The following is a 57,671-nucleotide window of genomic DNA, read 5'->3' as shown; positions in this document are numbered from 1 at the left end:
TATACACATAGTCTAAATCTAAGCTATCAAGAAGTTCCATCTTTTTCTGTAGAGGGACAAGATATCTAGAATACTTTGACTGACCTAATACTTCTCTAGGGTGGGGATTAAAAGTCATAATTGATAATGGTAATTGATTTCTTTTTGCAATGTTTCTTGCATTGTCAATAACATACTGATGTCCTAAATGTATACCATCAAAATCACCAATCGCTAAAATCTGCTGTGATTCAGGTAGATTTGGGATTGGAAACTGCAAAGGATAAGATAAATGGATAATTTTCATCATTGTTCACCTACATTAATTAACGATCCTTAAGATTGATTATCTAAAAAAAGCTTGTTTGGAATCACCATTTGATTGATATGGTCTAATTTATAAATTCCGATAAATACATTGTTTTCTGAATATAACCGAATAAGATCTATTTTTGATTCAGGTTTGGACTTTAAATCTGAAAAATTTAATTTTTTTCCAAAGCGAGCATTTTGCAATTGATTATCTTTTATAATAAAACTTGGAAAATGTTGAACGGATTGATCAATGGATATTAATTTATGATTTAGACCATTGCTATCAACCAATTTTTGAATTTCATCTATGGATAAACATTGATTTAAATCAATGTTTCCAGTTGCCGTTCGAACTAAAGAAAGCATAGTAGCTGGAACGTTTAACTTTCTTCCTATGTCTACACATAATGTTCTTATATATGTTCCTTTAGAGCATAACACTCTAAACTTAATTTCTGGATACTTTAGATCTAAATTAAAATCAAGTAAATCAATCTTATGTATCATAACTGTTCTAGCTTTTCTTTCAACTACTTCACCTTTTCTTGCAAATTCATATAACTTTTTCCCGTTAACTTTTATTGCAGAATACATCGGAGGTATTTGTTGAATTTCTCCTATGAAGGCATCCATCGTATCTTCAATTTGATCTATGGTAACATTCATCTGCTCTTCTAATTGTTTTGTCACATTACCTGTCATGTCTTCAGTATCTGTTGAAATACCTAATTTCAGAACCACCTCATATTCTTTAGGGAGAAGCTGAATGTACTCCACGACTCTGGTAGCCTTTCCAATACATAAAGGTAAAACCCCAGTAACTTCCGGGTCTAACGTACCTGTATGACCAATTTTTTTTATTTTTAATATTCCCCTAACTTTTGCAACAACATCATGTGATGTCCAACCTCTTGGTTTTAAAACAGGTAAAACGCCTTCAACATTCATGAAATTTTTTCTCCAACTCGTGTATTACAATTTTAATGACTGTGTCAACTTTTCCTTCTATCAATGCACCAGAAGCTAATATATGTCCGCCTCCATTAAAAAGTTGAGCTACTTCTGCTACATTAACCTTACCAGCTGAACGAAAACTTACCTTCACTTGATTCTCATTCACTTGTTTGAATAATAATCCTACCTCAACACCATAAATATTTCTTGGAATATTTATGAGTCCCTCTAGATCATCTGAAGAAGCATTGGATTGTTTTATATCTTCAATTGTAACGGTCATCCAAGCAATTTGTTTGTTCTTGGCAAAACTTAAAGTAGAAAGTGATTTCTCCAAAAGTGCAAGATGTGATAAGGTGAATTTCTCTAACAACTCTTCAGCATAATAATTTGCATTTACACCATGTTCTAATAACTTAGATGCCAATTTCATTACTTTTGGTGTCGTATTAGAATATCTGAAGCCACCTGTATCTGTAAGCAAACCAGCATACACACATTCTGCAAGCTCTTTAGTCCAAGGAACACTAAGAAATTCAATAACATCATTTAAAACTTCAGTTGTAGAAGCTGAAGTTTCCTGAATGAAATTGAGAATCCCAAAACCATCATTTGTAGGATGATGATCAATGTTTAAAATTTGAACATCATCCGAAAAAATTTGAACTACTTTACCCATTCTTGAATAATCAGCACAATCAACAGAAATAACATATTTATAAGGTTGCCTTAATTTAAAAGATGAATATTTTTTTATTTGATTTGCTCCTTGTAACAAGTGAAACTTTTTAGGAATTTCATTTTCATTCAACATGACAAATTTCTTGTTTAAATGTTGTAAAATTAACCCCATCGCACAAGTTGAGCTAATTGCATCCCCGTCTGGTTGTACGTGGGATACAACTAAAAAATCATCATGATTTTGTATGAATCTCTGTATATCAGATAAAACACCTTCGTCAAAGAGATCACTCATACATTAGCATCCTTATTCATTTCTCTTAACATCTCTTCAATACGATTGCCATATTCAATGGAAGAGTCAATTTTGAAAATCAATTCTGGTATATGTCTAAGTCTAACTCTTTTCCCTAACTCTGAACGAATATATCCACTCGCTTTAGATAAACCCTGCAAAGAATCATCTTTTTCTTTTTCACTACCAAAAATGCTTAGATACACTTTTGCTTGGGATAAATCATTTGTCACTTCGACAGCTGTAACTGTGACAAAACCAACTCTCGGGTCTTTAATATCCGTTTGGAGAATTAAACTTAGCTCTTTTTTGATCTGCTCTCCAATTCGACCTACTCTTATTTTGGCCATATGATCACCTCTCGACAGTTTCCATTACGAATGCTTCAACAATATCCCCTTCTTTAAGATCACTATAGTTCTCTATAGTTAATCCACACTCATAACCTTGAGCTACCTCTTTTGCATCATCTTTAAAACGTTTAAGGGAATCAAGCTGTCCTTCATGAACTACAATCCCCTCTCGAATTAAACGAACTTCAGCATTACGAGACATTTTACCAGAAGTTACCATGCAACCTGCAATTTTACCAACTTTACTGTTTTTAAATATATTTCTCACTTCTGCATGCCCAATGACAACTTCTTTAAATTCCGGATCTAACATCCCTTTCATGGCACTCTCAATCTCTTCAATTGCGTTATAAATGATACGATGTAAACGTACATCTACTTGTTCTTGTTCCGCAGTTGCGATGGCTCTAGGATCAGGTCTAACATTAAATCCTATTATAATAGCATTTGAAGCAGAAGCCAAAATGATATCTGATTCAGTAATCGCTCCAGCTCCAGTATGAATAATCCTCACCCTTACGCCTTCAACATTGATTTTTTCTAAAGAGCCTTTTAATGCTTCAGCAGATCCTTGAACATCTGCTTTGATTATGACAGGAAGCTCCTTTATTTCTCCTTCTTGAATATGTTTGAATAAATCATCTAAAGTAATACGGTTATTCACATTCATTTCTTGTTGTCTTACTTCGTTTGCTCTCTTATCCGCAATTGCTTTAGCTTTTTTCTCTTCTTCAAAAACGATGAAAGGATCTCCAGCTTGTGGAACTTCAGTTAAACCCGTTAATTCTACTGGAGTAGAGGGACCTGCTACTTTAATTCTTCTTCCCTTATCATTTACCATGGCTCTTACTCGACCAAAACATACACCTGCTACGAAAACATTTCCAATTTCCAAAGTCCCTTGTTGAACAAGTACTCTAGCAACAGGTCCTCTTCCTTTATCAAGCTCAGCTTCAATCACAGTACCTCTTGCTCGTTTATTTGGATTTGCTTTAAGTTCTTCAACTTCTGTTACAAGTAAAATCATTTCTAAAAGCTCATCTAAACCTTCTCCTTGTTTAGCAGATACATTTACGAATATGGTGTCTCCACCCCATTCTTCAGGGACTAGATTATACTCCGTAAGTTCTTGTTTTATTTTATCAGGATTTGCTTCTGGTTTATCTATTTTATTCACAGCAACTATAATTGGAACCTCTGCAGCTTTTGCATGATTAATCGCTTCAACTGTTTGTGGCATAACTCCATCATCCGCGGCTACAACTAAAATCGTGATATCTGTTATTTTTGAACCTCTAGCTCTCATTGTTGTGAAAGCTTCATGGCCAGGGGTATCAAGGAAAGTAATTTTTTTATCGTTTCTTTCTACTTGGTAAGCCCCTATATGTTGTGTAATACCACCTGCTTCTCCTTCAGTAACTTTTGTTTTTCTTATAGCGTCTAAAAGAGTTGTTTTTCCGTGATCTACATGACCCATGATTGTGACAACAGCAGGACGCTCTTCTAAATCTTTTTCATCATCAACTTCCTCAATCTCAAATTCATCTTCTTCAACTGGAAGCCTGAGATCAACTTCAACCTTATAATCATCCGCAATGAGTTGAATCGTATCTAAATCAATCTCTTGGTTAATATTCGCCATAACCCCAAGAAATAATAATTTTTTTATCACTTCAGAAACATCTTTATGCAAAAGTTTAGCTAACTCACCTACAGACATATTTCCTCTAACTATGATTTTTTTAGGTGTATTGTCAACTTTCTCTTTAACTTCTACATTGCTATTTTGATTTCTTTTATTCTTACCTTTATAATTTTTAAATCCTCTAGAATTAGGTTGATTTCTTTTCTGCGAAGGTTTGAAATTTCTTGATGAACTATCATTTCTTTTGTTTTGATAACCATTAGTATTGGTGGAAGCCTGTTTAGTTGGTTGGCTAGGTTGTTTGCTTCTATTCGTCTCTGCTGTTTGTGTTTTTTTCATTACATGTTCCTTTTTATCATTATTTGTGACTTGTTTGTTTTGTTTCTCAGGTTGCTTTGAAGATTTTATCTTATTTTGATGTACAACGGCTTTTTCTGGCGCGTTTGTGGATTTCTTTTCTGCAGCATTTTCTTTAATGTTACGGAAAAATTGTTCCACTTTTTTGATGGATTCATCTTCAATTACACTCATGTGATTATTTACTGGAATATCCATCTTTTTTAAAATTGTAATAATTTCTTTACTACTCATGTTTATGGACTTAGCATATTCATAAACTCTAAATTTTTTACTCAATACTCTTCACCTCACATCTCTTTTTCCATACAATTCATGATCATTTTTACAAAACCATCATCAGTAATTGCAATCACTACACGTTCTGCTTCTCCTAGACTTTGACCTAATTGAGAGCGATTATAATATTGGATAAGTGGAACATGATACGAACTGCACTTATCCTTAAATTTTTTAGAAGTATTTTCTGAAGCATCATTCGCAATAATAACTAATTTTGCTTCATTAGATCTAATCTTGTTTAATACTTTCTCCTCACCTGACAAGCATTTACCAGCTCGTTTTGCAAGACCTATATACGATAATATCTTGTTATTATCCATCATGTTCCTCTAATTTCGTGAAGTTTAATTCTAACTGCTCATATATTTCCTGGTCGACTTGATGTTTTAATGCTCTGTCAAGTGCTTTGTTTTTCATAGCTAATTGTGAGCAATTTATAGTTTTACATAGATAAGCCCCTCTACCAGACTTTTTACCTGTTTTGTCAATGATTACTTCATTTTCTGGGGACCTAACGATTCGTACTAGCTCTTTTTTAGTTTTCATTTCTTGGCAAGCAACACATTTTCTCATAGGAATTTTTCGGTTTCGCATAAAATCACCTTATTTCATGAGAATTTACTCAAATGTTAGAAAATCTTCTTGTGCTAAATCGCTATCTTCTTTTGGTCTACCAAACTGCTCAAATGCTTGAGATTCACTTTTGATATCTATTTTCCATCCAGTTAATTTAGCAGCAAGTCTTGCATTCTGGCCTTTGATTCCTATTGCCAGTGATAATTGAAAATCTGGCACGATTACCCTACACATTTTATCTTCTTCTAATATCTGTACCTCAAGCACTTTAGAAGGACTTAACGCATTCGCAACATATTCACTAATGTCTTCAGACCAATAAACAATATCAATTCTTTCACCTTTTAATTCATCTACTATGGTCTGAACTCGCATTCCTTTTTGTCCTACGCATGCACCAACCGAATCAACCTCGGGATTAGGTGAATACACAGCGATTTTAGATCGATATCCTGCTTCTCTTGCTACAGAACGAATTTCTACAATACCGTCATAGATTTCTGGCACCTCTAGTTCAAATAATCTTTTTAACAAACCAGGATGAGTTCTTGACAGCATAATTAAAGGACCTTTAGTTGAATTTTCCACTTTTGTGATGAAAGCTTTTATACGATCACCTTGTTGAAATTTTTCAGTTGGCATAATTTCATTTAGAGGTAATAATCCTTCTACTCTACCCAAATTAATATATATATTTCTTTGATCCATACGTTCTACGATACCCGTTATGATATCTTCTTCTTTGTCAATGAATTCATTAAAAATAAGTCCTCTTTCAGCTTCTCGAATTCTTTGAGTCACGACCTGTTTAGCTGTTTGTGCTGCTATACGACCAAAATCTCTTGGTGTCACTTCAATTTCAACAATATCATCTAAATGGTAATTAGCATTTATAGATCGTGCAGCATCAATAGAAATTTCCATTCTGGGATCAAGTACTTCTTCTACTACAGTCTTTCGTGCAAATACTTTAATCACACCTGATTGTTGATTAATATCCACTCTTACATTTTGTGCGGTATAATTACGTTTGTAACTTGAAATTAATGCTGCTTCAAGTGCTTCAATTAATACCTCCTTACTAATTCCTTTTTCTCTTTCAATTTCAGTTAGAGCTTCAATAAACTCTGCATTCATTTGGAACTAGTCCCTCCTTTCAAAAACTCAATCCTTATATTTAAAAAAGTACGGCAAGTCTGGCACTTGCTACTTTATTTAGTGGTATTTCATGTGTCTTTTTTACTAGTTTTATTTCCAATATTTCATTTTGAAATGAAATCAGTTTTCCTTCAAATTCCTTTAAACCGTCAATAGATTCATATGTAGTAATAAAAACATTTTTATTCACAGCATTTTCAAAGTCTTTAGTTTTTTTTAGTGGACGTTCAGCCCCAGGTGAAGAGACCTCAAGAATGTAGGCTTCTGATATAGGGTCTGATTCATCTAACTTTTGACTAATATATTCACTGATTCGACCACAATCATCAATATCAATACCTCCGTCTTTATCAACATAAATACGTAGATATTTGTTCTCACCTTCTTTGACATACTCTATATCAACTAATTCATACCCTTCTTCTTCTATAAAGTTTTGAATCATATCTTGAACAAGAACTTTTATTTTACTCACTTTGAACCTTGAACCCCCTAAATCAATACGAAATCCCTTTAAATAAAAGGCAAAGAGTGGGTTTCCCCCACTCTTTTCGAATTCGCTATCTCAATTATGAGTAAATTATATCATATTGTGAAATTCCTTACAAGGTTTGCACTAAAATAATGAAAGTTGGTTCGTTTCAGGTAAACCATTAAAGCAACCGAATCCATTCAATGTTTCTACAACCGTTTTAGATACCTTAGTACGTTGCCTAAAATCTTCAATAGATAAAAACTCGCCGTCTTCCCTAGCTTCAACGATATTTTTAGCAGCGTTCACACCAATTCCTTGAATCGCTGAAAATGGAGGGATTAACGAATCTCCATCTATAATATATCTTTCTGCTTTAGACCGGTACAAATTAATGCCTTTAAATGAAAAGCCACGAGCTGTCATTTCTAAAGCCATTTCTAAAATAGAAATCATGCTTTTTTCTTTTGCTGTTGCTTTAAAACCCAGTTCTTCAATTTCATTTAATCTTTTTAGAATTGCGTTATAACCTTGACAAAAAACATCAACATCAAAATCCTCAGTTCGAACAGAAAAGTAAGTCGCATAAAAAGCAATTGGATAATGGACTTTAAAATATACAGTTCTTACAGCTGAAATTACATATGCAGCCGCATGAGCTTTTGGAAACATATACTCAATTTTTAAACATGAGTCTATATACCATTGTGGAATTTTGTGCTCTTTCATCGTTGCAATCCAATCATCCTTTAAACCTTTTCCTTTACGAACACTTTCTGTAATTTGAAACGCAAGACCTGCCTCCAAACCACCCTTATAAATTAAATATAACATGATGTCATCACGACAACCAATCACTGTTTTAATAGAACACGTATTGTTTTTAATAAGTTCTTGGGCATTTCCTAACCAAACCCCTGTACCGTGTGAGAGACCTGATATTTGCAATAAATCAGCAAACGTTGCAGGTTTTGTTTCCTTTAACATTTGTCTTACAAATTTTGTGCCCATTTCAGGAACACCAAATGTACCTACAGGAGATTTTATTTGCTCAGGTGTAACATTTAAAGCATCTGTTGAGTTAAACACACTCATGATCTTTGGATCATTCATAGGTATAGTGGTTGGGTCTACTTCAGTTAAATCCTGTAACATTCTCATCATGGTAGGATCATCATGTCCTAGAATATCTAGTTTCAATAAATTTGCATCAAAGGCATGATAATCAAAATGAGTTGTTTTCCAATCTGCTGATGTATCATCAGCTGGATATTGAACAGGTGTAATATCTTCAACATCAATATAATCAGGTACAACAACAATTCCTCCTGGATGCTGTCCAGTACTACGTTTTACTCCAGTACACCCCGTGCTTAACCTTACGACTTCAGCATTTCTCCAGCTTTTCAGTTTATCATCTTCATATTTCTTTACGAATCCAAATGCCGTTTTCTCTGCTACAGTACCAATCGTTCCAGCACGAAAAACATTTTCTTCTCCAAAAAGCACCTTTGTGTAATGATGAGCATTAGGCTGATATTCTCCAGAGAAATTCAAGTCAATATCAGGAACTTTATCTCCTTTAAATCCTAAAAAGGTTTCAAATGGAATATCCTGACCATCACCCTTTAATAGCCCATCACATTTAGGACACGGTTTATCTTCAATGTCAAATCCACTGCGAATACTTCCATCGGTGTACCAAATACTATGCTTACACTTTTTACATAAGTAATGAGGAGGCAATGGGTTAACCTCAGAAATTCCTAGCATCATGGCTACTACGGAAGAGCCTACTGACCCTCGTGACCCAACAAGATATCCATCTTGATTAGATTTTTTAACTAATTTTTCCGATATTAAATACAATGCAGCAAAACCAGCGTTAATGATAGGAACAAGTTCCTTCTCCAATCTTTCAGTAACTATTTCTGGTAGTTCCTCACCATAAATTTCCTTTGCCGTTGTATAACAGGTATTTCTTATTTCCTCATCAGCTCCTTCGATGATTGGGAAAAAAGGTTTATTAGGAAACAACTCGATATCTTCAAATCGATCAGCCAATTCATTTGTATTTTTTACGACAACTTCATAGGCTTTTTCTTGACCAAGATGTTCAAATTCCCCTAACATTTCTGTCGTTGTTCTAAATTGAACATCAGGCTTTTCCAAATCTTTTAGTGGGCTAAACCCTGTTATACCATGAATCGTAATATCTCTGTTTATTTTCTCTCTTGGCTGAAGATAGTGAACGTTACCTGTAGCAATAACAGGTTTATTCAATTTTTCTCCTAGATTGCATATTCTTTGATTTGCTTCCTCTAAATGCAAACGATGTGTAACTAAACCTTTGTCTATTAGATGTTGATTCACGCCAACTGGTTGTATTTCTAAAACGTCATAAAATTGTGCTACATCCTCTGCTTCTGCAGGAGATTTATTTAATACTGTTTCAAATAATTCACCTTTTTCACAACCCGAGGAAATGATAAGACCTTCCCTGTGATCAATTAATAAACTTTTTGGAATGGTTGCAACTCTATTAAAATATTCAGTATGTGATAATGAAATTAGTTTATATAAGTTTTTCTTCCCTACTAAATTCTTAGCATAAATACAGCAATGAAAAGGTCTTGTTTTTGAGATATCTAATCCAGCATAATCATTAAGTTGGATTACATTTATAATCTCTCTTTGTTTTAATTCTTTAAGTAGATGGACAAAAATATGTTGTAAAGCAATAGTGTCATCAATTGCTCTATGGTGATTGTCTAAGCTGACCTTTAATTTATCAGCTAATGTATTCAATCTATGGTTTTTAAAGTTTGGAAAAAGAAATCTTGCCATTTCTAAAGTATCAATAACGGGATTATTTACCCGTTCCATATTACATTTTTCACATGCTGCTTGAACAAACCCTATGTCAAATCTAGCATTATGAGCGACCAAAATAGAATCTCCAATAAATTCAATAAATTTAGGAAATACTTGTTCAAGATCTGGTGCATCTACTACCATTTCATCCGTAATATTCGTCAATTGGCTTATATTGTAAGGTATTTTTTCGTGCGGATTTACAAATGAGGTAAATCTGTCTATTTCTTCCCCGTTTTTTATTTTTACACCAGCAATTTCAATGATTTTATGATTCGTTACAGATAAACCTGTGGTTTCTAAATCAAAAATAACATATGTAGCATTTTCTAATGATTGATTTGATGGATTCAGAACAATTGGAATCGAGTCATTAATAACATTTGCCTCTACCCCATAAATCATCTTTATATTATTTTTACTAGCTGTCCAAAAAGCTTCCGGAAATGCCTGTACATTGCCATGATCAGTCACAGCAATCGCTTTATGTCCCCACTTTGCTGCAGTTTTTATATAATCACCAATCGAGGTAATTCCATCCATCGTACTCATATTGCTATGAAGATGAAATTCAACACGTTTTTCTTTTTCATGGTCCATTCGCTCAATATTTGCTGGAACAACAATTTCATTTAAATCTACTGGAATCATCGTTAATTCATGTACAGGAAGAAAGGTATCATATTCAACTTTTCCTCTTAACTTTACCCAAACTCCATCTTTTAACAATGATAATTTCTTTACATCTTCCTTTTTCTTTGTAAATATTTTGACTTTTATCGAATCTGTAAAATCAGTTAAAATAAATTGTGATAAGGTTGTACCTGTTTTCAGTTCCCTCACTTCTAAATTAAGCACTGTTCCTTGGATGACCGTTTTTTTCTCTTCATCCTTAATTTGTTGAATGGGTATAGCTTGTTCATCAATCTTTTTCCCAAGTAAAAGCACTAGTTCACCTTTAGGAGTTTCCTCTTCTATTTCTTTTGGCGCTGAATCCAATATAGCTTGAGTTACAGATCGCTCTTCCTCTTCTAATTTTTCTGTAAATCTATCGTATTCTTCAACTCTATTCACATCAATAGAGAATTGAATAGAAAAATTTCTTGTAAAAAAATCATTAAAAAATTGTTTAATGTTATCATCTAGTTTCTTTTTTCTTGCAAGCTCTATTCCTGTTTCATCTAATAAAAAAACATGGATCGTTTGATCATTCACTTCAACCTTTGCTTTACTAAACCAACCATTTACTGATGTCTGTTCTTTTTGAACCCAATCAAGAAACAGTCCCCAATATTCAGAAACTAGCTCTTGGTTAGAAATGGAACTAGAAAAACAAAAGTTAAACCGAATTTTAGCAATATGGGCAAATTTATTTTGAATTTGTTTACAAAATTGTCTATAAACTTTTTGTGGGATCATTTGATCTTTGACAATATGAATATCCCAATCGTTATGATGGCGATTGCAAATTACTTTTTGGATGTATCCATCAGAAAAATAAGAATTCACGATTTCTTGTGGAATTCCTGCTTGTTTCATCAATAATTCAAATCGTGTTCTTTGTTCATTATTGTTTACACTATTTATATCAATATCGTTCGCCCTCCCAATTGCAACAAGCCAGACATAGATTCTTCATCTTTATATCTGGCTTGTTTGAAACTTTCAAAAATGTTAATGCTACTATATTATAATCTATAAACTAATAGGACTTTCCAAATACAACCGTATGTTTTGCAGGTTCTTCACAAACTAAACATTTTCCTTTATGTTCAGTTACAACAGTAGGAATATTTCTACTTGTTGCACCTGTCTCCTCTTTCACTTGATGTTCGCAGACTTCAGATCCACACCAACCAGCTAATACAAATCCTCTTTGTTTTTCCATAATAGCTTTCATCTCATCTATCGTTTCTACTGAATTGAAATGTGAGTTCATAAAACTTTTTGCGTTATCGTACATCTGTTTTTGAATTTCATCCAGCATTTTAGAAACTTCTTCATTTAACTGATCTTGAGGTACAAACTTCTTTTCCCCTGAAATTCGAGATACAAGAACAACTTGTCCTTTTTCCATATCACGAGGTCCAAGTTCAATTCTAATCGGAACCCCTCTCATTTCATACTCATTAAATTTCCAACCAGGACTTTGATCCGTTCGGGTATCCATGCGTACTCTTACACCTGATTGTTTTAACCCATTCATTAATTCCATACTTTTATTTGTTACTTCTTCTCTTTTGCTTGCTGGACCAATAGGAATTATGATCACTTGAGTTGGAGCTACTTTTGGAGGAACAACTAACCCTTTATCATCCCCATGAACCATAATCATTGCACCAATTAACCTTGTACTTACACCCCAAGATGTGGTATATGCATACTGTTGTTTATTATCACGATCTAAATATTGAATATCAAATGCTTTTGAAAAATTAGTACCTAAATAGTGAGAAGTACCTGCTTGAACTGCTTTTCCATCTTTCATCATCGCTTCAATAGAAAAAGTATCGATAGCCCCAGCAAATTTTTCTGAAGGCGTTTTTTGACCTACTATAACTGGTATACTTAAAAAGTCTTCTACAAATTCACGATAAATATCCAACATTTGCATCGTCTCAGCTCTGGCTTCTTCTTCAGTTTCATGAGCAGTATGTCCTTCCTGCCACAAAAATTCGCTCGTTCTTAAAAATGGAAGTGTACGTTTCTCCCAACGAACTACATTCGCCCATTGATTAATTAATACTGGAAGATCTCTATAGGACTGGATCCATTTAGAATACATATGTCCGATCATCGTTTCAGATGTTGGTCTAATTGCCAAACGTTCTTCTAATTGTTCACCTGCAGCTTCTGTAACCCAAGGTAATTCTGGATTAAATCCTTCAACATGTTCTTTTTCTTTTTGGAAAAAGCTCTCTGGAATAAAAAGTGGAAAATATGCGTTTCGATGCCCGGTTTCTTTAAATTTAGAATCAAGCTCCTTTTGCATCATCTCCCAAATCTCAAACCCTTCAGGTTTAAACACGATACAACCTCTAACTGGAGAATAATCCATTAAATCTGCTTTTTTAATCACATCAATGTACCATCTAGAAAAATCCTCTTGTTGAGGCGTAATTTCTCTCACCATTTTTTTGTCCTTAGACATAACAAACCTCCCGAATGAATTAACCTTTAAACAATCTTAATATATCGTTATAGGTAACTGCAATCATAAGTAACATAAGTACAGCAAAACCTATAAAGTGAACCATGCTCTCCCGATTTGGATCGACAGGTTTACCACGCACAGCTTCAATCCCGAAAAACATTAAGCGGCTTCCGTCCAAAGCTGGGAATGGAAGTAAATTGAAAATCCCTAAATATAAACTAATCATCGCCACGAATAAAACTAAGGTATCTACGCCATAACTAACAGCTTCACCAGTCATTTCAGTAATACGTATAGGCCCCCCTAAATCATCCAATGAAAATTGTAAGGTAACCAACATTTTTAAACTAACAAATATTTGTTCCGTAATGTTCCACATCGTTTTAGAAGCATGTGTTATACCCTCAATAATAGAATCAGGGTTTCTTTTCTCTAGCTGAAGCGCTATTCCAACTCTTCCACTCCCAGTTTCATCAGCTTTCGGTGTCACCTGAAGTTGAAGCTCAGACTGATCCCGAGAAACAATCCAATTCATAGGTTGATCTGCTGATTCTGAGATAAGGGTAAGCAATTTCTCATTATCATCAACGCCAATTTTCTGACCGTTTACTTCAATAATAATGTCCCTTGATTGTAGACCACCCATTTCAGCAGGAGAGTCATTTGTAACTTTTCCCACTTGCCAATAGGTTGGGTTATCAACCGTAATCCCACTCATATATATAAAACCTAAAAATAAGAAAAAAGCAAGAATAAAATTCATTACTGGGCCAGCTACTATGACAAGTGCTCTCTGCGCAATCGTTTTACTTCCAAATTGTCTATTCCATGGAGCTATTTGAGTTTCTTTCCCTTTTGTCTCCATCATCGCTTTTTCATGTACAGCTAAATCTTGCAGTTCACCATCAACATCTAATTTGATATTTAATTTATGCTCAAGATCAATACTATCAACAGTCCCAAGAATCACATCTGTTCTTTGATCTAATTGATCTAAATAAATATGAGTCACCTTTTCATTTTCTATTTTAACCGCAATGGTTTGTCCAGGATTAATTTGAACGATTTCTGGATCCTCACCAGCCATACGTACGTACCCGCCCATAGGCAATAAACGAAATGTATATCGAGTTTCATTTCGTTTTACAGATAATAACTTTGGACCAAATCCGATTGCAAATTCTCTGACTAGAATACCTACTCGCTTAGCAAAGTAGAAATGCCCCCACTCATGAATACCTACTAATAAAAAGAACATGAGAAGAGCAATGATAATCACTTCTATAGTCAATAAATTTCCCTCCCTATTTCACTAGTACGTCAACTCCTAAAAAATTGTGACTAGCTCAATTATCCTACAATCATTTTATTAAACTTTTATAAACAGTATGTCCTAAGATTATCATGATTGCAAATGGAAAAACAAGTTGTTCTTAAATGCTGCTAACTAGAGGAAGGAACGTTACAGGCACTTACTCTAGCCCATTTATCTATTTCCAAAAGTTCGTCTAGTTGTGGAAATACCTTTACATCATGTTTTTCTAAAACTTTATATATTATTTTTTCTATGTGCAAAAATTCAATTTCACCTTTTAAAAACCTAGAAACTGCCACTTCATTTGCAGCATTAAAAACGGTGGTTGCTGATCCACCCCTTTTCCCACAATCAAATGCCATTTTTAAACAAGGAAATCGTTCATAATCCATTTGATTAAAGTTCAGTCTACCAAGTAATGTTAAATCTAAAGGTTCGGTTGAAGTTTTTAATCTTCTTGGATAAGTAAGTGCATATTGAATAGGCACCCTCATATCAGGATTACCTAACTGTGCAATAACACTTCGGTCGTTAAACTCTACAAAAGAGTGTACGATGCTTTCAGGGTGGATAACAACATCAATCTTGTCATAAGCAATATCAAATAACCAATGAGCTTCTATCACCTCTAAACCTTTGTTAACCATGGTCGCTGAATCTATCGTAATTTTAGCCCCCATTGACCAATTTGGATGTGATAGTGCTTCCTCTACCGTTACACCCACCAGTTCTTTTCTTGATCGATCTCTAAAGGAACCACCCGAAGCAGTTAAAGTGACTTTTGATATTTCTGAATGAGATTCTCCATTTAAACACTGAAAAATTGCAGAATGCTCACTGTCTATAGGAAGTAAATCTACTCCATGTATTTGTGTTAATTGTTTAATAATATGTCCCGCAGTTACTAACGTTTCCTTATTAGCTAGACCAATATGTTTCCCAGCTTCAATAGCACTTATTGTTGGCTTTAACCCTTGACTACCAACCAATGCATTTACTATAAAAGTGGCATTCGTGTTTGCTGCAACTTCAATTAAACCTTCATCTCCATAAAACACTTCAATAGAAGAAGAAATGAGGGGTTTTAATTGTTCAGCTAAAGATTTGTTCGCAACTGAAACTTTTTTAGGATGGTATGTATTTATTTGTTCTACAAAAAGAGGTAGGTTTGAACCTGCTGCCAAACTTTCAATTATGAAGTCTTCTTTATACATAGAAATGACATCTAATGTTTGAGTCCCTATGGAACCGGTAGACCCTAGTATCGATATATGTTTACTCAAAAAAACACCTCACAAGTCGCTGCTATAAAATATGGAATAAATGAAGTAATGGAAATACAATGATCCAACTATCACAACGGTCTAGAATCCCACCATGTCCAGGTAATATCGTTCCAGAATCCTTAACATCATATACACGTTTATAGGCTGATTGAATGAGGTCACCTAACTGTGAAAAAATAGAAATTGAGATAGCAAGTATGATCGCTTGTTTTAATTCTAATAAATGTGGACTCAAAAATGAGAAAATAATCGCAGAAAGCAAGGTGATAATAATCCCACCAATAGAACCCTCAATTGTTTTCTTAGGACTTATTGAAGGCCACAACGGATGCTTTCCAAAGATTAATCCAGAGAAATAAGCTCCTGAGTCAGTTAACCAAATGGATATAAATATAAATAAAGCCCAAAAGAGCCCATCTTCTAAAAACAATGTGAGTGCCATGTAATGAAATCCGAATCCTATATAAATGGCTCCTAAAAAAAGAAGTGATATTTTTTTAATATCCTGTTTATTTTTTGAGAACACTGAAGTAAGTAAAAACAATAACAGCATACCCCAAATGACCGATTCTAAAGTCAGTGATTCAAATAATGAAATGCCCATTTCCGTCCAAGGCAAAACTAAATAAATAACAAAAACAAACCCTAAAACAGATGAAAATTGACCCACCTTATTTTGAGTTATTCGTACGTATTCGAAATAGCCTATTAATGATAATAATAACATAAACATTGCAAACCAAACATGTCCTAAAAATAAAAAGACCATAAATAGTGCTAATGCTAATGCACCTGTTACAATTCTTTGTATCAAAAAAGCTCCCTCCACTTGTGAATTATAATCCACCGTACCTTCTAGCTCGATTTTGATATTCAACTATTGCTTTTACAAATTGATCTTCATCAAATTCAGGCCAGTATGCATCAGTAAACCACAATTCTGAATAAGCTAACTGCCAAAGCATAAAATTACTGATTCGCAATTCACCACTTGTACGTATTAATAAGTCTGGATCAGGTAAACCAGATGTATGTAAAAATGAAGAAAAAGTTTCCTCTGTTATTTCCTTTTCAGTTACTTCACCTGAATGAATGGCATTCATTAAACGAGTGAAACCTTGCAAGATTTCATTTCTGCTACCATAATTCAATGCAAAATTTAGTATAAGACCAGTATTGTGTTTTGTTAATTCTATCGCTTTTTCAATGGATTTTAAAGTATAATCTGGTAATCCTTCCTTATTGCCAATCATTTTTATTTGTATATTATTTTCAATGAGTTCGTCTATCATCATAGGAAAAAATTCTTCTGGCAATTTCATTAAGAAATCAACTTCATCTTTTGGTCGTTTCCAATTTTCCGTTGAAAAAGCATATAAAGTTAATACATCAATCCCCATGTTATTTGCTGCAATCGTAATGGATCTCACATTTTTCATACCAGCATGATGACCCATAACTCTTGGCAATCCTTGTTTCTTGGCCCATCTTCCATTCCCGTCCATGATAATAGCTACATGTTTAGGAACATTCTTGTGATTTATATCTGACTGAAAATTCCTTTGTTCAGTAACTTTGTTTCCAAACCATTTTTTTAATCGTTTTAACATCATTTTTTCCTCCAAAAAAAGGAATTCTGATTAAATGAAAACCCCACCATATTGGGGGGATCCGATGTTATAACATCATGATATTAAACATCCATAATTTCTTTTTCTTTTATACTGAGTAACTCATCTACTGATGCTACAAATTTATTTGTTAATTTTTGCACATCGTCTTGGTGGCGACGAGATTCATCTTCTGATATCTCAGTTTTTTCAAGTTTTTTTATCTCATCGTTAGCATCTCTTCTTATGTTCCGAATGGCAACTTTTGCTTCCTCACCAGACTTTTTAGTTGCTCTAACCAATTCCACTCTACGCTCTTCTGTAAGTGGCGGGATAGAAATACGAATGATTTCACCGTCATTCATAGGAGTTAATCCCAAATCAGATTTCAAAATTGCTTTTTCTATATCGCTTAACACTGTTTTATCCCATGGCTGAATGATTAGTGTACGTGGGTCAGGTGTATTAATGTTACCTACTTGATTTAAAGGAGTTGGTGTTCCATAATAATCTACTTGAACTCGATCTAAGATAGCAGGATTAGCACGACCTGCTCTCATTGAGGACAAATCTCTTTTTAGTACTTGGACAGCTTTGTCCATTCTTGACTCAGCATTACTTTTAACTGATTGAGGCATTATTCAGCACTCCCTTTCCTCTTTACTATCGTACCAATTTTTTCTCCTAATACAACACGTTTAATATTTCCATTCTCTGTGATTGAAAAAATAATTAAAGGAATGTTATTATCCATACATAAGGATGAAGCTGTAGAATCCATTACACCTAAATTTTGATTAAGAACTTCCATATAAGTAAGTGTATCATATTTTTCAGCAGTTTTATCCTTGAATGGATCAGCAGAATATACACCATCGACTTTATTTTTAGCCATTAATATTACCTCTGCTTCAATCTCAGCTGCACGTAATGCTGCAGTTGTATCTGTTGAGAAATAAGGGTTGCCAGTGCCAGAAGCAAAAATGACTACTCTACCTTTTTCTAAGTGTCTTATGGCTTTTCTTCGAATATATGGTTCAGCGATTTGTTTCATCTCTATGGAGGTCTGCACACGCGTTGGAACCTTAATATTTTCAAGTGCATCTTGCAAAGCTAATGAGTTCATTACTGTAGCCAACATTCCCATATAATCTGCTGTGGCTCTATCAATTCCTTGTTCACTACCTGCAATACCTCTCCAAATATTACCTCCGCCAACAACAACTGCTACTTCAACACCTAATTCAATAACTTCTTTGATTTGGTATGCTATAGATGTCATGACATCTGATTCTATTCCATACCCCGCATTTCCTGCTAAAGCTTCTCCACTCAACTTTAATATTACACGTTTAAATTTAGGTTGTTCCAAGTATTTGCCCCCCCTTTTTTCTATACGTTTTTAGTTATACATGTCAGTCAATTATAAATAATAATTGAAAAAAGAAGGAACACGAAGTGTTCCAACTTATATCAGTATATTAATTTTTCATTTGAGCTTTTACTTCTTCTGCAAAATTTTCTTCTTTTTTCTCTAAACCTTCACCAAGTTCATATCTAACAAATCTACGAATTGAGATATTTTCACCAATTGTTCCTACTTTTTCATTTACCAAATCCGCAATCGTTTTATCTGGATCTTTAATAAATTGTTGTTCTAACAAACAATATTCTTCATAATATTTGCTAAGACGACCTTCAACCATTTTTTCAACAATGTTTGCTGGCTTTCCTTCATTTAGTGCTTGATTTTTTAATACTTCACGTTCTCTATCTAAATCATCCTGAGATACTTCTTCACGACTCACATAAGATGGATTTGATGCTGCAATATGCATTGCGATATCTTTAACGAAAGCTTGAAAATCATCAGTTAATGCAACAAAATCTGTTTCACAATTCACTTCAACAAGCACGCCAATCTTTCCACCTGCATGTATGTAAGATTCTACTACACCTTCTGATGCAACACGTCCCGCTTTTTTAGCAGCAGCAGATAAACCTTTCTCCCTTAAAATATCCATCGCTTTTTGAATATCACCATTTGCTTCATCAAGTGCCTTTTTACAATCAAGCATGCCTGCACCTGTTTTTTCACGTAATTCTTTAACACTAGCAGCTGAAATAGCCATAAAAAAGACCTCCTAAGTTCTTTTGTAAATTGAGATGGTAAGGTAAACCTTCCTATCCTTAAAAAAATGGGATGATGGATATATCCATCAACCCATCTTTCGTTTTTTCAATATATTTTAGCAAATTAAGCAGTCGTTGATGTTTCTTCACCTTGATGTGCTTCAACCACAGCATCTGCCATTTTAGCAGTGATTAATTTTACTGCTCTTATTGCATCATCATTACCAGGAATAACGTAATCTACTTCATCAGGATCACAGTTTGTATCAACAATAGATACAATTGGAATACCCAACTTTTTAGCTTCCGCTACTGCAATACGTTCTTTTCTTGGATCAATAATAAACAATGCACTCGGAAGTTTCTTCATGTGTTTAATACCACCTAAGAATTTTTCCAAACGAGCTTTTTCTTTGTTTAATAAGATAACTTCTTTTTTAGGTAAGACTTCAAAAGTACCGTCTTCTTCCATTTTTTCTAATTCATGCAAACGATTAACACGTTTTTGTATTGTTTCAAAGTTAGTTAGTGTACCACCTAACCATCTTTGATTAATATAGTACATACCACTGCGCTCTGCTTCATCTTTAACTGAATCCTGAGCTTGTTTTTTTGTACCTACAAAAAGAACTGTTCCGTTGTCTGCTGCAATAGATTTAATGAAGTTATAAGCTTCCTCAACCTTTTTTACAGTTTTTTGTAAATCAATAATGTAAATTCCGTTTCTTTCGGTGAAGATGTAACGATCCATCTTAGGATTCCAACGACGAGTTTGATGCCCGAAATGAACCCCAGCTTCTAGTAGCTGTTTCATGGAGATTACTGCCATCCTCACACACCTCCTCTAAATTTGGTTTTTGTTTTCCTCCGCCAATCGCATTTTCTCATAAGACTTTCAGATAGAAAGCACCCTTGATAAGAATTAATTGACGTGTGTATTAACACCGTCAACTAATATACCATAACTGGCATTCTTATGCAACAAAATCCTGTTTTAAACTAAAAAACCATCCTCAAAATTAATATACAGGACGGTTTGTCATATTGAAATCATTTTACTCAGTAATTTTGGTTATAATATAAATTAAATCATCTGATTTTTGAAATAAGTAATATCCTTTTTTGATTTTACGATGCAGATTTAATTCTGTCATCATGGACTCGAATTCTTCTATCTCAGAAATAAGATCCAATTTAAACAAAATAATGCCAACATCGTTAGAATTCATTCCTTCTTGTATTAGAAATGCTTTTGTTTCAGGTGGATTAGTGTTCATACTATTATCTTTTAACATTTGATCTATTTTTACATTAAATTGTTCCTGTGTAAACCTGGTTTCATTGCTTGGGTAAATAGTGTAATTTAGTTCACTTGCCGCTTCCTTTAATTCAAAAACATTCATCTCTTGTTTTTTGGGAGTAATGTCAGTAATAACAAAAGTGTTACACAATAACAGGAGAGCCGTAAGAGCCATTCCGATTCCAAATCCATAATAAAAATATTTATGCCTTAGCACGTGATTTGCCCTCCTGTTTAGCTAAATTAATGATAAGCTGGACTTCTCCTTTATTGATTCCAGTTTTATTCGAAATGTATTGGACCGACTTTCCATCATGATGCATTTTCATAAGATCATTGTATCTGTCATTAATTTTCAACACGTTCTCTTTTTCATTAAAAGTTTCATCTTTTAATTGTTTAGACGGTGTTTGATTTGGTTCCTGTAAATTTTTATCTAATTTTTGAAGCTGAATCTCCAGTTGCTCCACTCTTTTAGTTAATCTAGAATTTTGATCTTGAGTTATTTCACTCATTCGAACAATACGATCCATTATTTTTTGATTTTCTTCAACCAATTCAGTTGAAAAGTCTTCAACAGTTTGATTTACTTCTTCTACTAATTCATTCGTTGAGTGATAAGATTGATCTTTCACAAATAATTTAACAATAACAATCATTGTAATGCCGATGAAAATAAAAATATAGTAAAGCAAAGAAGTCACCTCCAAATCATCAATATTAATGATGTCAATCTTGTTTAGAATTGAGTGCTCCTCTTAATCTTAAAATCGCTTTAGAATGAAGTTGAGAAATCCGTGAAGGTGTCAGAGACATGACTTCGGAAATTTCACTTAATGAAAGATCTTCATAGTAATATAATGAAACAACTACTCTTTCCTTTTCAGTTAGTTTTTCAACTGCTTTTGCTAACGTTTCTTTTATATGCATCTCTTCAACTTTGCTCTCGGGTTGAATTGCACTTTTATCTACTAAAAGTGATTTTCTTGTTTCAGTCTCCTCTTCTTGGACAGGTTCATCTAAGGAATATAAAGTAGTAATGGATATTTCCTGTAACATTTTATTAAATTCAGATTCACTTACATCTAGAAATTCACAAACTTCGAGATCGGTAACAGATCTTAAATGTTTCTGTTCAAGTGTTTTGTAAGCCTCTTCAAGTTTTTTTGATTTTTCTCTGATTGACCTGGGAACCCAATCCCCTTTACGTAAATGATCTAAAATAGATCCTCTAATTCTGAATGATGCATACGTTTCAAATTTTAAACCTCGTTCATAATCAAATTTTTCCAAAGCATCTATTAAACCAATGACACCATAACTTTGCAAATCATCGTGTGAAATATTTTTAGGTAAACCAATAGCTACTCGATTCACTACAAATTGTACAAGTGGAATATATGACTCAATTAATTTTTTCTTTATTTCATGATCAGAATATTCTTTCCATTGCTTCCACAATAACATTTGGGTTTTGTTGTTATTCACTACAATCACCACCCTTACTCATTTGACAAATGCTTCACAGCCTCTGCCACTGCTTTCGAGTCCAACTTATCTTTCGTTTGTAGCTTCGGAGGTTTCATAGGAGTAAAGGTACCTTGATCCTTGTGATCATGAACATTTTCTTTAAGAACTTCATTCATCTCATCTATTTCCTCAGGGGTAGTTATATCTAAATATGTTCCTTTAATTGAGCTTTGATCTAAATTATTTTTTAAAATTACCGCTATGCCCCACCTAACAATAAAACCTAAAATAAATAATAATAGAAAACAAAGCAGGCTCCTTATGATTGAGGTTTGAATCAAATTATTATAAACATTAAATAATAAAGTTAATATCATGCCGATGAAGCTAAAAACTAAATTCCATTTCCAAGTTCCAACCATTTTAAATTTCCTTTATTCCATATTTAATGCTGCGAATTGATAAACTACCATCAAATACATCCAACTCAATTGTTCGTCCGAATGATCCACCTATATCTTCAGCTTGAATTGGGATTTTTAGTTGTTGTAAAATCTCTTTACATTTCATAATATTCTTGTATCCAATTTTCATTGAATCAAGTTCAATTTGAAACATTTGAGAACCACCTGCCATCTTTGCATGTATGTTCTCATAAGAAGCTCCAAACTGATGCATCTTTTTTAAAAGGGCAGGAATCGCAGTATCTGCATATTTTGCTACATTAAAACTTTGATCTCTTGCAATTTGTGAGGTGGGTAGCATAATATGGGCTAATCCACCTACCTGATTCATTGGATCAAACAATGTCAACCCTATACACGAACCTAATCCTGTGGTTTTTATTTTCCCATCGCCCTTTAATACATTAAACTCTGCAATCCCGACTCTCAAAACAGTACTTTCCATCATTGAATAGGTACTCCTAAAGCATGAAATATTTTATCTAAAGATTCAGGATCAGGTATAAAAATAAAATGTCCTTCTACTTTTTCATTACCTTCCAAGAAATTAGTTTCAATTAAAAGAGCATAATCACCATATTGACCACATTGCAACATACCCGAACTTAAAACAGCACCTAACATATCCATTGTCAGTGAGGGAACAGATGGATAAATCTTAAGTTGTGTAAGATTAGCAAGTGAGGAAAGATAAGAACCAGTTAAAATATTTCCTATTTCAGTTAATGTAGATATTTCAAAATCTGAATACTCTTTATTTTTATTTATGTTTATATGTAATACATCACTTAGTAACTGATTTGCAGACTTTTGAGATAAGATAAAATACATATTCCCAGGTGTTTCTCCAATGACACGAAGATATACTGCAATCACAATTTTTTCGTCATCTCCTAAACTTTCCGTTATATTAGAAAATGGACCAAAATTAACCCTTGGTACTTTCATGTCTATTGTTTTGTTTATTAGATTGGATAAAGCAGTCGTTGCATTACCTGAACCAATATTCCCTAATTCTTGTAATACATCTAACTGAATAGATTTAAATTTATTGGATGTGCTCACTTTGTTACCTCAAATTCTTCTAACTGTACAATTTCATTTTTGTTCAATACTTCTGTAAGATTCAATAAAACTAAAACTCGTTGGTCATCAAGTCTAGCAATTCCTTGAAGATATTTAGCTTCAATACCTCCTACAAGTTCAGGTGCAGGTTCAATCAAATCACTATTAATATCAAATACATCATTTGCTTCAGCAACAATTAAACCTACCTCTATATCATTAATAGTAATGATTATGATCCTAGTTTGTTCAGTGTACTCCGTTTCTTCAAGTCCAAATCTACCTCTTAAATCTATTACAGGAATCACAGAACCTCTTATATTAATCACACCTTTTACAAAATCAGGTGTTTTAGGTACACGTGTAATCGGCATCATTCTTTCAATTGTATTCACGTGATCAACATCTACTCCATACGACTCATGTCCTAAAGAAAACATAATAAATTTCAAATCTTCTCCCATACTAAACATCCTCCTTAAAATAAATAATAAATATATTAATTTGTACTTTTCATTCTCTTATTGACTACTTAAATAAAGCATTGGGGTCAACGATTAAGGCTACCTGTCCGTCTCCGAGTATTGTAGCTCCTGAAATAGCAAAAATGTTTGTTAAATAATTCCCGAGTGATTTTAAAACAATCTCTTGCTGCCCGATAAATTCATCTACTACAACAGCTAATTTCTCATCCCCTTTTTGAAGAATAACAATATTATATTCTGCAGGATCATATGACCCAGGAATATCATATATGTTTTTAAAAAATAAAATGGGTATTAATTTTTCACGATATTCTATCATATTTATATTATGTACTATTTTGATATCCTGTTTTTGTAAAATATCTGTTTCAAGAATAGATGTCAATGGTATGGCATATTTTTCTTCCCCTTGTCTAACTAACATAGCTGGAATAATAGATAAAGTAAGAGGCAATTGAACTGAAAATTTTGTACCTTCCCCTATTTTAGAATCAATATGTATTTGACCACCTAGAGAATTTATTTTCGTTTTTACAACGTCTAGTCCGACACCTCTACCAGATATGTCAGAAACTTTATCTGCTGTGCTGAAACCAGGTGAAAAGATAAGTTGATGAATTTGTTCTTCAGTCATCGTTTGTGACTCATCTTTACTAATAATTTCTTTCTTTAATGCAATGTTAGTAACTTTTTCTTTATCAATGCCTCGTCCATCTTCCTCTATTTCTATGAAAACTTGATTCCCACTATGGTAAGCAGAAAGATACAGTATACCTTTTTCAGATTTACCACTCTTAATTCTTTCTTCAGGTGTTTCAATTCCATGGTCTAAAGCATTTCTAAGTAAATGAACTAATGGATCACCAATTTCATCAATTACATTTCTATCTAACTCAGTATCTGCCCCTGAAATCATTAATTCTACTTCTTTATTTAATGATTTTGCTAAATCTCTTACCATTCTTGGAAATCTATTAAATACAGATTCAACAGGCATCATCCGTAGATTTAATACTATATTTTGAATATCCCCACTTACTCTTGACATATGCTCAACCGTTTCAGTTAAATCTATTCGGTCTATTTCAGATGAAAGTACATCTAATCTAACCCTATCTATCAACAACTCACTAAATAAATTCATTAAGGTATCGAGTTTATCAATATCCACACGAATTGTACGATTTGAAGAGGTTTTTACACTTTTTTTATCAGGTACACGTTGCTTTTTAGGTTTAAGTTTATTCTCTGTTTCATTTTTCTTTTTAAATTCACGCTCTTTTTTAGGTTGAGAATGCTTTTCTGGTTGTTTTTGAGATACATGTTGCTTTTCAGGATGCTTTTCTGGTTGTTTTTGCTTTTCAGGTTCAAAATGACTTCCTGGTTGTTTTTCAGATACTTGTTGCTTCTCAGGTTCAGAATGCTTTTCTGGTTGTTTTTCGGATACTTGTTGCTTCTCAGGTTCAGAATGACTTTCTGGTTGTTTTTCTAGTTTCTTCTGTTTCTTTGGTTCATTCATTTTTTCTTCATTTTCCGTTTTGTTTTGTTGCATGTCCACAAAATGTTCTTCTAGAAAATGATGATCTACGACATCAATCTGTATGGAGTTGATTTCAGATATGTTTAAAATTTCATGTTTCAATGTTTTTTCATCAACATCGGAAATAAAGTAAAGTAACAATTCATTGTTAATTAACTCTTGTTCAATGTCATCAGTGCTAGGTGTTATTTTGACAATCTCACCGTTTCTTTCAAGAGTACTGGTTACCATAAATACTCTGGCTACTTTTAATAAACAACCTTCATCAATGTTGATTTTTATATAAAAAACTTGCTTTGATTCCAGTGATCTTTGTAAAACAGAATATTGGTGTTCATCCAGTTCAGCTGCTGTATTTTCAGTACCTTGATTGATTTCAATGTTATGGGCTTCCTCAATATTTTTAACGACGATCATGTGAAGTGCACTTACGATATCTGTCACATCTGCTTTTCCAGTTCCACCTTCGAAAATATCAGATAACATCATTTCTAAAATGTCTAAACTATTAAATAATACATCGAAAATAAATGTACTCATTTGGATTTTTCTATTTCTAACAAGATCTAATACATTTTCCATCTCATGCGTTAATGAGGATAAATCATCATAACCCATTGTTGCAGACATACCTTTTAATGTATGGGCTGAACGAAATATTTCCTGTACTAACTCTAAATTATCAGGTGCATTTTCTAGTTTCATAACATTATCATTTAAATGCTGTAAATGTTCCTTTGCTTCATCAATAAACATATTTAAATATTGATCTGAACTCATGATCAAACCTCCCTGGAGAAAGAATTTAATTTATTCCTATTAATAATTCTATTAGTTCGTGTTCATAAAGTTCAGTTTTCAGCACGGCATCTAGCAAACTCATGAAGATATTTCGTGATCCCTACTTAATTTCAGGCAGTTCCTTATGACCAACGTAGGATCAGCATTTCTTATGCTGATAAAATGGTGAGACTTATTGAACAACTTCTATTAGTTTTGATGCAATTTTATCTAACGTTAAAATGTAACGTACCTCATTTAATTCAATTGCAGCACGAGGCATTCCAAAAATGATACTACTTTCTTCAGACTCAGCAATAGTAGAGCTTACTCCCGACTGTATTAACTGTTTCATTCCTTGTGCACCATCCGATCCCATTCCAGTCATAATCACGATATGTTTCTCCAATTCTTTGAATGGAGCCAAAGATTCAAACAAATAATCTACAGATGGACGGTGACCTGCTTGAAGTTTATCTTTAGAAAGATTGATTTTATACTTTCCAAGATCCTTTTCTACACTCATATGCCAATCACCTGGCGCTAGGTATGCTGTTGATGTTTCAATAACTTGCCCATGTTCTGCTTCAACCACTTTCATAGAAGACAACATATTTAATCGTTCTGCTAATGATTTTGTAAACTTAGGAGGCATATGCTGTACGATTAACAAAGGTGCTGAGAAAGTTCCAGGCAGTGCTGATAGTATCTGTTGTAGTGCTCTTGGCCCACCAGTAGATGTACCAATTGCAACCAAATGTAAAAACTTATCGCTTCCCTTGCTTTTAAGTTGTACCCCACTTCCTGACTCTTTAAAAACTGGAATTTGTTTCTTTACATTGGATTTCACTGCACTTTTCAGCTTTTCTATAAATGGAAATTCACTGATTTGTAGAGTAAAGCTATCCGGAATAGATGGTTTTTTAATAAAATCTACAGCTCCATATTGTAAAGCTTTAATCGTTTCTATCGTGCCAAAATCCGTAAAATTACTTAACATAAGAACTGGGGTTGGCTGCTTTTCCATGATCAATTGCAATGCTTCTAAACCATCCATAATCGGCATTTCGATATCCATTGTAACGATATCTGGTTTAAGCTCAATTACTTTATCTACAGCTTCTTTCCCATTTTTAGCAATATATATAATTTCAAATTCATCATTTTCAGAAATAATATTTGTTATTAAATTCCTCATGAAAGAGGAATCATCTACTACAATTACCCTATATTTCGTCATGTGTCACTCTCCAGTATTAGGGATCATCATTTGAGTAATCTAATCATTTTATAGAAAAAACCTTTTACATTTGTATTTGAATTACTTGTTTCTTCTGATAGATATGTACTACATATTTGTTGAATGTCTCTTGAGGCTTTAGTGTTTGGATAAGCAGATAAAAAAGGGATTTGCCTTTTTACTGCCTTTGAAATATTGATATCCTCACCGATGTATCCAAGAGTTGATAGTTCCAAATCTAAAAATTGCTTAGCCACTAATCTAATTTTTTCAGAAGTTAATCTTCCCTCTTTTTGTGTTGTAACTCGATTAATAATCATTTTAAATTCTATTTGTTGATTCATGGAATGCACCATCTTAATAATGGCATATGCATCAGTTATTGAGGTTGGTTCGGGTGTAGTTACTAAAATCGTCTCATGCGATGACATCATTAAATTCAGAGATTGTTGCGTTAACCCAGCCCCTGTATCAAAAATGATATAATCAACGCTACCTAATAATTTACTAGCTTCATATGCAAAAAACTCTAAATCAGCTTGAGATAAATTTAATAATTCTTGGATTCCAGATCCACCTGCTATAATTTGTAAGTTGTGTACTCCTTTCGTTATAATCTCTTGTATATTTTTTTCTCTTTTTAATAAATGAAATAAATTATATTTAGGGGTCACCCCCATTAATACATCAATATTTGCCATACCAACATCTGCATCGAAAATCAACACTTTATACCCTTTTAGTTGTAAAGCTAAGGCAAGGTTTAAAGTCAAATTTGACTTGCCAACTCCACCCTTTCCACTTGTTATTGTAATGACTCTAGTTTTGCTGTCATTGGTATTACTTTGCATCTTTATTATATTTCTTAATCCTTGGGCTTGATCATTCATGTTAAGGATCCCCCATTATACGATCAATGACTTCATCATATTTCAAAACAGAAACATCGTCTGGTACGTTTTGACCAAATGTCACATAAGAAGGTTTCAAAGAAAATTCATTCATTAGATTAAAGATATTACCTAATGATTCTGTCTCATCCATTTTAGTAAAAAGAACTTTATCAATTCCAAATTTCATAAAATTATGAGTAATGGTTTTCATATCTTTATATTTTGTAGTTAAACTTAACACCAAGTAGGTTTCACTTTGTTTCTGATATTTCAACAAACTCTTCAGTTCAGAAACATTCATTTCATTTCTAAAGTTTCTCCCTGCTGTATCCATCAAAATGACATCAACATCTTGCAATTTCTCAATGGCAATTTCAAAATCTTTAGGTGTGTTCACAATATGCAACGGAACATCTAAGATAGTCGCATAAGTTTTTAATTGATCAATGGCTGCAATTCGATAAGTATCTGAAGTGATTAAGCCAATTTTACGATTATATTTCAATACTTGATCGGCAGCCAGTTTAGCAATGGTTGTAGTTTTACCTACACCTGTAGGTCCTACAAAGTAAGCAATTTTAGTTTGTGGCGATAAGCCTTGTATATTTTGATAAGATAACAACTCTATTAGATGTTTCCTTACGATTTGATTTGTTTTACTTTCAGATATTTCATTTAACTCTTCATCATGCTGTTCAATGATTTGCTGTATAATGTTATCGATTAGTTGTGCTTCAAATTCATGCTCATTTAAACGAAGCTGTATATCTTTTATATGGTTTGGTATTTTTGAGTTTTCTTCATTTATGTGAAACTTTAAAATAAATTCCTTAAGCTTTTTAACCTCATCTAAAACATCTAAGCCAGAAGCTAGAGTTGATTTATCCTTAGCATTTGTTGAGAAGCTTGGATTCAGTTCATGTTCTTGTGGTCTTTTTTTTACATTCTCCATATTGTTTACTTCAGAAGCAGCAATCACTTCAATTCTTTTTTTACTAAATAAACCTAAAAACCCGCCTTGCTTAAATTCTTTTGTATTTAAAATTACTGCATTTTGCCCTAATTCAGATTTTATTTTTTGAAGAGCAGCAGGCATAGACTCAACTACGTAACGTTTTACTCTCATATATTCACCACTCCCACACTTTGAACCTCAATCGTTGGTTCTAATTCCTGATAAGATAATACCGGTATATCTTTCATTGTCTTTTCAGTTAATTGACGTAAAAAGTATCTTATCGTTGGAGAAGTTAGTATGACAGGGTTATTACCTGTTTGCATAAATTTTTTGACTTGTTCTAATATTCTTTGATGTATGATTTGTGAAGTGGAAGGGTCAAGAGCAAGGTAATTTCCATGTTCAGTTTGTTGAATCGATTCCGATATTTTCTTTTCTAGATCAGGACCAATGGCTAATACTTTTAAAACATCGCCAACTGAGCTATATTGCTGTGTAATTTGACGGGACAAACTTTGTCTCACATATTCTGTTAATACCTGTGGATCCTTTGTGTATGCAGCATAATCTGCTAACGTTTCAAATATAGTTACTAAATCTCTTATTGAGATTTTTTCTTTTAATAAATTTACTAATACCTTTTGGATGTCTCCAATAGATAATATATTTGGAATAAGCTCTTCTATTAAAGCAGGTACATTTCCTTTGATATTTTCTACTAATGAATTTGTTTCTTGTCTACCTAAAAGTTCATAAGCATGGTTTTTAATGATTTCTGTTAAATGCGTGGCCACAACAGAAGGTGGGTCTACAATGGTATAACCTGATAATTCTGCCCTGTCCTTCGTTGTTTCATCAACCCATATTGCTGGTAACCCAAATGCAGGCTCTACGGTCTCAACACCTGTAATGGAATCATCATCAATACCAGAACTCATGGCCAAATAGTGATTTAATAGTAATTCACCACGAGCTACTGGATTTCCTTTAATTTTAATGACATATTCATTCGGATTAAGTTGAATATTGTCGCGAATTCTCACAACAGGAACAATAAGTCCCAGTTCTAATGCGCATTGTCGTCGAATCATGACGATTCGATCCAGTAAATCACCACCTTGTCCTGTATCTGCTAATGGAATTAAACCATATCCAAATTCAAATTCGATAGGGTCAACATCCAATAGATTAATCACACTCTCTGGACTTTTCACTTCTTCTATGTCTTGTTTCTCTTCCATTTGTTCCTCTTCTTTTTTTCTATTATGTATGTTGTGTTGCATTTTACGTGCAGTTATGACAAATGTAATTACTAAAGGAAGGGTAATAAGCACTCCTATTGGAGTAAAAATTCCTAATAAAGCAATGGTTCCGGCTACTATATATAATAATTTGGGATATGCCAACAACTGAGAAGATAAGTCAAAGGCTAAGTTTCCTTTAGATGCAGATCTTGTCACGATTAAACCAGCTGAAGTAGAAATTAACAAAGCAGGGATCTGACTCACCAAACCATCCCCAATTGTTAATACTGAGAAAGTGGACGCGGATTCTGTTAATGACAAGCCGTGCACCATCATTCCAATTACTAAACCACCTAACAAGTTAATCAATAAAATAACGATTCCTGCAATGGCATCCCCTTTAACAAATTTACTAGCTCCATCCATTGCACCATAAAAATCAGCTTCTCGTTCTATTTTTTGCCTTCTTTCCTTTGCTTGCTGTTCATCTATTAAACCTGCATTTAAATCAGCATCAATACTCATTTGTTTCCCTGGCATTGCGTCCAAAGTGAAACGAGCACCAACCTCAGCAACTCTCTCGGATCCTTTTGTAATGACTATAAATTGTACAACAACAAGAATAAGAAAAACGACAAAACCTACTGCAATGGTGTTCCCCCCGACAAAGTTTCCAAAAGTTTCAATAACAGGACCACCCCTAGCCTCACTTAATATCGTTCTTGTAGAGGAAACATTAAGTGCTAATCTAAAAAGTGTTGTAATTAGCAACAAAGCAGGGAAAATTGAAAATTCCAATGCATCCTTTGTATTCATAGCAACTAATAAGATCATTAAAGCTAACGAAATATTAATAATCAGAAGGATGGACAATAACATCACAGGGATCGGAACAACCATCATAATGACAATACCTATAATTGCAAGAAGTATCAAAATTTCTTTGATTTTCATTCTGTTTGCCCCTCCTTTCATTTTTTCACTATATACGCTTCTTCAATTTATATACATATGCCAATACCTCTGCAACAGCTTGAAATAATTCATTTGGTATAGACTCACCAATTTCTACCTGTTGATAAAGTGCTCTGGCTAAAAGTTTATTCTCCATTGTGACAACTTTGTGCTCTTTTGCTTTTTCTTTTATTTTTAGAGCAACATAATCTGTTCCTTTTGCAATGACTAAAGGAGCTTGCATTTTATCAGCATCATATTTTATTACTACAGCATAATGTGTTGGATTGGTAATAACAACATCAGCATTTGGAATTTCTTGCATCATTCTTTGCATTGCCATTTGACGCTGTTTTTCTTTTATTTTACTTTTAATTAATGGATCTCCCTCAGTTTTTTTGTACTCATCTTTTATATCTTGTTTGGACATTCTCTGCTGTTTTTCAAAGTCATATTTCTGATACATATAATCAAATACTGCTATTACAATTAAAATGAATCCAATGAGAATTCCTAGAACCACTGTAAGATTGGCTGTGTAAGATAACATATATTCCAAAGAATTAGATGATAGAGAAAAAATGTCCATTCTTTCATTCCATAAAATTAAAAATGCAACAGAACCTATAATAGAAACTTTTAAAATAGATTTCAAAAATTCTACTGCAGCTCGTAATGAAAATATGCGTTTGGCACCTTCAATTGGATTCAGTTTACTCAATTTCATTTTTAAAGGTTCACCAGTAAATAAAAAACCAATCTGCACATAATTTGCAAGAAATCCAAATATCATACTTAAGATAAGTAAGGGAAGCATAAAAATGAGCATGCTGTTTAAAAGCTCCGCAAGAATAATCATTACATTATCAATCGTAATTTCCCACTGCATAAATTCTGTTAACGGGACGATAAAAAACTGTTGCACTCTATTGCTAAAAAATGAACTAAATAAATATAAAAATAAAAAAGAGAATAAAAATATAAATGCACTCGGAAGCTCCATACTTTTAGCAACTTGCCCTTTTTTCCTAGCCTCTTGCCTTTTTTTAGGTGTCGCTTTTTCTGTTTTTTCCCCAGCAAAATATTGTAAATCTAATTTCAATTGATATTTTTGCAAGCGTATCACATCCTAAGCAACAATGAATAAGTTAGAGTAAAGTTATTGTAAAATCATAAACAACTCTACTAATCTCTTAAACATTTTCTCAAACAAGTCTTCATATAAATACAAAAAGCCAGTGACCAATGTAAATAACACGAACAAACCAACCATAATTTTAATCGGTATACCAATAACAAATAAGTTAAACTGAGGAGCTGTTCTAGCTAACATTCCCAATGCAACATCTACCAAAAACAAAACAGCTATTAAAGGGGCAGACATCTGAAATGCTAAAAAAAACACATTTGTAAAGGTTGAAATAATGAATGTGGAAATGTCACCATCATAAATATTTATAAAAAGTCCATTTGATAATGGAACCCATTCATAGCTATCCATAATGGCACGCAACAATAAATGGTGTCCATTCATAATTAAAAACAACGTAATGGCTAACATGTACTTGAAATTACCAAGTATTGGCGTTTGAACACCAGTTATGGGGTCCATTACATTAGCCATACCAAATCCCATCTGAAGGTCAACAAAAGCACCAGCAATTTGAACAACTGTAAAAAAAAGATAGGCTGTAAACCCAAGTAGTAACCCTACCAAAATCTCTCTTAAAATAAAAGTTATGTATTCATTATTAACCGGCACTGGTACCTCTAATCCAATAGACATGAAAGTTAATAACGTAATAAATAAAGACAATCCAATTTTATATTGTGCAGGTAGTCCTCTAAATGAAAAGATAGGAGAAACTACAAAAAATGATGTTATTCGACAAAAAATCAGCATGACATTAGGTAAATATTGAAGAACAAGGTCTATATACATGAAGAAAACCTACCCAATAAATAAATATAAATTATTAAACAAATTTGTAGTGAAATCTACTAAAACCGTTAAAATCCATTCACCAAAAATTAAAAGTGCAACGAATACGGCCACGATTTTAGGTACAAACGCTAAAGTTTGCTCTTGTATTTGTGTTGTAGCTTGTAATATACTAACGATTAATCCAATAGCCAAAGCGAGTAATATCATCGGAGCACTTACCTTTAATACAATCCAAACAGCTTCTGCAGCTAAACCAATTATAAAATTTGAAGTCATAAATATCTCCCTTGCACTATGGATTAAAGCTAAGCAACAACGATTTGACTACTAGGTGCCAGCCATCTACTAGAATAAACAATAATATTTTAAAGGGTAAAGAAATCATAACTGGCGGCAACATCATCATTCCCATGGACATTAATACACTAGATACTACCATATCAATAATTAAAAAAGGAATAAATATCATAAACCCCATTTCAAATGCGGTCTTTAATTCACTAATTGCAAAAGCAGGAATTAAGGCTGTTAGTGGTATATCATATATCGTCTCTGGTTTTTCAATATTGGCATATTCCAAAAACAGTAACAAATCTTGATCCCTTGTATGTGGAACCATAAATTCTTTCATTTCATTTGATGCATTTACAAAAGCTTGTGTTTGATCAATTTCTTCTTTTAACAAGGGTTGTAATGCATTTTCGTTAATATCCCCTATCGTTGGAGCCATAACAAATAATGTTATAAACAATGCGAGACCAATTAAAACTTGATTGGGTGGCATCTGTTGAGTTGCCAAACTCGTTCTAACAAAGCCAAGCACAATTACGATTCGAGTAAAACTTGTCATCAATAAGAGAATTGCAGGTGCAATACTCAAAATTGTTATAAGGATTAAAATTGTAACTGTATTTGAAGGCTCGATTCCAGGTATTTCGGGAATGATTGGCAAAGTAAGTTTGTTAATCATCTTCATTCTCCCGATCTTTATTTTTGTCGTTTATTAACATAGAATCGATTTTTTCATTTCTTTTCTTTACGTTATTTATTTTCTCATAAATAACTTCATGAAAAGTAGAATTAGTTTGATTTTCTGTATGTATGATTTCCTCTGCTTTATTTTTTTTCAACCCATTGAATAATGATTTATAATCCAAAAAATTGATAGATTTATGATTTGTATTTAACGTCTGTTTAATAAGATTAATCTTTTCTATTTGATCAATTTTATCAATAAGTTGTACATCATCACCTACCCCAACCAAATAAATATCTCCACCAAACTCAATGACTTGAATTGAATTCTTTTGACCAAGTTTAATTCCACCTAAGTGTTTGATTAAACGATTAGACAACATGGTATTTTTAGTTAGAAACTTAATAACTAAAAAAATCAAAACAATAATTAATAACAACACAAAAAAAACAAAGACAAATTGTTCTGTTAATCCCTCTACACGGTTATTTAAAGGGGGGGACATTAGTTTATTTAAAGTATAGGTTGTATTTTTGAGCGTAACCAAAAATGAACAATCCTTTCTATTGATGTACGAAAACCTATCGAGTTATTTGTATCAAAATACTATATAATGAAGGCTTACCTTAAATTACATCTATTAACTAAGTGTTTTCTTAATTGCTTCGATTACACGGTCTGCTTGGAAAGGTTTTACTATAAAATCTTTAGCTCCTGCTTGAATAGCATCAATCACCATCGCTTGTTGACCCATTGCAGAACACATAATAACTTTAGAGTTAGGATCCATTTTTTTAATTTCTTTGAGTGCTTCAATACCATCCAATTCAGGCATTGTAATATCCATTGTAACTAGATCTGGTTGAAGTTCTCTATATTTTTCTATTGCTTGTGAACCATCAATAGCTTCACCTACAACATCAAACCCATTCTTTGATAAAATATCTTTGATCATCATTCTCATAAAAGCAGCATCATCAACGATTAAAATTTTGTTAGCCATATAATTCCCTCCGTAATTATTGTATTTTATTTAGTCGATCGACTTGATTTATTATTTCAGTTACTCTGACACCGAAGTTTTCATCTATGACAACCACTTCACCCTTAGCAATGTTTTTGTCATTAACTAGAATGTCTACGGGCTCACCAGCTAATTTATCTAATTCAATAATCGATCCCTGAGTTAATTCCAAAATCTCTTTGACCTTTTTTTTAGTTCTTCCTAATTCTACTGTGACATTCAGAGGGATATCAAGTAATAAATCCAAGTTTACTTGATCTGAATGCGTTACATTAGTTTGAGTAAAGTTTTCATATTGAACTTGCTGTACGTTAACATTTGAGTTCTTAGAATGATTATTATCTAAACTCTGTTGTTTCTGATGAACTTTATTCATTTCTTTATATGATCTGTTAACTTCTTGTTGCTGTAAAGATTGTGATAAATTAGATGATGAATCTGATTCTAATGTACTTTCTACAGTCCAATCTTCTTTATTTTGTTCTTCATTCTGTTCTTCATTCTGTTCTTCATTCTGTTCTTCAATCTGTTCTTCAAACTGTTCTTCGTCGCCCCCTATTAAACTGCTGACTAAATTTTTAGCAAATGGTATCGTAACTAGCTGCATAATCGTTGAATCTATCAGATTAGCGATTTTCAATCTAAAAGATACTTTTATTACCACATCATCTGAAGGTAAACCTCTTTGATGATCCGTGTCTATAACATTTATACTTGGAGGTGATATATTTACAGTACGGTTGAAAATAGTTGACATGGATGTAGCTGATGATCCCATCATTTGATTCATTGCTTCTTGAACTGCACTGATATGAATTTCAGTAATTTTATCTGCTATGTTTGTACCATCCCCGCCTAACATAAGATCTGCAATGATTTTTGAATCTTCTTCGGCGATGACTAATAAATTAATTCCCTCCAAACCAGCAATATATTTTACGTGCACAGCTAGATGAGGATGCTTAAATTCTTTTTTTAATTCTTCTTTTAAGGCTATAGAAACATTTGGTGTTGTAATATCCACTTTTTGCCCAATTAATGTAGATAATGCTGTAGCTGCACTTCCAAATGTAATATTTCCAATTTCACCAAGAGCATCCATTTCCAACGAAGATAAATATTGATGGATATCCATTGATTCTTTTAGTTCGGACGGTTGGTTAAGTAATGCGTCTATTTCTTCTTGTGTTAATAAGTTCTTACTGTTCATTTCCACCCTCCTCATCATTTAAAATTTCTTCTATTTTTATTGCTAATTTCCCATTTAATTCACCTGGCCTTCCGATGAATTTTTCCTTGGTGCCTATACTTAATGTCAGCCCTCTTTGAATTGATTTATCTAATTTAATAACATCGCCTTCAACTATATTTAAAAATTCATGAACGGATAGGCTGGAATTTCCTAACTGAGCAACAACAGGTAACGTAGTATTATGTATTCTTTTCTGTAGAGCTTCAATTTCAACAGGATTTTTTTCTGTTTTTTTTTCTGATATAAACCAATGATGATCAGATAATCTAGACATAATAGGTTCAATGACAACATGTGGTATACACAAATTCATCATTCCAGAAAAATCTCCAATGTTTGTTCTCATAGATATAAGCGCGATCGTTTCGTTTGGAGAAACAATTTGAATAAATTGTGGATTTGTCTCCAGAGCAGTAAGTTTCGGTGTAACATCAATCACTGATTTCCATGCTTCTTTAAAACTATCAAATGCTCTTGTAAATATTCTTTCTAACACCATGGTTTCAATCTCTGTCAAAGTCGTAACGTTTGAAGGATTTGTCCCAACGCCTCCCAGTAAACGATCAATCATGGCATAAGCAATGTTAGGATGTACTTCCAAACACATCCTTCCTTTTAAGGGTTCAGCTTCAAATATATTTAGAATCGTCGTTTTTGGAATAGAACGGATAAATTCATCATATGGCAGCTGTTCAACTTGAACGACTTTAATTTGCATAAAAGTTCTTAATTGTGCCGAAAAATATGTTGTTAAGTATCTTGCAAAATTCTCATGAATTCTTGATAAACTTCTGATATGATCCTTTGAAAACCGAACTGCTCTTTTAAAATCATATGCTCTTATCTTTTTTGCAGATTCCTCTTTTTTTAGCTCCTCTGCATCCATCTCACCAGAAGAAAGAGCAGTTAATAAAGCATCAATTTCATTCTGAGATAGAATATCTACCAATTAAACCACTCCTTAAGCACGGTTAGCACTTTTATATTCGACTAACAACTCGATCTGTAATGTGAACTTGCTCTAATGTACCTTCTGTTAGAATTGGATTAATGATATCCTTCAGTTTGTTTATGATTAAATCTAAATCTTCACTATCACTCATCTCATTCGCTTTGGTATCTGCTAATAAACGAATGACATTTGATTCTACTATATGTATTGACGCTTCTAATTCCTCTTTTGCATGCTTATTATCAAGTTGAAACGCAAAACTTATTCTTATTAAATAGTTTAGATCAGATAGATTCGTTGTTACATCATCCATAAAAACAGTTAGTTCTTGAATCTCTTGTGCACTTGGATTCTCAGATGATAAAGGTTCTTTTTTAACCCAATCCCAAAATATAAATGCTGATAAAATAATTAAAGTAATAAATACCAAAATAAATATGAGTGAGAATAAAAGATTTCTTGACACTATGACCCCTCCGCATTTTGGAATTTTATCGTAGCATTCATTATACCAATATCATGAAGGTAGTTTTTAATTAATACTATCACATCTTTTACCTTCTCGAGAACCAGTATTTTTTTTCCGTTGGTTAGCGTTATTATTGTCTCTGGTATTTCTTCAATAGTTTCAATTAGTAAGGCATTAATAGAAACTTTTCTTCCATTGATTCGAGTCACAGTAATCATCATTTCCCTCCATTTGATAGTTTGAAGCCATTCAGTGGGGTAGTCAAACTTCCACCCACTGAATTCTCTTCAAGTTATCCTTACTTACTGTTCATATTCTCCAAAATTATAAAAGGAGTTCATGGATTATCGTTTTAAGTTAACTATTTCTTGAAGAATCTCATCGGATGTTGTGATTATTCTAGAGTTAGATTGAAATCCGCGCTGAGCAACAATCATTTCGGAAAATTCAGCAGTTAAATCTACATTTGACATTTCTAACTGACCTGAAATTATAGAACCTGTCCCAATGTCAGGATCATTAGCTTGCACTATTAAATCCAAAGGATCTTCCGCTTCTGCATCAGAATTTGGTGTAACTCTATATAAGTTTCCACCTAACTTTTCAAGACCCGAAGGATTTGTAACTTTGGCGATACCGATTCGAATGTCAGTTCCTTCTGATACTCCATCAACATTTACAGAAACAATTTCTCCATCTTGAGCAATATAAAATGATGTCACTTCTTCTGTATCTATCGTAATAATTTCTCCATCTGAATCTAGTAAAAACATTCCATTTGCATTAACTATATTTCCATTTGCATCCATTGAAAAATTCCCAGCTCTTGTTAAATAAGATGTCTCAACATCTGAATTAGGAGCAACAGCAAAAAATCCATCACCATCAATTCTGAGATCTGTTGGTACGTTTGTAGTCATTGCGCTACCAGGCGTATGGATGGTATTAATCGCTCCTACAGTAACACCCAGTCCAATTTCCTTTGCGTTACTTCCACCAGTTACATCGTTTGGAGCAGTTCCACCTGAAATTTGTTGGCTTAAAACGTCTTGGAACATCACTCTTCCAGCTTTAAAACCTGTTGTATTCACATTTGCGATATTATTACCAATGACATCTAATTTTGTTTGAAAGCCTTGCATTCCAGATATTCCGGAATATAAAGATCTAAGCATTTAAATCACTCCTACTATTTATAGTTGAACTGGTTGCTTCTGTCCGTCCACAACCATAGGCCTCCTATAAGGTCCAGCCTAATAAATTATTTAATAACTAAAGCACTGTCAATTTTTGTAAATACATGATCTTTTAAGGAATTACTATCGATGGCTGTCACAACTGTTCGATTCTTGATATTAACAATAAATGCTGTATTATCAAATAAGATCAAAGAATCTTTAGCTCCTTTTGCAGATGCATTATTTATGGCATTGTTTATTTTTTGAATTTGATCTGGCTGTAACTGGATACCTCTTTGTTTTAATCTTTGCTCTGCATGATGGCTGAAATGTAACATTTCGTCTTGAAGTAATTTTTCAAAAGTTTGATTTTTGTGCTGTTTTGATAAAGAATGATTTTTATTTGTTAGATTTGGTGGAATTTGATTCGTTTGTAAATGACCTATCATTTTTCTATCGATCACTTTTCATTCACTCCGTTATCAACTTCCGCTACTATGTCTTCAATAGTATCGAAGTTTAAATTAACTTCTATATTATCTTCTTCACTATTCGTACCCTCATTATTAATAGATTCATTAGAAACAGTTGATTCAGAAATTTTAGTTATATAATCTAATGGAATTTCTTCCCCTTCAACGACAGCAAACTGTGCCCCATCTTTAATACTGATTGATTCAACAATACCTGTTTTAGTAATGATCTCAAGTGACAAAGTATCAAAATAACTATACGTAACCTCTTTTCCTATCATATCTGAGGAAATCCCGATAGATTGACGTAACATTTGAATTTCTTCACTCATGTTCATCAATTGTTCCAAAGAACTAAACTGAGCCATCTGTGCTATAAACTCTTGATCATTTAATGGTTCTAAGGGGTCTTGATATTTCAATTGTTCAACAAGAAGAGTTAAAAATTCATCTTTACCAAGATTATTTTGTTCTTCAGATGTTGTAATGTTTTGATTTACAGAAGAATAATTAGGCCACACATTAGTGACACCAGGTATATAAGTGGACATGTTCCTTTCCTCCTCCTTCAAATAAATATTTATGCGGTCACATCAAAACCTCTACCACTTATATTCATCAAACTCTCATTTAACATATCTATTTCCAAATCATCATGTAAAAAATTGTTGTATCTATTAGAATTCTGATCTTGTTGTTTATATTGCTGTGAAAATTGCTGATTAGTCTCACCCTGAAATAACATTGAAGATGAAGTAGAATTCATCTGAACCACCTCCACTTTATCAACCTGAATACCAAGATTTTGTAAGGCAATCCTTAATTGAGGCAACTGGCTTTCAATCATTTCTTTACCAATCAATTTGTCTGCCATAAACTGAGTGACTAACTGCCCATTTTCCAATTTCATATGAACATCAACTTGCCCTAATTGCTCAGGTATTAATGAAATTCTAGCTTCTGCTATACCATTAAATTGAGAAAATCTAATGGTCTTAAATACAAATTGACTCATCTCTTGAGTAAAATTTCGAGCTTCTATCGGTTGCTTTACTACCTCCAAGTTGGTCGGTCGAGCTAGATCGTTGTGAACAACAACATTGTGATTTCTAGGAGGTTGTATTTCTTCATTAGGTATATCATTTGTTTGATATAAGATTTGGTTCATTAAAGTCATTTGTTGTTCTAACCTTCCTAATGAAGTTTGTTCATTTTGTAAAGATGATTTAAACTCTGATGAATTGGATTGATAAGCTTTTAATGTTTTTTGTAATATATTTATTAACACTTTATCTGTCAAAACATCTGTAGAATCATAGTTTGTATTTGTTGTTTTAGATATAGCTTTAAACAACTGAATAAATTGCAAAGAAGATTTTTTCTCTGTGTCATTTATTACTTTGTTTATTAATTCTAATGATTCAGGAGAAAGATCAAATAAATCTTTTAAATTAAATTTTGTACTATGTTCTTTAAATTGCATATTATGTAATGGATCTGAAAGATTTTGCAACTGATTATTAGTAGTATCCACTGTCAACTTCAGAAGCTCAAGTGAAGGTTTTGCAAATTTTTCAGTCATATTCCCTTCCAGAGAAAGCCGTTCCTGAACATCATGACTTAGTTGATTAAACAATGCAATAACAGTCAATAATGATTGTTTGGAATTAGACTCTTCTAACCATTGTTCTAACATTTTGATGTTAGCTTCCTCAGCAATGCTCTCAGAATCAGTCATAAGATTTAAGTTTGATAAGTCCAAAGATATCAATTCAGTCAAAAATGATTGTAATAACTCTTCCATAGGAATATCTTGAAAATCTATCAATCCTTCTTCTTGAGTTTTATTTACATCTTTTATAGCAGTTAATGTTCTCATAAAATCACTATTTGATATGTTCTTTACGACATTTGTGGAACTATTTGATAAAGAATAATTTGAATTATTGCTAAAATGATGCATCAAAGGTGTCTGCATTTTATGTATCTCACCTCCTTTCAATAAAAGCATGAACTTATGGTTTTTCTTTTGCTAATAAAGTCAAAAATTCTGCAGCATCTGCTTCAGATATTTCAGAAATAACTTGAATGATATTGGAACGTTGCCTTATATCTGTTTCACGCAATATATCTAAAACTAGATCTTGATTTTGTTTTTTCATTTCTAATAATATGGAAGCCGCATTTTCTGGAACCATTGTTGCAATAGTTAGACTCAATTCTCCACTTGTTAAAGGCTTATCCTTTGGCGTTTCGTTTTCCACTTCTTTCAGTCGAGCTTGTAAAGCAGCAATTTGTTGATCCTTAACTGGAACGGTATCTTTCAAAAGAATGGATGCTTCTGCAGCTGCTTCTGGGTTCATTTTTTCTAAAATTTTAACCTGATTATCTTTATTCATTGCATTTAACATAAGCACTGTTTCGCTCATTGTTAAGCTTTCAAATATAGATGCGGCTTTGCTTGGTATCATATCTGCATATATTTTAGATGTTTCTTTAATTTTTTCAGCATATTCATCCACAGTAATTTTATCAGTTAATTGATCTTCCAATAAATCGATTTTCACATGTAGTTCGTTTATTACTTGATTTTTCTCTTTGCTTATTTCTAATTCTCTTACCAATTCAGCTTGTACTTTATCTAACTCTAGTTCAATAGATTCTATTAACATTTCATTTTTTTCTTTATCCGATAATTCTGCAACCTCAGATTCTTCTACATCGGGTACTATAGTTTCTACATATGGAATTTTATTTCCAACTTTTAAAACCATATTTAGTACATTCAAGTCAGATATGGAAAGCAATACAAAAATAAGTATGGTGGTAAAAATAACAGGTATCAGAACCCAATAGAATATTTTTGAAAATACACCCATAGATGATCCTTCTATTTTTATCTCCTCCACCTATAACCCTCCTATCATATATGCTGTATCTAGTAGATATTTATCTTTGAACACGTATAGCAATCTCATCTAGTTCCATAGTTTCTTTTTTTAAAGTTTTTTCCATATGCGCTGTATATGATTTTTCTCTTGCATTCACCCACACTTTTTCATCTATCATTTGCTTCTTCAAACCATCTTTGCTATTAGTTACAGCCATTTCTGCATTTTTCAAACCCTCATGTTGTTTTTGTATATGATGATTCAAATACAAGATATAGCTGGACATATTTTGCAAATCAGAAATTGAGGTTTTATCTTTGAATGTTGAAAATAGTTCCTGATATTGATTGTTTTTTTGACTTTGTAATTTAGACAATTTCTCATTTTCAGAATTTAATTGACTCATAGCTTCAGTAAGCTTCCATTCAGCTTGTATTTTCAAATTATTTTTATAGTCAACAATCTTCTGCATTGGGTATTTATAAACCAATATCATCAACTCCTATGAAAAATGATTCAATAATAATTGTTTTGCATCTTCAAAAGTAACTCTTTCATCCGTTGATTGTTGTAAATAACCAAGTATATCCTTCATATAACTTAATGATCGGTCTATCTCTGAATTTGATCCCTTTTGATATGCCCCTATATTAATTAAATCTTCTGATTCTGTATAAACTGATAATAAACGTTTTAAGTGATCTGCAGATGTTTGCTGATCTTTAGATACGATTTCCTTCATTACACGACTCACACTAGACAATACATTGATTGCAGGATAGTGGCCTTTATTGGCTAAATTTCGATCTAATACAATGTGTCCATCCAAGATCCCTCTTACTGTATCTGCGACAGGTTCGTTCATGTCGTCCCCATCTACTAACACAGTATAAAAAGCGGTAATTGAACCTTTTGAGCTTGTACCTGCACGTTCAAGAAGTTTAGGAAGATTTGCAAACACTGAAGGGGTATATCCCCTTGTAGTAGGAGGTTCTCCTACTGCTAAACCAACCTCTCTTAATGCCATTGCATAACGGGTTACTGAATCCATCATTAACATGACATTCAAACCACGATCTCTAAAAAACTCTGCAATTGTAGTTGCTATTAGTGCACCCTTTATACGAATTAACGCTGGCTGATCTGAAGTGGCTACAATAACAACTGATCTAGCCAGTCCCTCTGGTCCTAGGTCTCTTTCTATAAAATCCATAACCTCTCTACCACGTTCTCCTATTAAAGCAATTACATTGATATCAGCAGAAGTATTTCTAGCAATCATGCCTAGAATCGTGCTCTTCCCAATACCTGATCCTGCAAATATCCCTACTCTTTGACCCTTTCCTACTGTTAACAGCCCATCTATGCTTCGGATGCCTACACTAATTGGTTCTGTAATTCTTGGTCTCTTCAATGGATTTTTTGGTAAGTTGTTTGTATTATACAGCGTCATATTAGGAGGAAGTTTAGAGCCATCCAATGGTTCCCCAAGCCCATTTAAAACTTTTCCTAATAACTCATGACCTACTTTAACATTTAACGGCTTTCCTAAACTAACTACATCACAACCAGGACCAATAGAATTTAAGTCACCGATCGGCATCAATATGACTTTATGGTTTCGAAAACCTACAACTTCAGCTAAGACAGGCTTTTTTGATCGATCAGGATATATGTGACAAACATCGCCTATTTTTGCTTCTGGTCCCTCAGACTCAACAGTTAATCCAATGACTTGGGTAACCTTTCCATTAAACCGAACGGTTTCTATATGATTTAGGTGCTCAATATATTTCTTTACATTTAGGTTAATTTCATCCATCTTGTTCATCACATTTTCTAGTAATTTCTTTTAATTTATTTTTTATTTCTGATAATTGCGTATCTACCTTAGCGTCAATACTTCCAAATGTAGAATGAATAACACAGTCAAAGCCTTTTAAACTAACATCAGGAACAATTTGCAATTCAGCTCCAGGATCTAGTGAGAGGATCAGTTCTTCTTTTGCATTTTTTATGTAATCGTACTGATCTGGTGCAACAGAACACTTAATAACCCCTTCTTCATTTCTTCTGGTTAATATTTTACTAATCATTTGTATAACTACTTCTTTGGAATCTTGAAGTTCTTTATGAATCACCTTTTCAGCAATGGCACAACTCAAATCAACGAGAAATGGTTCTGCCTCTTGAATAATCTTTTCCTTCTCTTCGTAAGCTGTCTTAATAATTAAACTTGCCTGATTGATCAAATCTGAATATTGTTCATGAACTTTCTCTTCCGCATGTTCTGTTCCCTCTTTTATACCCTGCTCAACTGCTTTTGCTTTCATTTCTTGAACAATTTGTTTATCCTGTTCCCTTTTCTCAGACCACCATAACTCTATTTCTTTTTCAGCCTCATCTTTTATAGCAACAACTTCAGTTTTTGCTTCTTCTATTTGTTTACTTGCTATAGCTTGTGCTTCCTTCAATATCTCATCTCTTTTGGACAAGACTTCAGAATCTTCTTCTAACTGTTGTAACCTTTCCTGAACTTGGATTAAATCTTGATTTATGTAAGTACTTGAACACTCTAGTTTTTTTTTGTCTTCTAAAGAAATATAACTAGTAGATTTAATGAGATTAGACAATAATATCATCTCCCAGACCTCTTGAAATAACGATATCTCCCGTTTCTTCAAGTCGGCGAATAACTGATACAATTCTAGTTTGTGCTTCTTCTACATCACGCAATCGCACCGGACCCATAAATTCCATTTCTTCTTTATAGGTTTCAACCATTCTACCTGACATGTTTTTGAAAATAGTATCTCGTACTTCTTCACTTGATACTTTTAATGAAAGCTGTAAATCATGATTATCTAAATCACGAATAATTCGTTGAATAGATCGATTGTCCAAGTTCACGATATCCTCAAATACAAACATGCGCTTTTTGATTTCCTCTGAAAGAACTGGGTCTTGAATTTCCATTGATTCTAAAATCGTACGTTCAGTAGCACGGTCAACACCGTTTAAAATTTCGACGATGACATCAATTCCACCTGATGAAGTATAATCTTCACTTACTGTAGCTGATAGTTTCTGTTCTAGTATTCGTTCTACTTGCCTAATTACCTCAGGAGTAGTACTTTGCATCGTTGCAATTCTTCTAGCTATATCAGCCTGCTTATCTTGGGGCAGCGAAGATAAAATAACTGATGCTTTCTCATAGTCGAGGTGTGACAGTACTAGAGCTATTGTTTGAGAATTTTCATTTTGTATAAAATTTAATATTTGTGCCGGCTCTGCTTTTCTAGCAAAGTCAAATGGTCGTACTTGCAGCGTTGAAGTTAAACGATGTAAAATATCAACTGCTTTCTGATGACCTAGAGCTTTTTCTAATATGTCTTTAGCGTAACTAATTCCACCTTGAGAAATATAATCTTGAGCAATGCAAATTTGGTAAAACTCACTCATAATATTCTCTTTTTCAATGCTGTTCACTTTTCTTACATTTGCAATTTCCAATGTTAATTGTTCAATTTCTTCTTCTTTTAGATGTTTAAAAACTTCAGCAGATGTTTCAGTTCCTAAAGAGATTAAAAGAATGGCAGCTTTTTGTCTTCCAGATAATTGTGCCTTAGCCATAATATATCCTCCTTTTACTCATCTGCTAACCAAGTCCGTAAAATTTTTACAAACTCATCTGGTTTACTTTTTGCTAGATGCTCTAATTGTCTCTTCACTTCATCATCTAAGGCCTTAGTAGGAATTTCCAAGTTAGAAAGATCATTCTCAGAAGTATAGGCTAATTCTTCTTGTTCAAAAAGAGTTTCACGTTGTTGTTTCCTTCTAAATGCAACAAATGTTCCACCAGCGACTAATGCTAAAGCTACAGCACCTAATCCGAATACCCATGGAGGTGTTCCCGATGGATCTTGTTCACCCAATAATTGACCATTGGATGGGCGTGAAATTACTGTTACTTTCTGAGCAATCTGATCTTCAGTAAATTGCTTACCACTATCTGCTAAAGAAGCAGAAACTATATTAACTAATAATTTTTTAACTTCATCTGAAACTGAGTTATTTTGAGTTCCATTAGCTGAAGTAGAAACATTCTGTGAAGGTATACTTACAGATATCGTTAAATCTTGCACAACATATGGACTTTTAATGATAGAGCTAGTGATCTCATCTATTTCATAATTAATTCTACTTTCACTCTCTTCCTCACTAGTTACGCCATTATTATCAGTAGCAACATAGTTAGGAATATCATTATCCCCTGTCCCTGTAATACCACCTGTAGGATTATCCTCACCAGTATAAGATTTTTGAATTTCCTCTATGCTTCTTACAATCCCTTTCTGATCATCGTCATCAAAAGGTTCGAATCTTGTTTCTTGAGTATTAACCTGGTCAAAATTTAAAGTAGAAAATACATTTACTGCAATATGTTCATCTCCAATAAAAATTTGCTTCAAGAAATTTTGAACATTTCTTTGAATTTCTAACTCATATTGCTTTTTAATTTGCATCTGTTGCACCACAGCAGCAGTTTGAATGCCACTGCTTGCATTTGTTCTAGATGAAGGCAGTAATTCACCTGTTAAATCTGATGAGATGGTTATATTCTCCATAGGTAGGTTTCTGACACTTGTTCTCACTAAATTATATATAGTATCTATCAAAGGCTGCTCAATTCTATAATTTCTTTTAAAACTGATAATAACAGAAGCATAGGATTGTTCCTCCGTTCCTGAAGGAGAAATAAAAACACTTTCCTCTGGTAGATTTAAGACAACCTTTGACCAACTAACACCCTCTATTGCATTGATTAATTGCTCAATTTCTCCTGCTCGAGCATCGGTATTTAAAATTTCAAATTGATTTTCAGTTATGCCGCCAAAAGTAGACATATTTTCTTTGAATATATCAAAACCCTGTGAACCATCAACAATTAAGTCTTGTGATGCTACAGCTAATTTTACGTCGGTTAAATATGTACTTGGTATACCTACACTTTTTAGATCATTTGAAAATTGATATGGTATGTTGTTTGAAGTTAGATATTCCTGAATAGATGCTGCATCAGCAGGTGTCAAATCAGTATATGCTAGTGAATATTCTGTTCTTGATAAGTTAAAAATTACGATTGCAATGATCAGTAGTGTTACAAGGAAGAGGATTCCCATCATAATCTTTTGTTTTAAACTTATCTGTTTCCAAAATTGAATCACTTTCCCCCAATAACGACTAATTGTTTCGTTCACCTTGTCACCTCACAAATATCAATAACCATTCGCTAAGTTGTTTAAATTTGCATTCTCATTATTTCTTGATATGCTTCAACGACTTTGTTCCGCACCTCAATCGTTAACTCCAAATTTAAAGAGGCCTTTTGAGAAGCAATTAATAATTCATGAGGATCAACATTCCCACCTTGAATAAATTGAGAATTTAACTGACTTACCTTCTGTTCTTCTAGATTCATTTCTTGAATAGCATGATTGAGAAAACTGCCAAACTGCTTACCTAAGTTGGTTCCACTTAAACTTTGCTGATTTTTTATACTAGTTCCATTAAACTCAATGGGCTGTTGGGATACCTTATTAATCACTATGTTTTCCTCCATATTTAACTTTATTTAAACACTTGCCGATAATAATAAAAGAAAAAGAAAAACTACTTAATTATGTATACACATTTATCTACCTATTTCTAATGCTTTCATAAACATTGATTTTGACGCATTTAATGCTGTAACATTTGCCTCATATGAACGGGTAGCTGAAATCATATCTACCATTTCCTTCAGTATATCTACATTGGGCATGTATACAAATCCTTCTTCATTTGCGTCAGGATGTGATGGTTGGTATACTCGCTTAAATGGAGATTGATCTTCTACTATTTGAGTAACTTTCACTCCATTCCCTACTGATCTGTTACTTAATTTAGATTGAAACACTTTATCAAATGAAGGTTGACCACCCGCTTCTGTTATGACAACTTTTCTTTGATATGGAATCCATTCTCCATCAACCAATTTACCTCTTGTCGTTTCAGCATTAGCAATATTGGAAGAAATAATATCCATTCTTAATCGTTGTGCTGTTAATGCTGATGAGCTATTATTAAAGCTATTTGTCAAATTCACTAAGCCCTACCCCCTATCGCTAAGCGTTTCAGTTTAATTTCATGGTTTAACTGTTGAATTAATAAGTTATATCTCAATTGATTTTCTGCTAATAATGCCATTTCATATTCAATATCAACATTATTATTATTATTATTAAATACAGATTTGTCATCTCTTACTACCTTTGGATCAATCGTCGATTGTTCATTACCAATAACAAAATGTTTACTATGGGTTCTAGTCCCTTCAAATTTTGTATTTTTATTCATTTCTTTTTGTAATAATGATTCAAATAGAACATCAGACCTTTTAAAAAAAGGCGTGTCTACATTTGAAATATTATTTGTGATCACATTCTGCTTTAATGTAGAAGCATCCAGTGAACGCTCCAATAATTTGAAGGATTGATTTACTAATAATTCCAATGCAATAACCGCCCTAACATATAGTGTTTATAATGATAAACTATTCAACAAATATTGATAATATCCCTTTATTTTTCGACAAAATAAACAAAAAAAATATCATTTATTATCGAATAAGCTATATTCTATAATTTAATCCTGCAAAAAAACTTACACAATAAGGAAAAAGTCCTATTTTTAAAAAAAGGACTTTTTCAAAATCATACAATATTAACCTTTTATAAAGATTGGATAAGTATTAATAATACTATTTTTTAATGTGCATTAACAATCGTTTCAGGTAACTGCTCGTTTAATATTTTAATATAAGTCCCTTTCATTCCAAGAGACCTTGTCTCAACCACTCCCGCACTTTCTAATTTTCTCAGAGCATTTACTATAACAGACCTTGTTATACCAACACGGTCAGCGATTTTACTTGCCACTAATAAACCCTCATATCCATCCAGCTCATTAAAAATATATTCAACAGCTTCAGATTCACTATAAGAAAGTGAACTAACTGCAATTTGAACAGAAGCTTTACTTCTTGCTTCTTTTTCAATTTCTATGGATCTTTCCCTCAAAATTTCCATTCCTATTATAGTAGATCCATATTCTGCCAAAATCAGATCATCATCATCAAACTTTTCTCCCATTCTTGTTAATACTAAAGTCCCAAGTCTGTCTCTCCCACCAATAATTGGGACAATAGTTATATGAAACCCTTCAAATATTCCTGCTAATTTTTGTATCATTGGGTCTGCTGAATTATTGATGTCGACATTTGTGACCGTTTCATAAATTTTTAAAAACAATTCATTACATTCTTGCGTTAAACGATGTTCCTCGTAGACCATTTTATTTAGTTCATCTGTTTGGAAAGGATTAGAAATGGATCGCCCCAATACTTTACCCTTTCTACTAATAACAAAAATATTTGCATCTATTATTCCATCAAGTACTTCTGACATTTCAGTAAAGTTCACTGCTTTACCCGCAGCCTTTTGTAATAACTTGTTTAATTTGCGGGTTTTGCGTATTAGTCTCATCCTGCTATTTCCTCCTAAATTTGTTACATCATAAAATGTATTGACTTAAATCTTTATTTTTTGCAATATCCATTAATTTCTCATTTACATATTCAGGTGTGATAATAAAAGACTCCAAATTTAAATCAGGAGCTTCAAATGATAGATCTTCAAGCAATTTTTCCAGTATCGTATGCAACCTCCTCGCACCAATATTATCTGTATTTTGATTCACTTCTGCTGCAATTTTTGCGATCTCAGTGATGGAGTCTTTTGAGAACTCTATTTTAATACCTTCTGTTTCCAGAAGTGCTGTGTATTGTTTTGTCAGTGCATTTTTAGGTTCTTTCAATATCAATTCAAATTGTTCCAATGTAAGATTATTTAACTCCACACGAATTGGAAATCTACCTTGCAGCTCTGGGATCATATCAGAAGGTTTTGATGTATGAAAAGCACCTGCACCTATAAACAGTATATAGTCGGTTTTAACAGGTCCATATTTGGTCATTATGGTGGAACCTTCAACGATCGGCAGAATATCTCTCTGGACACCTTCTCTAGAAACATCAGGTCCTGATCCTCGATTTGAAATCGTAATTTTGTCGATTTCATCAATAAATACCATCCCAAGTTGCTCAGCTCTATTCACTGATTCTTGTATTACTTCATCCATATCAATTAATTTCTGAGCTTCTTGTTGTGTTAGAATCTTTCTTGCTTCTTTTATTGGAAGTTTGCGTTTTTTTGTTTTTTTAGGAATAATATTTCCGAATAATTCCTGCATATTAAAACCCATCTGCTCGTTCCCTTGACCTGCAAACATATCAAACATAGAAGGGGCATTATCTTCAACATTGATTTCAATCACTTCATCTTCAAGTAGTCCTTTATGAAGTTTTTCCTTTAAGGAGGATCTTCTACTCATAAGATCATCCGTACTTTCTTCATCAGGTTCTTCAACTTTTTGATTCTGGTTTCCAAATAACATTTCTAAAGGATTTTTCTGATGTTTGGATTTATTTTTTGAAGGCGCTATTAAAGACACAATTTTGTCATTGGCCATCTTTTCTGCTTTTTCTTTTACTAATTCTGTTTTCTCTGCTTTAATCATTCTGATTGAGGTCTCTACAAGATCACGTATCATGGACTCAACATCTCTACCTACATAACCTACTTCTGTAAATTTAGTAGCTTCCACCTTTATAAATGGAGCATCAACTAATTTGGCCAATCTTCTAGCAATTTCTGTCTTTCCTACTCCTGTTGGACCAATCATCAAAATATTTTTTGGAACAATTTCATCTCTCATATTTTCTTCAAGTTGACTTCTACGATATCGGTTTCTTAAAGCAACTGCCACTGATTTTTTCGCATTTTTTTGCCCAACAATATATTTATCTAATTCTTCCACAATTTGTTTAGGGGTTAATGCTTGATTATTCATACTCATCCCTCCTATCCAATCTCTTCTACAATAATATTATTATTAGTATATACACAAATCTCTGCTGCAAGCTCTAAAGAAGCTACAGCAATTTGTTTTGCTTCCAAATGATCTGCATGACGTTTCATTGCTCTTCCAGCAGCTAGAGCAAAACTACCCCCAGAACCAATGGCCAATATACCATCATCAGGTTCTATGATTTCGCCATTCCCTGAAATTAACAATAAGGAATGCTCATCCATCACAAGCATCATTGCCTCTAATTTTCGAAGTACTTTATCAGAGCGCCATTCTTTTGCAAGCTCTACTGCGGATCGCTGTAAATTACCTTGATGTTCTTCTAGTTTCCCTTCAAATTTCTCAAATAACGTAATGGCATCAGCGACGGAGCCTGCAAAACCTGCAACTACTTTACCTTTATATAATCTTCGAACTTTCTTAGCTTGATGTTTCATCACCATACTATTTGCAAATGTAACTTGACCGTCTCCAGCAATTGCACCCTTACCGTTATGACGTACGGCACAAATCGTCGTTGCATGAAACCCTTGATTCATTAATATAAACCTCCCTCATCCCCCACAATATTGCACATCTACAAATTTAATTTCCAAAAAGTGAAACCCACAAAAATATTTGCGGGATTAAAGTAACCATTGATCATTTTGCATTTAAATATCATGAAGTTTTCTTTAAAAAAACCTCCTCACGGAGATCTTAATATAAGTATACAGTAAGATATGTTATGTTGCTAAAACATCCTAATTTTATCATAAACAAAGATTGTCTTACAAGTTAGTGCATATCCAATTGTTTAAATTTTTTAATTCCATCAATCGCTCTTTTTGCAATCATCTCATTTTTCATCTTTTTATTTTTAATTCTTTTTTCCAAGGGAGGAAATAAACCAAAATTCATATTCATTGGTTGAAAGTGTTTAAAATCTGCTGTTGTAATATAATTTGCTAAACTACCCAAAGCAGTTTCTCTTGGGAAAACTATAGTTTCTTCGTTTTTAGCCACTTTTACAGCGTTTATACCTGCAATCAATCCAGCAGCAGCAGATTCAACATAGCCCTCAACCCCAGTCATTTGGCCTGCAAAAAATAGATTCTCTTTATTTCTATATTGGTATGTCGGTTTTAACAGTTGGGGAGAATTGATAAATGTATTTCTATGCATCACTCCATAACGAACGATCTCTGCATTCTCAAGCCCAGGTATCATTGAAAATACTCTTTTTTGCTCTCCCCACTTTAGGTGAGTTTGAAAACCAACCATATTAAATAGTGTCCCTGCAGTGTTATCTTGTCGTAATTGAACTACTCCGTATGGCTGTTGCCCTGTATTAGGGTCAATCAAGCCAACAGGTTTCATAGGTCCAAACAAGATTGTTTTTTCACCTCTCGCTGCCATGACTTCAATAGGCATGCACCCTTCAAAAAACATTCCTTTTTCAAAGTCTTGCACAGGTGCGGTTTCCGCGGTAATCAACGCTTCATAAAAACTTTTGAATTCTTCTTCATTCATTGGACAATTTAAATAGGCAGCTTCACCTTTATCATATCTTGATGCATAAAAAACCTTATTTAAATCAATAGAATCTTTTTCAATAATTGGAGCTGCAGCATCATAAAAATAAAAATACTCATGTCCTAACATCTGTTTGATATGATCTGAAAGTTCTGGTGTGGTAAGAGGACCTGATGCTACAATGGTAGTACCTTCTGGTATTTCTTTAACTTCTTCATTTAATACTTCAATAAGAGGATGATTCCGTAAAGTGCTCGTTATTGCTTCCCCAAAACCATCTCGATCAACAGCGAGAGCTCCACCAGCAGGTACTTGATTTTGATCTGCACTATTAATAATAATGGAATTCAAACTTCTCATTTCTTCCTTTAGAATCCCTACTGCATTTGTTAGACTATTTGCTCTTAGTGAATTACTGCAAACAAGTTCGGCAAATTTATCTGTATGGTGAGCAGGAGTTTGTCGCACAGGGCGCATTTCATATAAAGTAACTGAAACACCTCTACTTGCTATTTGCCAGGCCGCTTCACTTCCTGCAAGCCCTGCCCCAATTACGTTCACATGTTGTTTATCTGACAAGATATTATCCCCCTAGCAGTGACTAAAAGTTCAAAGATCACCCTCTAATGATTACTCTTTTTTGTAATCACAATTAGAACACTTTAAGTAAGTCCCTTTTTTATTTCTTTTTTCAACTAAATGTGCAGAACAATCTGGACATTTTATATCCGTAGGTTTATCCCATGAAACAAATTCACATTCAGGATATTGGTTACAACCATAAAATACCCTGCCCTTTTTACTTCTTCGTTCAACGATTTGCCCTTTATTACACGATGGACAGGTAACACCTATATCTTTAACAATAGGTTTTGTGTTGCGACAATCTGGAAATCCTGAACATGCTAAAAATTTTCCAAATCTCCCCATTTTATAAACAAAATGACGTCCACATTTCTCACATATCTCATCAGAAACTTCATCTTCAATTTCAATTTCTTTCATTTCTTCTTCTGCAACATCTAGTCGCTTTTTAAATGGAGAATAAAATTCTTCAAGAACATTTACCCAAAATTCTTTTCCTTCTTCAATATCATCGAGTTCTTCTTCCATGTTGGCAGTGAATTCAACATTTAATATTTCTGGGAAAAACTCTTCCATCAACTGGATTACTAACTCTCCCATTTCTGTAGGTACGAACTTTTTATCCTCTAATGCTACGTATCCTCTTCTACGAATAGTATCAAGTGTAGGTGCGAAAGTGCTGGGACGTCCAATTCCAAGCTCTTCTAAAGTTTTAACTAGCCTAGCCTCTGTATAACGTGGAGGAGGTTGAGTAAAATGTTGTTTAGGATCTATTTTGTTGTTTTCAAGCACATCACCTGATTTTAACTCAGGTAGAAATTTATGATCCTCTTTAACACCTTCATCGTTTCCTTCCACATACACCTTCATAAAACCTTGAAATTTAATCTTGGATCCACTTGCTTTAAATGTTGTGTTATTAACTTCAATATCTACAGACATTGTATCTAGTATAGCTGAAGCCATTTGACTTGCCACAAATCTTTCCCAAATTAATTTATATAATCGAAACTGATCCCTACTTAAATAAGGTTTTAAACTAGCAGGATCTCTTAATGTTGAAGTAGGTCTTATGGCTTCATGTGCATCTTGAGCATTTGAATTCTTTTTTCCATAAACTCTAGGAGTGTTTGGAACAAACTTGTCTCCAAACTTTTCTTTTATATAAGATTTTGCTTCCTCCTGTGCGAATGGAGAAATACGTGGTGAATCTGTACGCATATAAGTAATTAATCCTACACTTCCACCTTTGCCAATATTTACACCTTCATATAACTGCTGTGCGACTTGCATCGTTTTTGCAGCTCTATAATTTAATTTTCTAGCAGCTTCCTGTTGCAGTAAGCTAGTAGTAAAAGGTTTTGCTGGATTACGATATTGTTCCTTTTCTTTTACATTTTTTACAATATATTGTGCATCTTTTATCAATTGCAAAATTTCATTAACTTCAGTCTCACTATTTAATTCTAGTTTTTTTCCATCCTTTCCATGGAATTTTGCTTCAAAAGTTTTACCATGAATGGAAAGTACAGCTGTTATAGACCAGTATTCTTTAGGTTCAAATTCATTGATTTCATTCTCTCTATCTATAACTAATTTTACGGTTACTGATTGAACACGTCCTGCTGATAGACCTTTTTTTACTTTTTTCCATAATAAAGGACTTATTTTATAACCAACTAATCGATCTAATATACGTCTAGCTTGCTGAGCATTCACCAAGTCCATATTGATCGGTCTTGGTGTTTTAAAGGCGTCCTTTACTGCTTCTTTCGTAATTTCATTAAATACAACTCGACATGATTCTTTTTCTGATACATCTAAATAGTGTGCTAAGTGCCAAGCAATTGCTTCACCCTCTCGATCAGGGTCAGCTGCAAGAAAAACTCTTTTTACTTTTTTTCTAGCATCTTTTAATTCTTTAAGAATTGAACCCTTTCCACGAATGGTAATATACTTAGGAGAGAATTGATTTTCAACTTCAACACCAATTTGACTTTTAGGAAGATCTCTAACATGTCCCATTGAAGCTTTAACAATGAATTTTTTTCCCAAATATTTACTTATGGTTTTTGCTTTTGCTGGTGACTCAACAATGACTAATGAATCCGCCATAGTCTCATCCCCCCCTAATGAAAGATTAACTTTATAATGTAAAAGTTATTTAAATTTTTAGTGTTATGAACTTTTTGTTACAAATTTTGATCCTGGTAATTGAATTATCACATTTTTCATAAGTAAAGATAACAGAACTGAGTGTAAATGTCCAAATGTAAAATTACTTTTATGTAATATTTGTTCAAAAGTGATAGGTTCTGAAGTTATGAATTTAACAATTTTTTGCTCTTCTTTACTTAAAGATTTACTTGTAGTTAAAGCTTCTTCATTGTAACTTATTTTCATCATATGCTCATATTCTTCAACTATATCTTCTAAAGAGGTTACCATTTTTGCCCCTTGTTTAATCAATGACAAAGTTCCTTGACTTTTTGGTGAAGTAATTGGACCAGGTATTGCAAAGATATCCCTTGACATTTCTAAAGCTTGATCTGCTGTAATTAATGAGCCGCTTTTTTCAGCTGCTTCAATGACAATTGTACCTAAAGATAAACCAGCAATGATCCGATTACGCTGTGGAAATAAACCTGGATGTGGTTTTGTTCCCAATGGAAATTCAGAAATTATTAAACCTTTATTCGCAACAGATTCATATAAATGTTTATTTTCTGAAGGATATACAACATCTATACCTGAACCTAAAACTGCAATAGTTGAACCTGAATGTTCTAAAGCAGCTTTATGAGAAATACTGTCTATTCCTCTTGCTAATCCACTTACTATACAAAATCCTAAATTAGATAATTGCTTTGCTAGTTTTTCTGTAATCATTTTTCCATATACTGTAGGATATCTTGTCCCAACAATTGCTAATTTATTATTGTCCAAAATATTTAAATTCCCTTTGTAATAAATGACCCACGGAGGACTAGGTGTTTCCTTTAGTATTTTTGGATAATCGTCGTCAAAAATCGTTAAAAATGAGATGTTTTCATTTTTATATATTTCTAATCTACACTGAATGAAGTTTAAATTCAAATTTTTTGTAATGATTTGAGCTTTATTTTGAGGAAGATTGTATTTTTTAATTAATGTATTTTCATCATTACTTATAAGTTTTTCCAATCCTATTTCTAAGTTTTCATTATGTTTTATGGATTGAAAAATCAATTGTATCGTTTTCCATCCAATACCATTCAACTCATGTAATCCAAATAGAATATTACGAGATTCCATTTCTCATCTCCTCCATAGAAAAAAACATTTCTATATAAATTTAGAACTTTATTCCTATTATACATATTTTTAGAAGGAAATCACGTATAAATAAATTTTAGATGTGCTGATGTCGAATTGCAAAACAAAATGTGCTGATTCCTATTTTTAGCATATGGAAGTGTTTTATATTTCTTATTCGACGAACTTCGCAGTAGTTAGTAGAGGCCTTCATTGAAAATATTTATAAATCCTTGTAAAAAAACCTTCTATATC

General features: G+C 33.1%; 60 protein-coding genes (1 of these 60 running past the window's edge). All 60 read right to left on the bottom strand.

Annotation, left to right across the window (positions count from 1 at the left end):
• Positions 1–286, bottom strand: the 5' portion of a protein-coding gene (locus tag ERL59_RS00300) for a bifunctional riboflavin kinase/FAD synthetase (protein WP_160643312.1). It extends 671 nt beyond the left edge of the window; only the first 286 of its 957 coding nucleotides appear in the window; it begins with the start codon at positions 284–286; the stop codon falls past the left edge of the window.
• A 29-nt stretch (positions 287–315) separates the two neighbouring features.
• Positions 316–1,242: a tRNA pseudouridine(55) synthase TruB gene (gene truB / locus ERL59_RS00295; protein WP_160643311.1), complete on the bottom strand. Its 927-nt coding sequence runs from the start codon at positions 1,240–1,242 to the stop codon at positions 316–318.
• Positions 1,232–2,224, bottom strand: coding sequence for a DHH family phosphoesterase (locus ERL59_RS00290; RefSeq protein WP_160643309.1), 993 nt, complete (start codon positions 2,222–2,224; stop codon positions 1,232–1,234). Before ERL59_RS00290 ends, truB begins: the two co-directional genes overlap by 11 nt.
• A complete protein-coding gene (gene rbfA, locus ERL59_RS00285; protein WP_160643307.1) occupies positions 2,221–2,574 on the bottom strand; it encodes a 30S ribosome-binding factor RbfA in 354 nt (117 codons plus the stop codon). The genes ERL59_RS00290 and rbfA overlap by 4 nt, the downstream gene beginning before the upstream one ends.
• 4 nt (positions 2,575–2,578) lie before the next feature.
• Positions 2,579–4,813 carry a translation initiation factor IF-2 gene (infB, locus tag ERL59_RS00280; RefSeq protein ID WP_235929747.1) on the bottom strand — a complete coding sequence of 745 codons (2,235 nt, stop codon included), beginning with the start codon at positions 4,811–4,813 and terminating at the stop codon, positions 2,579–2,581.
• A 56-nt stretch (positions 4,814–4,869) separates the two neighbouring features.
• The gene (locus tag ERL59_RS00275) at positions 4,870–5,181 is read right to left on the bottom strand and encodes a YlxQ family RNA-binding protein (protein ID WP_160643302.1); all 312 of its coding nucleotides are present in this window, start codon (positions 5,179–5,181) and stop codon (positions 4,870–4,872) included.
• On the bottom strand, positions 5,174–5,455 hold the full coding sequence (gene rnpM, locus ERL59_RS00270; RefSeq protein ID WP_160643299.1) for an RNase P modulator RnpM: 282 nt from the start codon (positions 5,453–5,455) through the stop codon (positions 5,174–5,176). Before rnpM ends, ERL59_RS00275 begins: the two co-directional genes overlap by 8 nt.
• Before the next feature lie 24 nt (positions 5,456–5,479).
• Positions 5,480–6,574 (bottom strand): transcription termination factor NusA, encoded by a 1,095-nt coding sequence (gene nusA, locus ERL59_RS00265; protein ID WP_160643297.1) that lies wholly within the window; start codon positions 6,572–6,574, stop codon positions 5,480–5,482.
• A 40-nt stretch (positions 6,575–6,614) separates the two neighbouring features.
• A complete protein-coding gene (gene rimP, locus ERL59_RS00260) occupies positions 6,615–7,070 on the bottom strand; it encodes a ribosome maturation factor RimP (protein WP_328699879.1) in 456 nt (151 codons plus the stop codon).
• Positions 7,071–7,211: 141 nt separating this feature from the next.
• Positions 7,212–11,528 carry a PolC-type DNA polymerase III gene (locus tag ERL59_RS00255; protein WP_160643461.1) on the bottom strand — a complete coding sequence of 1,439 codons (4,317 nt, stop codon included), beginning with the start codon at positions 11,526–11,528 and terminating at the stop codon, positions 7,212–7,214.
• 115 nt (positions 11,529–11,643) lie between these two features.
• Positions 11,644–13,092 carry a proline--tRNA ligase gene (proS, locus tag ERL59_RS00250; protein ID WP_160643295.1) on the bottom strand — a complete coding sequence of 483 codons (1,449 nt, stop codon included), beginning with the start codon at positions 13,090–13,092 and terminating at the stop codon, positions 11,644–11,646.
• A 19-nt stretch (positions 13,093–13,111) separates the two neighbouring features.
• Entirely contained in the window at positions 13,112–14,386 is a 1,275-nt protein-coding gene (gene rseP, locus ERL59_RS00245) for an RIP metalloprotease RseP (protein WP_268894478.1), read from the bottom strand.
• 152 nt (positions 14,387–14,538) lie between these two features.
• A complete protein-coding gene (locus ERL59_RS00240) occupies positions 14,539–15,693 on the bottom strand; it encodes a 1-deoxy-D-xylulose-5-phosphate reductoisomerase (protein ID WP_160643293.1) in 1,155 nt (384 codons plus the stop codon).
• Between the two features lie 22 nt (positions 15,694–15,715).
• Positions 15,716–16,510: a phosphatidate cytidylyltransferase gene (locus tag ERL59_RS00235; protein ID WP_160643291.1), complete on the bottom strand. Its 795-nt coding sequence runs from the start codon at positions 16,508–16,510 to the stop codon at positions 15,716–15,718.
• 22 nt (positions 16,511–16,532) lie between these two features.
• Positions 16,533–17,306 carry an isoprenyl transferase gene (locus tag ERL59_RS00230; protein WP_160643289.1) on the bottom strand — a complete coding sequence of 258 codons (774 nt, stop codon included), beginning with the start codon at positions 17,304–17,306 and terminating at the stop codon, positions 16,533–16,535.
• Positions 17,307–17,389: 83 nt separating this feature from the next.
• Positions 17,390–17,944: a ribosome recycling factor gene (gene frr / locus ERL59_RS00225; RefSeq protein ID WP_160643287.1), complete on the bottom strand. Its 555-nt coding sequence runs from the start codon at positions 17,942–17,944 to the stop codon at positions 17,390–17,392.
• Positions 17,944–18,678, bottom strand: coding sequence for a UMP kinase (gene pyrH, locus ERL59_RS00220; RefSeq protein ID WP_160643285.1), 735 nt, complete (start codon positions 18,676–18,678; stop codon positions 17,944–17,946). Before pyrH ends, frr begins: the two co-directional genes overlap by 1 nt.
• Before the next feature lie 109 nt (positions 18,679–18,787).
• Positions 18,788–19,438 carry a translation elongation factor Ts gene (tsf, locus tag ERL59_RS00215; RefSeq protein WP_160643283.1) on the bottom strand — a complete coding sequence of 217 codons (651 nt, stop codon included), beginning with the start codon at positions 19,436–19,438 and terminating at the stop codon, positions 18,788–18,790.
• 125 nt (positions 19,439–19,563) lie between these two features.
• Positions 19,564–20,268 carry a 30S ribosomal protein S2 gene (gene rpsB / locus ERL59_RS00210; protein WP_160643281.1) on the bottom strand — a complete coding sequence of 235 codons (705 nt, stop codon included), beginning with the start codon at positions 20,266–20,268 and terminating at the stop codon, positions 19,564–19,566.
• A 226-nt stretch (positions 20,269–20,494) separates the two neighbouring features.
• Positions 20,495–20,956: an endolytic transglycosylase MltG gene (locus ERL59_RS00205; RefSeq protein ID WP_160643279.1), complete on the bottom strand. Its 462-nt coding sequence runs from the start codon at positions 20,954–20,956 to the stop codon at positions 20,495–20,497.
• A complete protein-coding gene (locus ERL59_RS00200) occupies positions 20,943–21,434 on the bottom strand; it encodes a hypothetical protein (protein ID WP_160643277.1) in 492 nt (163 codons plus the stop codon). The genes ERL59_RS00205 and ERL59_RS00200 overlap by 14 nt, the downstream gene beginning before the upstream one ends.
• A 34-nt stretch (positions 21,435–21,468) precedes the next feature.
• Positions 21,469–22,206, bottom strand: a complete 738-nt coding sequence (locus tag ERL59_RS00195; protein ID WP_160643456.1) for a FliA/WhiG family RNA polymerase sigma factor — start codon at positions 22,204–22,206, stop codon at positions 21,469–21,471.
• Between the two features lie 35 nt (positions 22,207–22,241).
• On the bottom strand, positions 22,242–22,631 hold the full coding sequence (locus ERL59_RS00190; RefSeq protein ID WP_160643275.1) for a hypothetical protein: 390 nt from the start codon (positions 22,629–22,631) through the stop codon (positions 22,242–22,244).
• 1 nt (position 22,632) lies between these two features.
• Entirely contained in the window at positions 22,633–23,121 is a 489-nt protein-coding gene (locus tag ERL59_RS00185) for a chemotaxis protein CheD (protein ID WP_160643273.1), read from the bottom strand.
• Positions 23,118–23,738, bottom strand: coding sequence for a chemotaxis protein CheC (locus tag ERL59_RS00180; RefSeq protein WP_160643271.1), 621 nt, complete (start codon positions 23,736–23,738; stop codon positions 23,118–23,120). Before ERL59_RS00180 ends, ERL59_RS00185 begins: the two co-directional genes overlap by 4 nt.
• Positions 23,735–24,202 (bottom strand): chemotaxis protein CheW, encoded by a 468-nt coding sequence (locus ERL59_RS00175; RefSeq protein ID WP_160643269.1) that lies wholly within the window; start codon positions 24,200–24,202, stop codon positions 23,735–23,737. Before ERL59_RS00175 ends, ERL59_RS00180 begins: the two co-directional genes overlap by 4 nt.
• Positions 24,203–24,266: 64 nt before the next feature.
• On the bottom strand, positions 24,267–26,543 hold the full coding sequence (locus tag ERL59_RS00170) for a chemotaxis protein CheA (protein WP_160643267.1): 2,277 nt from the start codon (positions 26,541–26,543) through the stop codon (positions 24,267–24,269).
• Positions 26,544–26,736: 193 nt separating this feature from the next.
• Positions 26,737–27,783 carry a protein-glutamate methylesterase/protein-glutamine glutaminase gene (locus ERL59_RS00165; RefSeq protein WP_160643265.1) on the bottom strand — a complete coding sequence of 349 codons (1,047 nt, stop codon included), beginning with the start codon at positions 27,781–27,783 and terminating at the stop codon, positions 26,737–26,739.
• 26 nt (positions 27,784–27,809) lie between these two features.
• A complete protein-coding gene (locus tag ERL59_RS00160) occupies positions 27,810–28,673 on the bottom strand; it encodes a MinD/ParA family protein (RefSeq protein ID WP_160643263.1) in 864 nt (287 codons plus the stop codon).
• A gap of 1 nt (position 28,674) precedes the next feature.
• Complete coding sequence (gene flhF / locus ERL59_RS00155; RefSeq protein ID WP_160643261.1) at positions 28,675–29,802, bottom strand: flagellar biosynthesis protein FlhF; 1,128 nt, start codon at positions 29,800–29,802, stop codon at positions 28,675–28,677.
• The gene (flhA, locus tag ERL59_RS00150) at positions 29,799–31,832 is read right to left on the bottom strand and encodes a flagellar biosynthesis protein FlhA (RefSeq protein WP_235929742.1); all 2,034 of its coding nucleotides are present in this window, start codon (positions 31,830–31,832) and stop codon (positions 29,799–29,801) included. Before flhA ends, flhF begins: the two co-directional genes overlap by 4 nt.
• Positions 31,833–31,860: 28 nt before the next feature.
• Positions 31,861–32,949, bottom strand: a complete 1,089-nt coding sequence (flhB, locus tag ERL59_RS00145) for a flagellar biosynthesis protein FlhB (RefSeq protein ID WP_160643257.1) — start codon at positions 32,947–32,949, stop codon at positions 31,861–31,863.
• Positions 32,950–32,991: 42 nt separating this feature from the next.
• On the bottom strand, positions 32,992–33,768 hold the full coding sequence (gene fliR, locus ERL59_RS00140; RefSeq protein ID WP_407925661.1) for a flagellar biosynthetic protein FliR: 777 nt from the start codon (positions 33,766–33,768) through the stop codon (positions 32,992–32,994).
• A gap of 15 nt (positions 33,769–33,783) precedes the next feature.
• Positions 33,784–34,053, bottom strand: coding sequence for a flagellar biosynthesis protein FliQ (gene fliQ, locus ERL59_RS00135; protein ID WP_160643253.1), 270 nt, complete (start codon positions 34,051–34,053; stop codon positions 33,784–33,786).
• Between the two features lie 16 nt (positions 34,054–34,069).
• The gene (gene fliP, locus ERL59_RS00130) at positions 34,070–34,747 is read right to left on the bottom strand and encodes a flagellar type III secretion system pore protein FliP (protein WP_235929741.1); all 678 of its coding nucleotides are present in this window, start codon (positions 34,745–34,747) and stop codon (positions 34,070–34,072) included.
• Positions 34,740–35,300 carry a flagellar biosynthetic protein FliO gene (locus ERL59_RS00125; protein WP_160643249.1) on the bottom strand — a complete coding sequence of 187 codons (561 nt, stop codon included), beginning with the start codon at positions 35,298–35,300 and terminating at the stop codon, positions 34,740–34,742. The genes fliP and ERL59_RS00125 overlap by 8 nt, the downstream gene beginning before the upstream one ends.
• Before the next feature lie 93 nt (positions 35,301–35,393).
• Entirely contained in the window at positions 35,394–35,756 is a 363-nt protein-coding gene (locus ERL59_RS00120; RefSeq protein ID WP_160643247.1) for a response regulator, read from the bottom strand.
• 16 nt (positions 35,757–35,772) lie between these two features.
• On the bottom strand, positions 35,773–36,987 hold the full coding sequence (gene fliY / locus ERL59_RS00115) for a flagellar motor switch phosphatase FliY (protein ID WP_160643245.1): 1,215 nt from the start codon (positions 36,985–36,987) through the stop codon (positions 35,773–35,775).
• Positions 36,977–37,978: a flagellar motor switch protein FliM gene (fliM, locus tag ERL59_RS00110; RefSeq protein WP_160643243.1), complete on the bottom strand. Its 1,002-nt coding sequence runs from the start codon at positions 37,976–37,978 to the stop codon at positions 36,977–36,979. The genes fliY and fliM overlap by 11 nt, the downstream gene beginning before the upstream one ends.
• A gap of 31 nt (positions 37,979–38,009) precedes the next feature.
• Positions 38,010–38,447 carry a flagellar basal body-associated FliL family protein gene (locus ERL59_RS00105; RefSeq protein ID WP_160643241.1) on the bottom strand — a complete coding sequence of 146 codons (438 nt, stop codon included), beginning with the start codon at positions 38,445–38,447 and terminating at the stop codon, positions 38,010–38,012.
• A complete protein-coding gene (locus ERL59_RS00100; protein ID WP_160643239.1) occupies positions 38,447–38,668 on the bottom strand; it encodes a flagellar FlbD family protein in 222 nt (73 codons plus the stop codon). Before ERL59_RS00100 ends, ERL59_RS00105 begins: the two co-directional genes overlap by 1 nt.
• Positions 38,669–38,794: 126 nt before the next feature.
• Complete coding sequence (gene flgG, locus ERL59_RS00095; RefSeq protein ID WP_160643237.1) at positions 38,795–39,625, bottom strand: flagellar basal body rod protein FlgG; 831 nt, start codon at positions 39,623–39,625, stop codon at positions 38,795–38,797.
• 86 nt (positions 39,626–39,711) lie between these two features.
• Positions 39,712–40,092: a TIGR02530 family flagellar biosynthesis protein gene (locus ERL59_RS00090; RefSeq protein WP_328699878.1), complete on the bottom strand. Its 381-nt coding sequence runs from the start codon at positions 40,090–40,092 to the stop codon at positions 39,712–39,714.
• Positions 40,089–40,652 carry a flagellar hook capping FlgD N-terminal domain-containing protein gene (locus tag ERL59_RS00085; RefSeq protein ID WP_160643235.1) on the bottom strand — a complete coding sequence of 188 codons (564 nt, stop codon included), beginning with the start codon at positions 40,650–40,652 and terminating at the stop codon, positions 40,089–40,091. Before ERL59_RS00085 ends, ERL59_RS00090 begins: the two co-directional genes overlap by 4 nt.
• A 29-nt stretch (positions 40,653–40,681) precedes the next feature.
• Positions 40,682–42,079 carry a flagellar hook-length control protein FliK gene (locus tag ERL59_RS00080; protein ID WP_160643233.1) on the bottom strand — a complete coding sequence of 466 codons (1,398 nt, stop codon included), beginning with the start codon at positions 42,077–42,079 and terminating at the stop codon, positions 40,682–40,684.
• 37 nt (positions 42,080–42,116) lie between these two features.
• The gene (locus tag ERL59_RS00075) at positions 42,117–43,010 is read right to left on the bottom strand and encodes a MotE family protein (protein WP_160643231.1); all 894 of its coding nucleotides are present in this window, start codon (positions 43,008–43,010) and stop codon (positions 42,117–42,119) included.
• A 40-nt stretch (positions 43,011–43,050) separates the two neighbouring features.
• The gene (locus ERL59_RS00070) at positions 43,051–43,482 is read right to left on the bottom strand and encodes a flagellar export protein FliJ (RefSeq protein ID WP_160643229.1); all 432 of its coding nucleotides are present in this window, start codon (positions 43,480–43,482) and stop codon (positions 43,051–43,053) included.
• Between the two features lie 12 nt (positions 43,483–43,494).
• Positions 43,495–44,814, bottom strand: coding sequence for a flagellar protein export ATPase FliI (fliI, locus tag ERL59_RS00065; RefSeq protein WP_160643227.1), 1,320 nt, complete (start codon positions 44,812–44,814; stop codon positions 43,495–43,497).
• On the bottom strand, positions 44,807–45,625 hold the full coding sequence (locus ERL59_RS00060; protein ID WP_160643225.1) for a FliH/SctL family protein: 819 nt from the start codon (positions 45,623–45,625) through the stop codon (positions 44,807–44,809). The genes fliI and ERL59_RS00060 overlap by 8 nt, the downstream gene beginning before the upstream one ends.
• Positions 45,618–46,625 (bottom strand): flagellar motor switch protein FliG, encoded by a 1,008-nt coding sequence (gene fliG / locus ERL59_RS00055; protein ID WP_160643223.1) that lies wholly within the window; start codon positions 46,623–46,625, stop codon positions 45,618–45,620. The genes ERL59_RS00060 and fliG overlap by 8 nt, the downstream gene beginning before the upstream one ends.
• Before the next feature lie 14 nt (positions 46,626–46,639).
• Positions 46,640–48,253, bottom strand: coding sequence for a flagellar basal-body MS-ring/collar protein FliF (gene fliF / locus ERL59_RS00050; protein WP_160643220.1), 1,614 nt, complete (start codon positions 48,251–48,253; stop codon positions 46,640–46,642).
• Positions 48,254–48,294: 41 nt separating this feature from the next.
• A complete protein-coding gene (gene fliE, locus ERL59_RS00045; RefSeq protein WP_328699876.1) occupies positions 48,295–48,600 on the bottom strand; it encodes a flagellar hook-basal body complex protein FliE in 306 nt (101 codons plus the stop codon).
• A gap of 87 nt (positions 48,601–48,687) precedes the next feature.
• Positions 48,688–49,140 carry a flagellar basal body rod protein FlgC gene (flgC, locus tag ERL59_RS00040; RefSeq protein WP_160643218.1) on the bottom strand — a complete coding sequence of 151 codons (453 nt, stop codon included), beginning with the start codon at positions 49,138–49,140 and terminating at the stop codon, positions 48,688–48,690.
• Positions 49,140–49,547 (bottom strand): flagellar basal body rod protein FlgB, encoded by a 408-nt coding sequence (flgB, locus tag ERL59_RS00035; RefSeq protein ID WP_160643217.1) that lies wholly within the window; start codon positions 49,545–49,547, stop codon positions 49,140–49,142. The genes flgC and flgB overlap by 1 nt, the downstream gene beginning before the upstream one ends.
• A 254-nt stretch (positions 49,548–49,801) precedes the next feature.
• Positions 49,802–50,578: a GTP-sensing pleiotropic transcriptional regulator CodY gene (gene codY, locus ERL59_RS00030; RefSeq protein WP_160643216.1), complete on the bottom strand. Its 777-nt coding sequence runs from the start codon at positions 50,576–50,578 to the stop codon at positions 49,802–49,804.
• A 28-nt stretch (positions 50,579–50,606) separates the two neighbouring features.
• Positions 50,607–52,004 carry an ATP-dependent protease ATPase subunit HslU gene (gene hslU / locus ERL59_RS00025; RefSeq protein WP_160643215.1) on the bottom strand — a complete coding sequence of 466 codons (1,398 nt, stop codon included), beginning with the start codon at positions 52,002–52,004 and terminating at the stop codon, positions 50,607–50,609.
• A gap of 11 nt (positions 52,005–52,015) precedes the next feature.
• Complete coding sequence (gene hslV, locus ERL59_RS00020; protein ID WP_160643214.1) at positions 52,016–52,561, bottom strand: ATP-dependent protease subunit HslV; 546 nt, start codon at positions 52,559–52,561, stop codon at positions 52,016–52,018.
• Positions 52,562–52,799: 238 nt separating this feature from the next.
• The gene (trmFO, locus tag ERL59_RS00015) at positions 52,800–54,116 is read right to left on the bottom strand and encodes an FADH(2)-oxidizing methylenetetrahydrofolate--tRNA-(uracil(54)-C(5))-methyltransferase TrmFO (protein WP_160643213.1); all 1,317 of its coding nucleotides are present in this window, start codon (positions 54,114–54,116) and stop codon (positions 52,800–52,802) included.
• A gap of 51 nt (positions 54,117–54,167) precedes the next feature.
• On the bottom strand, positions 54,168–56,237 hold the full coding sequence (gene topA, locus ERL59_RS00010) for a type I DNA topoisomerase (protein ID WP_160643212.1): 2,070 nt from the start codon (positions 56,235–56,237) through the stop codon (positions 54,168–54,170).
• Positions 56,238–56,300: 63 nt separating this feature from the next.
• Positions 56,301–57,416 carry a DNA-processing protein DprA gene (dprA, locus tag ERL59_RS00005; RefSeq protein WP_160643211.1) on the bottom strand — a complete coding sequence of 372 codons (1,116 nt, stop codon included), beginning with the start codon at positions 57,414–57,416 and terminating at the stop codon, positions 56,301–56,303.
• Positions 57,417–57,671: the final 255 nt, after the last annotated feature.

Source organism: Chengkuizengella marina (assembly GCF_009910845.1).
In the GTDB taxonomy this organism is placed as follows: domain Bacteria; phylum Bacillota; class Bacilli; order Paenibacillales; family KCTC-33759; genus Chengkuizengella; species Chengkuizengella marina.
This window is presented reverse-complemented; position numbering and strand designations above follow the sequence as displayed.

Excerpts from the sequence above, each read along its gene's own strand:
- truB (WP_160643311.1), bottom strand. The coding sequence starts at position 1,242 with ATGAATGTTGAAGGCGTTTTACCTGTTTTAAAACCAAGAGGTTGGACA.
- ERL59_RS00290 (WP_160643309.1), bottom strand. The coding sequence starts at position 2,224 with ATGAGTGATCTCTTTGACGAAGGTGTTTTATCTGATATACAGAGATTC.
- rbfA (WP_160643307.1), bottom strand. The coding sequence starts at position 2,574 with ATGGCCAAAATAAGAGTAGGTCGAATTGGAGAGCAGATCAAAAAAGAG.
- infB (WP_235929747.1), bottom strand. The coding sequence starts at position 4,813 with ATGAGTAGTAAAGAAATTATTACAATTTTAAAAAAGATGGATATTCCA.
- ERL59_RS00275 (WP_160643302.1), bottom strand. The coding sequence starts at position 5,181 with ATGGATAATAACAAGATATTATCGTATATAGGTCTTGCAAAACGAGCT.
- rnpM (WP_160643299.1), bottom strand. The coding sequence starts at position 5,455 with ATGCGAAACCGAAAAATTCCTATGAGAAAATGTGTTGCTTGCCAAGAA.
- nusA (WP_160643297.1), bottom strand. The coding sequence starts at position 6,574 with ATGAATGCAGAGTTTATTGAAGCTCTAACTGAAATTGAAAGAGAAAAA.
- proS (WP_160643295.1), bottom strand. The coding sequence starts at position 13,092 with ATGTCTAAGGACAAAAAAATGGTGAGAGAAATTACGCCTCAACAAGAG.
- ERL59_RS00230 (WP_160643289.1), bottom strand. The coding sequence starts at position 17,306 with ATGTTAAAACGATTAAAAAAATGGTTTGGAAACAAAGTTACTGAACAA.
- frr (WP_160643287.1), bottom strand. The coding sequence starts at position 17,944 with ATGCCTCAATCAGTTAAAAGTAATGCTGAGTCAAGAATGGACAAAGCT.
- tsf (WP_160643283.1), bottom strand. The coding sequence starts at position 19,438 with ATGGCTATTTCAGCTGCTAGTGTTAAAGAATTACGTGAAAAAACAGGT.
- rpsB (WP_160643281.1), bottom strand. The coding sequence starts at position 20,268 with ATGGCAGTAATCTCCATGAAACAGCTACTAGAAGCTGGGGTTCATTTC.
- ERL59_RS00195 (WP_160643456.1), bottom strand. The coding sequence starts at position 22,206 with ATGTTATTGTGGAAGCAATGGAAAGAATATTCTGATCATGAAATAAAG.
- ERL59_RS00190 (WP_160643275.1), bottom strand. The coding sequence starts at position 22,631 with ATGGTTGGAACTTGGAAATGGAATTTAGTTTTTAGCTTCATCGGCATG.
- ERL59_RS00185 (WP_160643273.1), bottom strand. The coding sequence starts at position 23,121 with ATGATGGAAAGTACTGTTTTGAGAGTCGGGATTGCAGAGTTTAATGTA.
- ERL59_RS00175 (WP_160643269.1), bottom strand. The coding sequence starts at position 24,202 with ATGGGAGAAGATTTGAAATTTATTATGTTTTCTTTAGGACATGAGTCG.
- ERL59_RS00170 (WP_160643267.1), bottom strand. The coding sequence starts at position 26,543 with ATGAGTTCAGATCAATATTTAAATATGTTTATTGATGAAGCAAAGGAA.
- ERL59_RS00165 (WP_160643265.1), bottom strand. The coding sequence starts at position 27,783 with ATGACGAAATATAGGGTAATTGTAGTAGATGATTCCTCTTTCATGAGG.
- ERL59_RS00160 (WP_160643263.1), bottom strand. The coding sequence starts at position 28,673 with ATGAATGATCAAGCCCAAGGATTAAGAAATATAATAAAGATGCAAAGT.
- flhF (WP_160643261.1), bottom strand. The coding sequence starts at position 29,802 with ATGAGAGTAAAACGTTACGTAGTTGAGTCTATGCCTGCTGCTCTTCAA.
- flhA (WP_235929742.1), bottom strand. The coding sequence starts at position 31,832 with ATGAAAATCAAAGAAATTTTGATACTTCTTGCAATTATAGGTATTGTC.
- fliQ (WP_160643253.1), bottom strand. The coding sequence starts at position 34,053 with ATGACTTCAAATTTTATAATTGGTTTAGCTGCAGAAGCTGTTTGGATT.
- fliP (WP_235929741.1), bottom strand. The coding sequence starts at position 34,747 with ATGATTAACAAACTTACTTTGCCAATCATTCCCGAAATACCTGGAATC.
- ERL59_RS00120 (WP_160643247.1), bottom strand. The coding sequence starts at position 35,756 with ATGGCTAACAAAATTTTAATCGTTGATGATGCTGCTTTTATGAGAATG.
- fliY (WP_160643245.1), bottom strand. The coding sequence starts at position 36,987 with ATGAACAGTAAGAACTTATTAACACAAGAAGAAATAGACGCATTACTT.
- ERL59_RS00100 (WP_160643239.1), bottom strand. The coding sequence starts at position 38,668 with ATGATTACTGTGACTCGAATCAATGGAAGAAAAGTTTCTATTAATGCC.
- flgG (WP_160643237.1), bottom strand. The coding sequence starts at position 39,625 with ATGCTTAGATCTTTATATTCCGGAATATCTGGAATGCAAGGCTTTCAA.
- ERL59_RS00085 (WP_160643235.1), bottom strand. The coding sequence starts at position 40,652 with ATGTCCACTTATATACCTGGTGTCACTAATGTGTGGCCTAATTATTCT.
- ERL59_RS00080 (WP_160643233.1), bottom strand. The coding sequence starts at position 42,079 with ATGCAGACACCTTTGATGCATCATTTTAGCAATAATTCAAATTATTCT.
- fliI (WP_160643227.1), bottom strand. The coding sequence starts at position 44,814 with ATGGATGAAATTAACCTAAATGTAAAGAAATATATTGAGCACCTAAAT.
- fliG (WP_160643223.1), bottom strand. The coding sequence starts at position 46,625 with ATGGCTAAGGCACAATTATCTGGAAGACAAAAAGCTGCCATTCTTTTA.
- codY (WP_160643216.1), bottom strand. The coding sequence starts at position 50,578 with ATGAGACTAATACGCAAAACCCGCAAATTAAACAAGTTATTACAAAAG.
- hslU (WP_160643215.1), bottom strand. The coding sequence starts at position 52,004 with ATGAATAATCAAGCATTAACCCCTAAACAAATTGTGGAAGAATTAGAT.
- hslV (WP_160643214.1), bottom strand. The coding sequence starts at position 52,561 with ATGAATCAAGGGTTTCATGCAACGACGATTTGTGCCGTACGTCATAAC.
- topA (WP_160643212.1), bottom strand. The coding sequence starts at position 56,237 with ATGGCGGATTCATTAGTCATTGTTGAGTCACCAGCAAAAGCAAAAACC.
- dprA (WP_160643211.1), bottom strand. The coding sequence starts at position 57,416 with ATGGAATCTCGTAATATTCTATTTGGATTACATGAGTTGAATGGTATT.